This window comes from Streptomyces sp. NPDC093795, from assembly GCF_044764665.1.
Classification (GTDB): Bacteria; Actinomycetota; Actinomycetes; order Streptomycetales; family Streptomycetaceae; genus Streptomyces.
In genome coordinates, this window is record NZ_JBIWIO010000009.1 from 344,784 (window position 1) to 400,101 (window position 55,318).

The following is a 55,318-nucleotide window of genomic DNA, read 5'->3' on the forward strand; positions in this document are numbered from 1 at the left end:
AAGTCGGCGAAGGGCAGCAGCAGCGGAAGCCCGACGAGCACCTGCACGAGGGCGATCAGATGGGGTCGTACGCCCGTGATCCGCTTGGTGACGAAGGTGGAGAGGGCGTAGAGCACGGCGGCGGCGAGCGCGAACCCGAGCCCCTTGAGGGAGGCGGTGTCCCCGGGCCGTACGCCGGAGACGAGCACGAGCCCGACGAAGGCGAGCGCGAGCCACCCCAGCTTCCCGCCGGATATCCGCTCCCGCATGAACACCGCCCCGAGGAGCACCAGGAAGAAGGGCTGGGTGTGGTAGACGACGGTGGCGAGGGAGATCGAGGTGGCCTCGTACGCCTCGAAGAGGAACACCCAGTTGAAGACGATGAACACCCCGCCGAGCGCGGCGAGTCCGAGCTTCTTCGGGGTGAACCCGTGCCCGGTGAAGAACCCCCGGACGAGGCTGTACGCCCCGAGCGCGGCGGCCCCGAAGAGGCACCGGAAGAACACCACCTCGAACGGCGAAGCGCCGGACTCGACGACGAAGACGCCGAGGGTGCCGGAGAGCACCATGGCGAGGGTGAGTTCGATGGTTCCCCTGGTCTCGTTTCTCATGGGGACGACGCTACGGACGGCCCCGGAACCGGTCCACGAGCCAGTGGACACCGCTACCGATGGGGCCGATCGGCGCGGCCGATGGGGGCCCGGAATACGAGCCGGGGAGCGGGAGTTGGCCCCGAAGCAGGAGGCACCCCCGACACCGGAGCAGCAGACATGACCCTCGACACCGCAGGTGGCTCGTCCCGCCCGGACCGCTCGTTCCTCTTCGTCCTCGGCAGCTCGCGCTCCGACGGCAACACCGAGATCCTGGCCCGCGCCGCCGCGGCGCAGCTGCCCGCCGACATCCCGCAGCGGTGGGTGGACCTGAACCGGCTGGCGCTCCCCGACTTCCAGGACGGCCGGCACGAGACCACGGGCTGGCCGGCCGACGAGAACGAGGAACTGCTGCGGCAGGCGACGCTGGAGGCGACGGACGTCGTCATAGCCTCGCCCCTGTACTGGTACACCCTCTCCGCCCAGACCAAGCGCTACCTCGACTACTGGTCGGGCTGGCTGAACGTCCCCGACTCGGACTTCAAGCGGCGGATGGCGGGCGGGACGCTGTGGGGAGTGACGGCGATGGCCGACGACGACCACGCGGTCGCGGACGGCCTGACGACCACCCTGAACCACTCGGCGGCGTACCTGCGGATGCGCTTCGGCGGAGTACTGACGGGCACGGGCTCCCGCCCGGGCCGAGTCCGCGCCGACGAGGCGGCCATGCGCCGCGCGAAAACGTTCTTCGAGGGGGAGCCCCCGCTGGCCCGGTTCCCCTACGAGGAGGTCGGGGCCGGCGTTCAGTGACTGCCCGGTAAGTCGGTGCAGGTCACGGCGGAGACCCGCACCGCCTCACCGGCCGCCGCACCCCCCTTCACATCTCCCGCGCGCCGGTTCACTCCCCGCCGCAGCGCCCGAGGTGCAGCCGCCCGGAAGGGAAGCGGACGGCCCCTCAGCTCGCCCAGGGCATCAGGGCGGGGTAGGGGCCGCCGGATGGCACGTACACCCGCACACGAGAAATCGGACTCCTGGTACGCCGCTGTCGCGGGGCGCGTGGTCACGGCAGCGGTCATGGCAGCCGACGACGCAGCGCGGGGACGTGTACTCCGGCTCGGGCGCCGTCTCCGTGAGCGCGTGGGCCAGCAGGGACACGGTCACCGCGTCGGCGATCTCCGGGGTCATCCACCAGCCGTCACCCGCGCGGTCGCGGTGCGGGCCATCGTGCGCCACGGCGAGCACGCAGACGGAGCCGCCCCACACCGGCCGCACCACCTCCGCGACGGCGAACACGGACCGCCTGGCCCCGCAGCGACTCATCGGGCACCGCCGGCGTGGATGTTCCGCTGGTCGACGTCCACCCCGACCGTGGCCAGCCACAACGCCCGCCGTCGCTTGCGCTGCGCCGCCGCTGCGTAAGGACGCTCCAGAGGCGACCGGGCGCCGTCGAGGAGCATGGTCTGCTCCCGGGCGTAGGGGGATCGCCGGGCGGGGGCACGGTGGCGCGGCGCATGCGGCCGGGGCGCGGGGCGGGGATGGGCGACCGGGCGGGGCCGGTGCCTGCCGGTGGGCGGCAGGGTCAGCATGAGCAGCCCGAGCAGGACGGGGATCAGTGCCCTGCCGAGTAGGCGCGCGATAGGGTTCCGCACGTCATCAACTCCGTTGGTAGTTGGTGGCCATGCCCCGGGAGGTCTTGCCACCTCGCCGGGGTCTTCGTGTGCTGTGACCCTATAAGGCATGTATAGCTCTGCATAGCTCACCACTGGTTCGCACAGGTCTTCGATGCTTACGTTGGTCGGGTGACTGATCGCAGCGAGATCCCCGAGTTCAACCCGCAGGGCCCCCAGCTGGTGTACGTCGCGGTGGCCGACCACATCGCCGCCCGCATCGCGGCCGGAGAACTGGTTGCAGGCGCCCGCCTGCCCGCCGAGCGGGACCTCGCCAAGGAGTACGGAGTCGCGTATCTGACCGTCCGCCGCGCAGCCGGAGTCCTGCGCGAGCGGGGTCTGATCCTCACCGTCCACGGCAAGGGCACATTCGTCGTCGACCCGCTGCCTACGGACGAGAGCCACCAGCGGCCGTGATGGCCGGGGAACGGTTGCAGCAGTAGCGCCACCCAGGAGCTGCGGGAGCGCGGCCTCGTGATCGCCGCGCCCGGCAAGGGCTCCTACGTCACCCCGCCGACGGCGGGTAGGGCCGCACCCCCTCAGACGGAGGTCACCATGAGTCTTGACCCGCACTCGGCCCGTCCGCTGTACATGCAGCTGGCAGAAGTGATCGCAGCGAAGATCGAGACCGGGGAGTACGCCCCCGACCGAATGATCCCCACGCCGGCCCGCCTCTCCGAGGAATACGGCATCGCCGTACTCACTGCCCGCCGGGCCATGCGGGAACTCCGCGAGCGCGGGCTGATCATCACCGTGCCCGGCAAGGGCTCCTTCGTCACTCCCGCCGACGGCGGGTAAGGGCCGCCCTCTCCGAGGTGGGTCACCCGGAGAACACATCCGCACACGCATCACGGGACGAGGAGCCCACCGCCCTGTGCGCGGCCCGGATGATGTCCCCCGCCGCCTGTACGTACCGGCGGCTCTCCTCCGGATCCTCGGCGACCTGGGCCAGATACTCGGCGCGGCGCAGCTCGCGGGCGGTCTCGGGGAAGCGTTCGATCTCGATGACGGCGGCCCACTCGATCAGGAACAGGCGCAGGGGAGTGATGCCGCTCTGTTCGATGGCCTCCGTCACGGCGACGCGCTGGCCGGCGTCCATCTCGGGCAGCCGTTCGGGGGCGACGACCGCGAGCGCTGCCCGCAGGGCGAAGGGGGTCTGCTCGGGGCGCGGAATGAGTTCTCCGACGTGGTCAGACTGTGTCGTCACCATGTCCTTCAAGGGGGTGCCCCGGTCTCCGCCCGACCGTCTCAGGCCACCGAGGCCCGCTTCGGGTCGACGGGGTCGATCGCATGCTCGTCGAAGCGGACTTCGAGTGCTTCGAGCCCCATCTCCCGGCGGAAGTCCTTTTCCGCTGCGGTGATCGGCAGTAGCCACAGGATCCGGGCATGGGCTCCCCCTTCCCACTCGCAGACCTCGAAGTCGGGTCCGAAGGGGTACGGCAGGCTCACCAGGTAGTGGTCGCAGTCGGAGTCGTCGAGCCACGGGCGGCCGATGGGGACGGTGTGTCCTACGTCGAGTCGCTGGTGTTCCGGTCCGCAGTGGTAGTACGCGTTGACCGTGACGCTCTCCAGGTTGATCCATTCGTCGCGCGGTGCCGCGAGGAAGAACTCCGTGCCATGGCCGTCGTGCTGGGTCGCCTCCCAACAGCCCGACGTCACGTACAGCCACCAGCCGCCGGGATACGCGGGATGAATCCGGAACACCCGGAAGCCGGGGACGCGATCCTCGATGGGCCCGTCCACACCCGGGACCTCGTCGATGACACGGCCCGGGAGCGTCCGACGGAGGTGGTCGAGGAGAGCAGTGCGTGCTGTGTTTTCCGGCATCCGGCCATGGTGCCAGGGGGCTCCGCAGCCCACCGGAACGGGGCCGCCCCCAGCCCCCGGCCTACTCATCCAGCCCCTCGCCGACCGTCGAGACCGTGGCGCCTCGCCACGCGCGGCGGGCGAGCAGGCGTGATGTACCCGCGCCGCCGGGGAAGAGATCCCGACATGGACCAAGAACAAGCCCGGCGCTGGCTCGCCACCGCCCTGGCCGAAGCCCGGGCCGGGCTCGCCGAAGGTGGGGTTCCCATCGGGGCCGCGCTCTACGGGGCCGACGGGGTGCTGCTCGGGCGCGGGCACAATCGGCGCGTGCAGGACGGGGATCCTTCCGCGCACGCGGAGACCGATGCCTTCCGGGCGGCGGGGCGGCAGCGCTCGTACCGAGGTACGACCATGGTCACCACCCTCTCGCCCTGCTGGTACTGCTCCGGGCTCGTGCGGCAGTTCGGGATCTCGCGGGTCGTCGTCGGGGAGGCGCAGACCTTTCACGGTGGGCACGAGTGGCTTGCCGAGCACGGCGTGGAGGTCGTCGTGCTTGACGATCCCGAATGCGTCCTGCTCATGCGGGAGTTCATCGCCCAGCACCCCGCTCTCTGGAGCGAGGACATCGGCGATGAGTGAAGCCCGACTGCCCGTCATCGATCTCGCCCGCGACCCCGCCCCGCAGCTCCCCGCCGTCGACCGCGCCCTGCGCGACGCCGGGTTCCTGCTCGTCACCGGGCACGGCGTCGACCCCGGTCTGCGCGCCGCCATCCGCGAGACGGCCCGCGCCTTCTTCCACCTGCCGGCCGCCGTCAAGGAGCCGTACGCCGTGCGGGTCGGTGGGCGCGGGTGGCTCGGGCCCGGGGCCGAGGCCAACGGGTACGCGGAGGGGACCGCGACCCCGCCCGACCTGAAGGAGTCGCTCTCCTTCGCGGCGGACGAGCCGACCGGGGACCCCGCCGTGGACGCCGAGTGGTTCCTGCCGAACACCTGGCCCGCCGAGGTCCCCAAGCTGAGGCCGCTGGTGGAGACCTACCTCGCGCAGATGAAGGAGCTCTCGGACCGGGTGCTCGATCTCCTCGGGGTCGCGCTCGGTGAGGAGGCCGACTTCTTCACCCGCCACACCGGCCACCCCACCTTCGGCTTCAACATCAACTGGTACCCGGGGCGCGAGCGGACCGGCGACCCCCAGCCGGGTCAGTTCCGGATCGGCCCGCACACGGACTTCGGCACGGTCACCGTCCTGGACCGGCAGGCGGGCAAGGGCGGGCTTCAGGTCTTCACCGACGCCGGCGGCTGGCAGGACGCGCCGTACGACCCCGCCGCGTTCACCGTCAACATCGGTGACTTGATGGCGGGTTGGACCGGTGGACGGTGGCGTTCGGGGCGGCACCGGGTGCTGCCGCCGCCCGCCGACGTACCCACGGAGGAGCTGATGTCGCTGGTGTACTTCTACGAGTGCACCCCCGGGACGACCATCCACGGCATCGAGTCGCACGGCTACCTGCGGGCCCAGCTCGACTCCATCGCCACCACGGAGTGACAACACCTCCGCAACGACTCGAAAGCCGTGTCGAAAAGGCCACCTCTTTCCCAACACGCCGTCGATATCCTTGGGTTGACTGTGACGGGGGTGACGGGGCGTGGACAGGGAGCTGTACGGCCGCGAGGCGGTCCTGCACGATGCCGGGCTGGTCGCACGTCTCAGCGGCCTCACGCGGCACGGCGCCGCCCGGGTGCCGTTCGAGCACGGCGACGACCCGCCGGTCACCGTCTTCACCGGCGGCCGCGGTACGGGCAAGACCGCCCTGCTCAAGGAGGTCCGCAACCGCTACAAGGGGTACACGCCGCTCGCGCTCGTCGACTGCGCGCACATCGAGCCGCCGGCCGACCACGGCCCCGGCTGGACCCCTGTCACCGGGGCGCTCGCGGAGCTCGCCGTGCAGCTGTCGCCGAAGGTGCTCGGCGCCCGGCCCGTCCGGTTCCCCCGGCTCTCGCTCGGTCTGGTGGCCGTCGCCTCGCTCGGGTGGACCCAGGAGGACGACGAGCGGGCCCGGCGCGATCTGCTGCGGCTCGGGCCACTGCTCGCCACCGTCGACGCGACCAGGGGCGCCGCCGCGAACTGGGTCGGCAAGGTCCTCGCCAAGCTCGCCGCGAGGTTCGCGGAGGCCACCGTCCCGCTCGCCGGGCTGCTCGCCGAGGCGACCGTCGAGACGGTCCTCGAGGAGGTCTTCGGGCGTCTCCAGCGCACCTCGGAGAACTGGTACGGCAGTTACCGCAACGCCGGCGGGCACGGCAAGGCCGGTCTCCAGCAGCTCGCGATCGACTTCGAGCAGGGCGGCCGGCGCCGCCGCGAGGCCGAGGACTTCCTCGTCGGCGCCCTGACCGAGGACCTGCTGCACCCGTACACCGGGCTGCGGCGCGGCAGCCGTATCGGCCGCCCCCTCCTCCTCCTCGACAACGCCCACGAGCCGCTCGGCCGGCAGCTCGTCGAACCGATTCTGCGCGCCCGCGCCGACGGCCGCCGCGACCGGGTCGTCGTCCTCGCCGCCTCCCGGGTCCGCGAGCACGAGGGGCTGCGGCACGCCATCCGGACCCGGCTGCCGGAGACCGCGCACCGGGCGCCCTGCCCGCGCGGCACGAGCGTCGGCTCCGGGATCCTCGCCGTCGAGCTGACGCCGCTCTCCCCCGCCCAGACCCGATCCGCGTTCGACCGGTACGACCCCGCCGGGCGGACGCCCCCCGAACTCGCCCGCGCCGTGCACCGGCTGACCGGCGGCCGCCCGCTCGGCGTCGCGCTCCTCGGCCGGGCCGCCGGCGAGGCCCCCGAACACCTGCGGGCCGGACTCACCCCCGGCGGGCTGCTCGACCTGACCGTGGAGCTGCGCGAGGACACCCCGCCGGTGCCCGTCGCCCCCACCCTGCTCGCCGAGCTCCTCCCCGTACGGCGGCCCGGACCGTACGCGGTGCTCGCCGCCGCCCACGACGAGGAGTCCGCCCGGATGCTCGCCCACGCCCGGCTCCAGGGCGAGTCCCTGGACGGGGACGTGGCGCTGCGCGTCCGTGACCAGCTGCGTTCCGAGGACTGGCCGGAGGGCCCGGGGCACTTCGTCGCCGACCCGCTGCTGCGCGCGCTGCTCCTGCACCGGCTGCGCTTCGAGGACGGCGACCATCCGCGGTACGCCGCCTGGCACGCCGTCCACGAGACCCTGCACCGGCATTACGGCCCCGAGCCCGGCCCGTACCGGCTCCATCACGATCTCGCCCTCGGCCGCACCGAGGAGGCCGTCACGCATCTGCGGGAGACCTTCCCCGAGCAGGACGTCGTCGGCTGGCTGGGGCGGCTGCGGTTCATCGGTTCCGCGCCCTGCCCCCGGGAGCGGAACCGGACCGGGCCGGACCCGCGACGGGCCGTCGCCTTGGGCCAGGGGCTGCCGGGAGAGCCGCCGACGGGCGTCGCCCTGCCGCCCGGCCTCGACGCCGACACCACGGAACTCCACCTCTCCGTACGGCGGTTGCTGCACGCCGTATGGCTGCTCACCGACCCGCTCGCCCTGCCCGACGACGAGGTGGCCGACCGCCTCGCGCACGAACTGCGCCGGCTCTCCGGCCGTCATCTGACGGGCAGCGGCGCCCTCTGGGACGCGGCCACCCACTGGCCGCACGACATCCGCGCCTGGCGGGATCTCTCGCTGCCACCGGGCCGCGAGGGGCTCCCTGATCCCGCCTGACGGACCAGGACCGGCCCGACCGCCACGACACCCCCTGAGGACGGAGTCCGACGCCATGCCCGACCGACCGCTGGACCGGCTGCGGCGCCGCGTCCGCACCCCCCGCCAGAAGCTCGTCGCCGCCGTCGTCACCGCCGCCGTCGTCGTCGGCCTCGGCGGCTACGGGATCAGCCGGCTCACCACCCCGGAGGACCGTTCCTGCGCGCCGGGCGTCGACCGTCCCGCCGGCAGCTCCGAGTGCGTCGGCGTCAACGGCGAGGGCCACGCCTTCGGCATCGCCGAACTCGACGAGGTCGCCAGGGCCATCCACGCGGAGAACACGCTCGTCACGGCCGGCGAGTACGTCACCGTCGCCGTGCTCCTGCCGCTGACCTCCACCGACAGCGGCATGCGCGGCAAGGTGCTGCACGAGCTCCAGGGCGCGTACGCCTACCAGTACCGCGCCAACCACGAGTCCAACAGCGAGACCCCGAAGATCCGGCTCGTCCTCGCCAACACCGGCCAGGGCAACGCCCACTGGCGTCCCACCGTCGACCGGCTCATCGCCATGACGGACGCACCCGACCGGCTGCGGGCCGTCTCCGGAGTCGCCACCTCCTCCACCGAGATACGCGACACGGTGACCGCCCTCACCGGCGCCGGGATCGCCGTCGTCGGCACCACGATCACCGCCGACGACATCGCCAACGGCCCCGGCGCGGGCAACCGCTACCCCGGTCTCGCCCGCGTCTCCCCCACCAACGGCGACGAGGCCAAGGCCCTCGCCCACTTCGGCAAGGTGGACGCCGCCAAGGCCTTCCTCGTCCAGGACACCCGGACCGGCGACCACTACACCGACACCCTCAAGGCCGCGTTCGCCGCCAACCTCAAGGGCGCCCCGCACGAGCCGGCGCTCTTCACCTCGCCCGCCGACCCGACCGCGGAGGGCACCACCGCCAACACCTTCCGGCAGATCACCCATCTGATCTGCGACACCCGCGCCGAGACGGTCTTCTTCGCGGGCCGCCACACCCAACTGCGGCAGTTCATCAACGCGCTCGGCGCGCGCGGCTGCGTCGACCGCCACTTCACCGTCCTGACCGGCGACGAGGGCTCGTACCTCGGGGCGGACGAGAAGCTCGACCGGAACGCCCTGAAGGCGAAACTGACGGTGCGGTACGCGGCGCTCGCCCACCCGGACGCCTGGAGGCCCGCGCCGGGGCGGCAGGTTCCGTCGACGGGCGGTTCGGTGGTGGCGTACTCGACGTTCCTGACGGACATCGCCCGCGCCTCGAAGAAGCCGGTGCCGCTCGCGGACGGGCAGGCCATCGTCGCGTACGACGCGATGGCGACGGCGGTCCACGCGATCCGCCAGGCGACCCCGCAGGGCTCCCACTACCCGGAGCTCGCGGACGTGGTCACCCAGTGGCCGCAGGTCAAGGGCTCGCTGCGGGTGCAGGGCGCGAGCGGCTGGATCTGCCTCGACAACTACGGAAACCCGTACAACAAGGCGGTCCCGATCGTGGAACTGGCCCAGGACGGCTCCCAGCGCTTCGTCCAGATCGCCTGGCCGGAGGGCAAGCCGCCGACGCTCTCCTGCCTGCCGCCGAAGCGCGGCTGAGCCACCGCCCTACCGGACCCGCCCCCGAGTCCCCGCCCCCGAACGGCCGAGCGGAACCGGGGAGCTGTTGTCGCCCACGACAGCTCCCCGGAAGCTGGGACAGCGGCTCGCCCCGCATACCCACACGCCCCGGGGGTACGTGGGCAGCCCGTATGACGGGACGAAGGGAGCGCGATCCATGGGAGTCGACTCGGCACCGGCCCCCGTACCCGCGGCAGGCGCGGGGGCGGGCACGGGCACGATCACCACGGCGGTTCCGGCCCGCCTCGACCGCCTGCCGTGGTCACGGTGGCACTGGATGATCGTGATCGGCCTCGGCACCGTCTGGATCCTCGACGGCCTCGAGGTCACCATCGTCGGCAACGTCGCCGGCCGCCTCGCGGAGGAGGGCAGCGGCCTCGCCATCACCTCCGCGCAGGTCACCGGCGTCGCCGCCGCCCTGTACGTGGCGGGAGCCTGCACGGGAGCGCTGTTCTTCGGCTGGCTCACCGACCGCTACGGGCGCAGAAAGCTCTTCATGATCACCCTCGCCGTCTATCTGGGCGCGACGGCGATGACGGCGCTGTCCTTCGAGTCCTGGTGGTTCTTCCTCTTCCGCTTCCTCACCGGCTTCGGCATCGGCGGCGAGTACGCGGCCATCAACTCGGCGATCGACGAGCTGATCCCGTCCCTCTACCGGGGCCGGGTCGACCTCATCATCAACGGCAGTTACTGGCTGGGCGCCATCGGCGGCGCGCTGCTCTCGATCGTCATGCTGGACACGGACATCTTCCCGAAGGACCTCGGCTGGCGGCTCAGCTTCGCCCTCGGCGTCGTCCTCGGCCTCGTCATCCTGCTCGTCCGCCGACACGTACCGGAGAGTCCACGCTGGCAGTTCATCCACGGCCGGGGAGAGGCCGCGGAGGAGCTGGTCTCGTCGGTCGAGAAGGAGATCGAGCGGGAGAAGGGCGAGGCCCTGCCGCCGCCGGCCGGCGAGATCACGATCCACCAGCGCAAGAGCATCGGCTTCGGGATGATCGCCAGGACGGTCTTCGCCCGCTATCCGCGCCGTGCGGTCCTCAGCCTGTCGCTCTTCGTCGGGCAGGCGTTCCTCTACAACGCCATCACCTTCGGCTTCGGCGCCATCCTCACCACGTTCTTCGACGTGCCGACCGGGAACACCGGCTACTACTTCGCCGTCATCGCGGCGGGCAACTTCGTCGGCCCGCTGCTGCTCGGCAGGCTCTTCGACACCGTCGGCCGCCGGATCATGATCTCCTCGACGTACGTGCTGTCGGGCCTGCTCCTGTTCGCGACGGCGTGGCTCTTCGACCGGGGCTCGCTGACGGCGACGACCCTGACGGCGTGCTGGTGCGTGGTGCTGTTCTTCGCGTCGACCGGTGCGTCGAGCGCGTACCTGACGGTCTCCGAGATCTTCCCGATGGAGACCCGGGCGATGGCCATCGCCTTCTTCTACGCCGTCGGCACCGCCGCCGGCGGGATCAGCGGCCCGCTGGTCTTCGCCGAGCTCACCGAGTCGGGTGTGGTCGGCGAGACGGTCCTCGCGTTCCAGATCGGCGCGGGGCTGATGTGCGCCGCCGGGCTCGTGGCGGCGTTCCTGGCGGTGAACGCGGAGCGGCGCTCCCTTGAGGACATCGCGGAGCCGCTGTCGGTGGCGAAGCAGGAGAGCGCCTGAGGCGTGGGGGCCGGATCAGGGCTCCCACTTCGGCCAGGTGGCGGCCTCCCGCGCGTACAGCTCCCGGAGGTGCCGCCACCGCTCGGACGTCCGCTCCCGCCAGTCGACGGGGTGGCCGTCCAGGGCGCGGGCGAGCCACTCGAAGTGGTCGTGCCAGGCCGCGAGGCGGTCGAGGCGGTGCTCCGGCGGCCCCCGGAGTTCGTTGGTGAAGCGGAGCACGGTCGAACCGCCGCCACCGGGCCCGGGCTCCAGCCGGAACCGGATCCGGCCGTGTGTCGGATCGACCGTGTACTCGGCCACGCGCTCGGGGTCCCAGGCGGTCACCACCCCCGCGTCCTCGGTGTCGCCGCTGGTCAGCCGGTGGAGGGTGACCCGGCCGCCGAGCCGCGGTTCCAGCGGGTCCACCGCGCACAGCCAGCCGGCCAGGCCCTCGGGCGAGGCGACGGCCGTCCACACCGCCGGTACGGGGTGCGGCAGCTCGACGGCGAACCGCAGCAGGTGCGTGTCGCCGTCGTGGGTCTCGCTCCTGCCCCGGGGTATCTCGCTCATACCCTCAAGCGTGGCCCCGGGACAGGTCCGCTGCCAGCTCAGACGCCCGCGTACGAGTGCATGCTGTTCACGAAGATGTTGACGCCGTAGTAGTTGAACAGGAAGCAGGCGAAGGCCACGAGCGCGATGTACGCGGCCTTGCGGCCCTTCCAGCCGGCCGTCGCGCGCGCGTGCAGGTAGGCCGCGTAACCGACCCAGGTGATGAACGCCCAGACCTCCTTGGCGTCCCAGCCCCAGTAGCGGCCCCACGCGTCGCCGGCCCAGATCGCGCCCGCGATGATCGTGAAGGTCCAGAGCGGGAAGGTCGCCGCGTTGATCCGGTACGCGAACTTGTCGAGGGTCGCGGCGGCCGGCAGCCGCTCCAGGACCGAGCGGGCGAAGGCGCCGGGCTTGCCGCCGTTCGCGAGCTTGTTCTCGTACGAGTCCCGGAAGAGGTAGAGCAGGGTGGCGACGGCCCCGAGGTAGAGGACCGAGCCGCAGAAGATCGCGGTCGAGACGTGGATCCACATCCAGTACGAGTCGAGCGCGGGAACCAGCTGGTCGCTCTCGGTGTACAGCACGGTCGTGGCGACGCCCAGGTCGAGGAGGACCGTGGTGACCAGGGGCAGGCCGATCCAGCGCACGTTCTTCTTCGCGACGAGGAAGGCGACGTACACGCCGACCGCCACCGTGGAGAAGGTGGTGGAGAACTCGTACATGTTGCCCCAGGGGGCACGCTGCACGGCGACCGCGCGGGCGATCACGCCCGCCGCCTCGATCGCGAAGGCGAGGACGGTGAGGGAGACGGCGATACGGCCGTACAGGTCGCCCTTGACCGTGCCGCCGGCCGCGCCGGGACCGTCCGGCACGTCCCGCGTGCCGGCCGCGGAGCGGGTGACGACCGTCGGCTTGTCGAGGACGGCGGTGGCGCCGCCGGCCTGCTTGACCTGGACGGTGACGGCGGAGGTGGCGGCCGGGGCCTGCGACGCGGTGAGGGCGGCGGCGGTACGGCCGACCTTGCTGCGGGAGCCGAACACCCACTCGGCGATATGGGCCAGGAAGGCCAGCGTGTAGACGGCCATCGAGGAGTAGATGAGCGTGTTGCTCATCTGCGCCAGGCTCTCGTTGGTCGTGGCGGCGAGGATCACTTCTCGGCCCCTTCAGCCTCTTCGGCAGGTTCGTCCACAGCGTCTGCTGCGGGTTCCACAGCGTCTGCTGCGGCTTCCGGAGCGGATCCCTCCGCTGCTTCCGGTGCGGGCGCGGGTGGCGCCTGCGCGGTGAGCGTGACCGCGAGGTCGGCCAGCTCCTCGGGGAGCCTGGCCGACTCGCTGCGGCCGAGCCCCGCCATCTCGACGACGGTGACGCCGTCCTCCCCCCGTACGGCCCTGACCCAGACCCGGCGCCGCTGGATGAACAGCGAGCCGCTCAGACCGGCGATGGCGGCGGCCGCGCCGACGAGCGCGAGGCCGTTGCCCGGCTGCTGCGAGATCTGGAAGCTCGCCCACTCCTTGATGTCCTTCTCGAAGGTGATCGAGCCGGCGCCGTCGGGCAGCGTCATCGTCTCGCCGGGCCGCATCCGCTGGGCGACACCGGTGCCCTTGTCGACCTTGAACTGGGTCATCTTGGAGGTGTCCAGCTGGTACACGTTCTGCGGGAGACCGGAGTTCACGCGCAGGTCGCCGTGGTAGCCGGTGAGCGCCATGACGGGGAAGTCGAGCGCCGGGAACTGCGAGAACATGTTGCCCTGGCCGGCGCCCGCGAAGGTCGGCACGAAGAAGGCGTTGAAGCCCAGCTGTTCCTTCTTGCCGTTCTTGTCGCGGTAGCCGTCCATGACCTTGATGGCGCCGGTGGACGTGACGTTGTTGTCGATGGGCAGCAGCGGTACGGCGCCGTGGAAGACGACCTTGCCGCGGCCGTCCTTGACGGTGACGACGGGCGCGTAACCGTGGGCGATGAGGAAGACCTTCGAGTCGCCGACCTTGAGCGGCTCGTTGACGCGGATGACGGCCTTCTTGTCCTTGCCGCCGCCTTGGGAGTACGAGACGGCCGCCTCGAACGTGCGCGGGGTGCCGCGCTGGGGGCCGCGCTGCTCGTACGTACCGCTGAAGGAGTCGAGGGTGAAGCTGAACGGCTCCAGCTCGTCGGTGCCGAACTGGGAGCCGGACTTGAAGTCGTCGTACTGGGTGAGCGTGTTGGAGAAGCCGTCGCCCTCGATGACGAGTTTGCCGCCCTCGGACTTGAAGAGCTGGCCCCAGGCGAAGGCGGAGAGCATCACGATCAGGGCGATGTGGAAGGCCAGGTTCCCGGCCTCGCGGAGGTAGCCCTTCTCGGACGCGATCGCGTCACCGGCCGTATGGGCGCGGAAGCGGCGCCCCTTGAGGACGCCCAGCGCGGCCTCGCGGACCTGCTCGGGCTCGGCCGTGGTGCGCCAGGTCGTGTACGCGGGGAGCCGGTCGAGGCGCCGGGGGGCGGCCGGCGGGCGGCTGCGGAGCTGGCCGACGAACTGCCACGTGCGCGGCACGATGCAGCCGATGAGGGAGACGAACAGCAGTATGTAGATCGCGGAGAACCACACCGAGCTGTAGACGTCGAAGAGCTGGAGCTTCTCGTAGAGCGGGGTGAGGGTGGTGTGGGCGTCCTTGAAGGCCTGCACCTTGAGCTCGTCCACGCTGGTCTGCGGGATGAGGGAGCCGGGGACGGCGCCCAGGGAGAGCAGGAAGAGCAGGATGAGGGCGACCCGCATGGAGGTCAGCTGCCGCCAGAACCAGCGGATCCAGCCGATGACCCCGAGCCTGGGGCCACCGATGACGCTCGTCTCGCCGCGGTCGTCGACGGGGGCGGTGGAGAGCTGCGCCCCGGCCGCGGCCTCACCGAGGTTCTCCTGCTGCTCCGACGTATCGGTCTTGCTCATGGAACTCAGATCCCCACCGTGAAACCGCTGGACCAGCCCTGCATCGTGGCGACCATGCTGTCCCACGCGCCCGTGAGGAGCAGGACACCGGTGACGAGCATCATGCCGCCACCGATCCGCATCACCCACACATAGTGCTTCTTCACCCACCCGAACGCGCCGAGCGCCTTGCGGAAGGCGACGGCGGCGAGCACGAACGGCACGCCGAGGCCGAGGCAGTACGCGAAGGCGAGTATCGCCCCGCGCCCGGCGCTGGCCTGCTCCAGGGCGAGGGCGTTGACCGAGGCGAGGGTCGGGCCGATGCACGGGGTCCAGCCGATGCCGAAGAGCGCGCCGAGCAGCGGCGCCCCGACGAGCCCGGCGACGGGCTTCTTGTGGAAGCGGAACTCGCGCTGGGTGAACCAGGGCATCAGGCCGAGGAAGAACACGCCCATGAGGATCATGAGCACGCCGAGGACCGTGGTGAGCGTCTCGCGGTACTCCTGGAGCGTCGACCCGAAGTAGCCGAAGAGCGCCCCGCCGGACACGAACACGGCGGTGAAGCCGAGGACGAAGAGGACGGCCCCCGCGGTCATCCGGCCGCGGCGGTTCTCGGCGAGGTCGGTGCCGGTGACGCCCGTCACGTAGCTCAGGTAGCCGGGGACGAGCGGGAGGACGCACGGCGAGAAGAAGGAGACCAGGCCGCCGAGGACCGCGAGGGGCAGGGCGAGCAGCAGGGCTCCGCTGGTGACCGTCTCGTTCACGGGCTGCTCACTTCTCCTTGAGGAGAGGCTCGATCATCGACCGGAGCTTCTTCTCGTCGAGTGCCATGAGCGAGCGGGCGGCGATCTTGCCCTCCTTGTCGAGGACGACGGTGGAGGGGATGGACTGCGGGTTGAGCGTGCCCTTGGGGAAGCCGAAGAGGATCAGCCGGCCGTTGGGGTCGTAGAGGCTCGGGTACGGGACCTCGTAGTCCTCTTCGAAGGTGAGGGCCTGCTGCTTGTTGAAGTCGCGGGTGTTGAGGCCGACGAACTCGACGCCCTGGTCCTTGAGGTCGTTGGCGACCTTCACGAAGTGGGAGGCCTCGGCGCGGCACGGGCCGCACCAGGAGCCCCAGACGTTGAGGACGACGACCTTGCCCTTGAGGTCGGCGACGTCGAGCTGCTCGCCTTCGAGGGTCTCGCCCGCGATCTTCTCGGTGGCCGTGCGCTTGTCCTTGGCGACGGTGGCGATACCGCCCGTGTTGGTCACGAAGTTGGTGTTGCCACCGCCGCCGGACTTGCCGTTGTCGTCGCCGCCGCAGGCCGAGAGTGCGAGGGCGGCGGTCAGCACTCCGACGGCGAGCAGGGTGCGGCGAGGGGCACGGCTAAGGCTCATGTGAAAAGTTTCGCATGGGCGTTTGGGGGATCTTGGGCACCCCCCTACGTGCCCGTAAAGCCCCTTGTCAAGATCTCCTAAGCGGGCGGGGCGGACGAGGTGGGCGCAGTGGACGAGGCGGCGGCGGGCCTGAGGAAGGCGTTCCAGCCGCCGGCGGGCTTCTGTCCCACGTCGAGCGAGCGCAGCTTCTGGAGGATCTTCGGGTCCTGGACGTCGAGCCAGTCCACGAACTGCTTGAAGGAGACGAGCCGGACATCCTTCTTTCCGGCCATGCCCTTGATCGCCTGCTCGACGGCGTCCATGTAGATGCCGCCGTTCCACTGCTCGAAGTGGTTGCCGATGTAGAAGGGCGCGCGGTTCGACTCGTACGCGCGCGTGAAGCCGCCGAGAAGGGCGTCGGTGGCCTGCTTGCGCCAGCCCGGGTAGCGCGAGGGCATGCCCTTGGTGGTGTTCTTCGACTGGTTGGCGAGCATGTTGTAGTCCATGGACAGGACCTCGAAGGAGTGCCCGGGGAAGGGCACGGCCTGGAGCGGGAGGTCCCAGATGCCCTGGCGCTTGGTCGGCCAGGTCTGCCGGCCGCCGGGCGAGCTGGCGTCGTAGCGCCAGCCGAGCCGCTTGGCGGTGGGGAGCAGGTTGTCCTGGCCGAGGAGGCAGGGGGTGCGGCCGCCGACGAGCTCCTTCGAGTAGTCGAAGGGCAGCGGCTCGAGGTCGGTCCAGCCGCTGTTGGTCTTCCACTCGGTGACGAACTTCATCGCCTGGTCGATCTCGCTCTGCCACTGGGCCGGGGTCCAGTTGCCGACGGAGCCGGAGCCGCCGCAGAAGTGCCCGTTGAAGTGGGTGCCGATCTCGTGGCCTTCGAGCCATGCCTGCCGGACGTACTTCAGCGTGTCCTTGATGTGGTCGTCGGTGAGGTAGCCGATGTCCGAGGCGCCGACGCGGTTGTTCGGCGGGCGGTAGAGGTTCTTCTTCGACTCGGGGAGGAGGTAGATCCCGGAGAGGAAGAAGGTCATCGCCGCGTCGTGGTTCTTGGCGAGTTCGAGGAAGCGCGGGAAGAGGCCGTTGCCGACCTCGCCCGCGCCGTCCCAGGAGAAGATCACGAACTGCGGCGGGGTCTGGCCCGGTTCGAGCGGGACGGGGGCGTCGGGCTGGTGCGGCTGCTTTCCGGTGTCGGCGGTGGAACCGTCGCCGATGAGCCGGACGTCGTCCTTGGTCGGGGCGGCCGTGCTCGGCTTAGCCGAGACGTCCCCACCCTTACCAGGTCCGGAAGGTCCCGGCTTGTCCGTATTGTTGGAGCTGCAAGCGGCGACGCCCATCGCGGCCGCAGCTCCAACGCCCGCCCCGAGCAGCCCCCTTCGACTGATTCCACTGATCCCGCGCATGACATCCCCATTCGCGCTGACGTATGACCTGAACGTCATCCAAACCGACAATGAGTGAGATGCCGGGAGGAACACATAGGTTCCGGGAAATAGCACAAAAATTTCAGGGCGGTCGGTTGGCATGAACACCACCCGACCGCCCTGAACTGTGGACCGTGCGCCGCGGCGCTGTCCAGTGGAGCGTCTTTTCCGGTCTACGCCCCTGAGCCGCTTTTCCGGGAGCTACGCTCCGAACGCCTTCGACTTCCCCTTGACCGGCTTCGCACCGGCCCGCAGGTGTACGGGCACGAGGTCGAGCGCCGGCTCGCTGTACCCGACCGAGACGATCCGGTCGCCCTGGTACGTGAACGAGGTCAGCGAGGCCAGCGTGCACTGCCGCCGCCGCGGGTCGTGCCAGAGCCGCCGCTTCTCGACGAAGCTGCGGACGATCCAGATCGGCAGCTGATGGCTGACGCAGACCGCCTCGTGCCCCCGGGCCGCGTCCTTCGCCGCGTCGAGCGCGCCCATCATGCGGACGACCTGCTCGATGTACGGCTCGCCCCAGGACGGCTGGAACGGGTTGGTCAGGTGCTTCCAGTTCCCCGGCTTGCGCAGCGCCCCGTCGCCGACACCGAAGGTCTTGCCCTCGAAGACGTTCGCCGCCTCGATGAGCCGCGGGTCGCTCGCCAGGTCGAGACCGTGCGACTTGGCGACCGGCATGGCCGTCTCCTGCGCCCGCTCGAGGGGGGAGGAGACGACGTACGTGATGTCCCGGTCGGCCAGGTGCTCGGCGACCCGGTCCGCCATCTGACGGCCCAGCTCGGACAGGTGGTAGCCGGAGCGGCGCCCGTAGAGCACCCCGTCCGGGTTGTGGACCTCGCCGTGCCGCACGAGGTGGACGACGGTGATGTCGTCGTTGCTGGTGCCGTCGTTGCGGATGCCGTCGCTGCCGGCGCCGCTGTTGCTGATGCCGTCGTTGCTCGCGGCGCTCATGCGGTGGCCTCCGCGGCGGCGCGGGCGGCGGCCGGCAGGGCGGCGGCGATCCGCTCGACCGCCCGCTCGTCGTGGGCGGCCGACACGAACCAGGACTCGAAGGCGGACGGCGGCAGGTACACGCCGTCGGCCAGCATCGAGTGGAAGAAGGCGTTGAAGCGGAAGGCCTCCTGCTGCTTCGCCTCGTCGTAGTTCCGCACCTCGTCGGCGGTGAAGAAGACCGAGAACATGTTGGAGGCGGTCTGCAGCCGGTGCGCGACACCCTCCTTGGCGAGGGCGCCGGAGACGAGCCCCTGGATCTCCCTCGAGACCGCGTCGACCTTCTCGTACGCCGCGTCGTCGAGCAGCCGCAGCTGCGCGAGCCCGGCGGCGGTCGCGATCGGGTTACCGGAGAGGGTGCCCGCCTGGTAGACCGGACCGGCCGGGGCCAGGTGCCCCATGACGTCCGCGCGGCCACCGAACGCGGCGGCCGGGAAGCCACCGCCCATGACCTTGCCGAAGGTCAGCAGGTCGGCCTTGACGCCGTCGACGCCGTACCAGCCGGCCTTCGACGTACGGAAACCGGTCATCACCTCGTCGGAGATGTACAGCGCGCCGTTCTCCCGGCACAGGTCCGCGAGGCCCTGGTTGAAGCCCTCGGCCGGCGGGACGACGCCCATGTTGCCCGGCGAGGCCTCCGTGATGACGCAGGCGATCTCGCCCGGGTGCGCGGCGAAGGCGGCCCGCACCGCGGCCAGGTCGTTGTAGGGCAGCACGATCGTGTCGCCGGCCTGGGCCCCGGTCACGCCGGGCGTGTCGGGGAGGCCGAGGGTGGCGACACCGGAACCGGCCGCGGCGAGCAGCGCGTCCACGTGGCCGTGGTAGCAGCCCGCGAACTTGACGACCTTGGCGCGCCCGGTGAACCCGCGGGCGAGCCGGATCGCGGACATCGTGGCCTCGGTGCCGGAGGAGACGAGACGTACCTGCTCGACCGGCTCGATCCGGGCGACGATCTCCTCGGCGAGCGCGACCTCGCCCTCGCCGGGCGTACCGAAGGAAGTGCCGCGGGCCACGGCGGCCTGCACGGCGGCGGTGACCTCGGGGTGCGCGTGGCCGAGGATCATCGGACCCCACGAGCACACCAGATCGACGTACTCACGACCGTCCGCGTCGGTGAGGTAGGGACCGGAACCGGACACCATGAACCGGGGCGTTCCGCCCACGGCCCGGAAGGCACGCACCGGTGAGTTCACGCCGCCGGGCGTCACGAGGGAAGCGCGGTCGAAAAGCGTCTGTGAGACTGGGGCTTCGTATGAATACGGCACTGTGATCCTGACCTGCGAGAACGACTTCGGGCACGACTTCGGGAACGGAGGGACCGCGTGGACATCCTGGGTATTACGCCGGGGCGTACGCCCTCCGCGTCTGCGAAACTGGGGCGTCATAGGGATGGCTCACGGAATCCATGGTGTCAGAGGCCACGGCGTTCTTGCGGACAGGTGTTTCACCGTACGAACGCGGGGGAGGTCACTGACACGATGATCGGGTCGCGCGGCGGGGTCGTGTTGCCGAGAAAAAGCAGTCGGGTGGAGATATGCATCGCGGTGGCGGACCGGGCGAGGGGACGGACGACCTGGGCCCGGAGTCTGCCCGGCGGGGGAGGCACCGGCGCCGGCGGGCGGAGGATCCGACCGCGTCGGAGCGCCGGGCGCGCCCCGAACCGGCCGCGGAACCACCCCCTGCGACGACCGGGGGCCGGAGCTTGGGGGTGACGTACAAGTACTTCGGCGCGCCCAACAGCTCGACGGCGGCCCAGGTCCCTATCTCCATGCGCCCGGAGGAGCTCGGCGGCGACGAGCTCGGCATGGGCGGCATGTTCACCAAGATCAAGCCGGAGACCATAGCGGCCATGGTCCTGACCGGCATCCAGGGCATGCCCCTGAGCAAGGTGCCGCCGCTGGAGCTGGTGGTGCTGCACCCGGACTACGCGGTGGTGAAGCTGCCGATGACCGTGGTCGATCCGCTGCGCGCGATCGGCGAGGAGTCGGTCGGCGCCGCCGCCTTCATCTGGTCGACGGTCCCGGACCGCGGCGGCCCGCGCGACGCGTTCGACGTCTACCAGCTGCTCCACGAGTGGCAGGACTTCTCGGTCCGCCTCCACGAGGCGGGCCACCAGCCGTACTGCCTGGTGTGGCCGTGAGCCGCTGAGCGAGCGGGGGCGGTCGGGGGGCAGGGGTGGTCGGGAGTCGGGTGCGGTCGGGAGTCGGGTGCGGTCCGCCTCCGACCGGGCTGACCGCTGTCCGCCGGACGATCTACGAGCAGGCGTTTCGCCGCACTTTCAACTCTCATAAGTGATGAAATTCGGACGAATAGTACACGGCGTGCGGAAGCCGCGCCCGGTGGGAGCCCCGTACGAGGAAGGACGCGACGCGTGAGCGGAGTACGAGAAGTGCGAGGAGCCCGAGGAGTACGCGTGGCCGGCGAACCCATGCAGCTCGCCGAGGTCGCGGCCAGGACCGAGCTGTCCCTGCGCACGATCCGGCAGTACGAGGACTGCGGCCTGGTCGTGCCGTCCGCGGCCTCGCCGGGCGGCTTCCCGCTCTACACGGAGGCGGACGTGTCCCGGCTGATGGTGGTCCGCCGGATGAAGCCGCTCGGCTTCACCCTCGACGAGACCCGCGAACTCCTCACGGCCGTGGACCGGCTGGCCGCCGAGCGCGCGGGCACGGACACGGAACTCGACGCGGACGAGCGGGCCGCGCTCCTGGCCCGCGTCCGCGACTGCGAAGAGGCCGCCGCGGAGCGGGTCACGGAACTGCGGGCCCAGCTCGCCCGCGCGGAGGAGTTCGCCGACTCCCTCCGGCACACCCGCCTGACGTCGGCGGCGCCGGCCTGACCTGTTCCCCGGAGCCCCCCCCCCCCCCCCCCCCCCGGCGGGCGGGCCTCAGGGAGCGAGCGCGGCCGCGAGGTCGCGGAAGAAGCGGGCGTAGGCGGCCGGGCTGGGCGGGGTCTCGGGGTTCCACGGCGTGGACCGGACGCCGGACAAGGCCCCGTCGGGCGCCGTCGCGTGGGCGCGGCTGTCGAAGAGGACCAGGTCGGGGCGGAGTTCGGCGGCGCGGCCCCAGTCGGCGGTGAGCCAGTTGGCGCCCGGCCCGGGGCCCGGGTCGACGAGCCGGACACCGAGCTCGGCGAGCCGCGCCAGCTCGGGCCAGGCGTGCGGCCGGGCGAGATGCACCTGGCCGGGGCCGGCCCCCGAGAGGGCGAGCACGGCGAACCCGCCGGCCGCCGCGGCCTCCCGGAGCAGCTCCTCGGCGGCCCGCAGCCCGGTGGAGGAACCGGCCGCCGCCGCGTCACCGCGGCTCACGGCCTCCTGGCTCACGGCCTCCTGGCTCACGGCCCCCTGACTCACGGCCCCCAGGCTGACGGCCAGCGCGCCGAAGCGGTCGAGGATCGCCGACAGGGTGAGCTCGTTTCCGACGGAGAGCGCGACGAGCGGTATCCCGATCCGGTCGGCGACGGCCTCGTCGAGCGCGTACGGGCTCTTCCCGTCATAGGTCACGTCGACGATCACGTCCGGCCGCAGCTCCCGCAACCGCCCCTCGTCCAGGGCGCGCCCCGGCCCGAGGTACGTCACCCCGGCCGCCCGCAGCCCGCCCTCCTTGGCCGGGTCGAGGGACTCGCCGTCGTGCCCGGAGCCGTAGACGGCGACCGGCGTCACGCCGAGGTCGCACAGGGCCGCCCCGGCCCGCACGTACGCGATCACCCGGCGCGGCACGCGCGCCGCTCCCAGCTCCGTACCCCTGTCGTCCGTGAATCCCCATGCCTGTGCACCGGACATACGGCGCTCCCTCCCCGGCCGGAATGTGCCTCTTCCGCCACCTTGGAGCGGTTCCCCGGCGCGCACAAGAGGGCCTGCCCACCCGCGAGACGGGTCTCAGGCCTCCCGGACGGCGCGGGGGTCGCGTCCGGTCGTCGCGAGCAGCCGCTCGAAGGCGGTGGCGCGGCCGGGGTCGGGCAGGTCGACGGCCTCCGCGAAGACGCTCATCTCCCGGGCCATGGGGGCCATCCGCTCCACCTCCCCGACGAGTTCCGCGACCACGGCCGGGTCGGGTTCGAAGCTCCGTCCGGTGGCGCGGGCCAGGTCCCAGAGGTGCACGGTCAGGTCGAGCAGGACCATGAACCCGACGGTCCGCGCGGGCAGCCCCATGGCGCCCGAGGTGCCCTCTTCGGCGCCCGGCGCCGACCAGGCCTCGACGAGCTGCCCGGTCTCGGCCGCGAACCGGTCGCGCCAGTCGGCCTCGGCGAGCCGGTCCGGGGTGTGGGAGAAGTCGACGGCCCCCTTGGCGGCGAGGGCCTGGAAGTTCACGACGACGTGGAAGAGATGGTTCAGCAGGGCGCGCACGTCGTACTCGGCGCAGGGCGTGGGCGAGCCGAGTGCGGTGTCGGCGGTGTCCCTGATGAAGGGCGTGGCGCGGGTGGCGGCGCTACGGAGCAGGTCACCGATGCGGGGCGGGGCGTCGTTCGTCATGGGGGCGACGTTAGGCAAGCATGCCCGCCCCGGTCTTGAAGAAACCCGCCAGGGCGGACACGCCCTAGCATCGGAGGATGCCTTCCTCCGCTCCCCGCCGGGACACCCGGGGCATCGTCGACCCCGCCGAGCTGCTCTCCCGTGTCCGTTTCCGCCGGCACACCCCCGCGCCGGAGCTGCGGCCCTATCTGGAGCACTACTGGCTGATCGACTGGGAGCTTCCGGAGCCGTACGCGACCCATGTCGTCCCGCATCCCTCGGTGAACGTCGTCTTCCAGCGGTACGGAGCGCTCGGCGCCCCGGTGTCGGCGGCGGAGGTGTCCGCCGAGGTCTCCGGGATCGGGCTCGGGGTCTTCACGCAGAAGCTGGCGGAGTCGGGCCGGGTCTGCGGGGTGCAGTTCCGTCCCGGCGGTTTCCGGCCCTTCGCGCCCGCGTGGCCGGTGTCGAGGTGGACGGGCCGCCGGGTCCCGCTCGCGGAGGTGTTCCCGGACGCGGCCTTCGACGTACCGTCCGCTGTCCTCTCCCCCGACGCCGACCACGCGCGCGTGGCGGCGCTCGACGCCTTCCTGCTGGCGCTCGGCCCCGGCGCCGACCCCGATCCCGCCGCCGAGCAGGCCATGCGGCTCGTGGACCTGGTCCGCACGGACCGCACGGTCCGCAAGGTGTCGCAACTGGCCTCGGTGACAGGTCTGTCGGCGCGCTCGCTCCAGCGTCTCTTCGCGTCCCATGTCGGCGTCGGACCGAAGTGGGTGATCCTGCGCTACCGCCTCCATGAGGCCCTGGAACGCGCCGAGGGCGCCGGGGAGGCGGGCGCCCCGGACTGGGCGGCCCTGGCGGCGGAGCTGGGCTACAGCGACCAGGCGCATCTCGTCAGGGACTTCACGGCGACGATCGGGGTGCCGCCGACGGCGTACGCCCGCGGTCTGTCAGTGCCCTGACCTACCGTACGGACATGGACACCGACACCTCCGCCGTACGGCTGGAAGCCTGGTCCGACGACGACGCCGGCCTGCTGCGCGCCCTGAACGCGCCCGCGTTGACGGGGCACCTGGGCGGCCCGGAGACCGAGGAGCAACTGGCCCGCCGCCACCGGCGGTACGTCGAGCTGAGCGCGGACGGCACGGGCGCGGGGCGGATGTTCCGGATCGTGCTGCTGCCGGAGGAGGCCGTGGTGGGCAGCATCGGCTACTGGACGCAGACCTGGGACGGCGAGCCGGTGTACGAGACCGGGTGGGCCGTGCTGCCGGGCTTCCAGGGCCGGGGCCTGGCGACGTCCGCCACGCGCGCGGTGATCGCGGAGGCCCGTTCGGCGGGCCTCCACCGCCACCTGCACGCGTTCCCGTCGGCGGACAACGCCGCTTCGAACGCGGTGTGCCGCAAGGCGGGCTTCGAACTGCGCGGCGAGCGGGACTTCGAGTACCCGCCGGGCCGCCCGATGCGCTGCAACGACTGGCGCCTCGATCTGGAGACGCCCTAGGCGCCGGGGAGGCTCAGGAGCCGTCCTCCGGGGTGGTGAGCGGCCGGGTGAAGTGGAAGGCCACGATGTCGAAGCGCTCGCGCAGGTAGAAGCGGTGGGCTCCGGTGCGGTGGGTGCCGGAGTCCAGGTTGAGTTCGTGGCAGCCGGCAGCGCGGGCGTGCGCCTCCAGGTGGGCGATGAGCGCGTGGCCGACCCCGGTGGAGCGGGTGGTGGCGGCGGTCACGAGATCGTCGACGTAGAGCTTGCGCAGGGAGCTGGTGTTGTTGATGATCCGCCAGCCGGCCGCGCCGACGCAGCGGCCGTCGTCCGCGTAGGCGGCGGAGAACCGGAGCCCCTGCGGGTGGCCGGCCTCGTACACCTCGCGGAAGAGCGCGGGGGTGAGGTGGGGGCGGAGTTCGGAGAGGACCGGCAGGAGGTCGTTCTCAAGGCGGGAGTCGCCGGGTTCGAGGTCGATGATCTTCATGGCGGGACGGTACCTCAGGGCTTTTTCCGGGTCGACGCCCCGGGCGCGGCACCGAATTTCCCTGGCAGCCCGTCCCGCCCCGATGCCATCCTGTCCCCGTGAACGGACCGGAGATCCAGATCAGCTTCGCCCCCGGCCTGGGGCTCTTCGTCTCGCCCGAGCGGCGTTCGGGCCGCACGCCCATGACCACCGACGGCGCCTCCTCGCTCGGCCACGTCGTGGAGTCGCTGGGTGTGCCGCTCACCGAGGCCGGGCGGCTCCTGGTCGACGGGCGGCAGGTCGACGCCTCGCACGTCCCCGTCTCGGGCGAGACGGTCCAGGTGGAGGCCGTCGCCCGTCCGCAGCCGGTGCCGGGCGCGCCGCTCCGGTTCCTGCTCGACGTGCACCTCGGCACGCTGGCCCGACGGCTGAGACTGCTCGGGGTGGACGCGGCGTACGAGAGCGAGGACATCGGCGACCCCGCCCTCGCCGCGCTCTCCGCGCGGGAGCGCCGCGTCATGCTCTCGCGGGACCGCGGCCTGCTGCGGCGCCGGGAGCTGTGGGCGGGGGCCTACGTCTACAGCGACCGGCCGGACGAACAGCTCCGCGACGTCCTTGAGCGGTTCGCCCCGCCGCTCGCACCGTGGACGCGGTGCACGGCGTGCAACGGGGAGTTGAGCGACGCCGACAAGGACGCGGTCCGCGAGCGCCTGGAGCGGGGCACGGAGAAGACGTACGACGTGTTCGCCGAGTGCGTGGAGTGCGGCCGGGTCTACTGGCGCGGCGCCCACCACTCCCGCCTGGAGACGATCGTCTCCGAGGCGGTACGGGAGTTCGGCGGCGCGACGGCCGGCTGACCCGCCCCCTGCCCGGGTCGGCCCCGGGCAGGTCCCGGGTCGATCCCGACCCCCGCCCGGGTCGGCCCCCGCGCGGCTCCTCCCTCAGGGCGCCTCGGCGGTCAGATAGCGCTGCACAGTCGGGCCGAGCCAGGCCACGACCTCCTCGGTGGACATCTCCACGACCGGCGGCAGGCGCAGCACGTAGCGGGTGAGCGCCATGCCGAGGATCTGGGACGCGACCAGCCCCGCCCGGTGCGGGGCCTCCGCCGGGTCGGGACAGACGCCCCGGGTGACGGGCCCGAGCTGCTGGGCGAAGATCTCCCGCATCCGCTCGGCCCCGGCGGCGTTGGTGACGCCGACCCGCAGCATCCCGGTGAGGACCTCGTCCCGCTCCCAGCGCTCCAGGAAGTGGGTGACGAGAACAGCCCCGATGTGCCGGGCGGGCAGCGCGCCCAGTTCGGGCAGGCCGATCTCGATCTCGGAGGCGGCTGCGAACAGGCCCTCCTTGTTGCCGTAGTAGCGCATCACCATCGACGGATCGATCCCCGCGTCACGGGCGATGGCCCGGATGGTGGCGCGGTCGTATCCGTCGGAGGCGAAGCGCTCGCGAGCGGCCTCCAGGATGGCGGCCCTGGTGGCGTCGGAGCGGCGGGCGGTCGTCATATCAACGACTGTAGGCCAACAGGCGTTGACACTCCACCGAAGCCATGTCTACAGTTGCCAACAAGTGTTGACCAACACTCGTTGGCCAACGGTCGTGGGCACCCTGGAGGCAGCCATGAGCACCACGGAGAAGACGGACACCCAGGTCCTCGTCATCGGCGCCGGCCCCACCGGCCTGCTACTCGCCGGCGACCTCGCCACCGCCGGCATCGACGTCACCCTCGTCGAGCGCCGCCCGCACGGCCTCGCCAACATGACCCGCGCCTTCGGCGTCCACGCCCGCACCCTGGAGCAGCTCGACGCCCGCGGCCTCGCCGACGAACTCCTCGCCACGGGCACGACCCTCCCCCTCGCCCGGCTCTTCGGCCGCTTCGACCTCGACCTCACCCGACTGCCCAGCCGCTTCAACCACCTGCTCGTCACCCCGCAGTACGAGGTCGAGCGACTCCTGGAGCACCGCGCGGTGGCCGCCGGAGTCACCTTCCGGTACGGGACGGAGCTGCGCGGACTGCACCAGGACGCCGACACGGTCACGGCCGAGCTCACCGACCCCGACGGCACCCCGCTCACCCTCACCGCCCGCCACCTCGTCGGCACCGACGGCGTCCGCAGCGCGGTCCGCACCACCCTGGGCGTGCGCTTCCCCGGCCGCTCCGTGATCCGCTCCATCGTCCTCGCCGACGTCCGCCTCGCCGAGGAACCCGTCGACTCGTTCACCGTCAACGGATCCGGCGACACCTTCGCCTTCCTCGCCCCCTTCGGCGACGGCTGGTACCGGGTGATGGGCTGGAACCGCACCCGCCAGGTCGCCGACAGCGAGCCCGTCGACCTCGACGAGGTCCGCGAGATCGCCCGCCGCGCCCTCGGCACCGATCTCGGCATGCACGACCCCCGCTGGATCTCCCGCTTCCACAGCGACGAGCGCCAGGCCCCGACCTACCGGGTCGGCCGCGTCTTCCTCGCCGGGGACGCCGCCCACGTCCACTCCCCCGCCGGCGGCCAGGGCATGAACACCGGCCTCCAGGACGCCGCCAACCTCTCCTGGAAGCTCACCGCCGTCCTGCGCGGCGAGGCACCCGACCCCGAGGCCCTCCTCGACAGCTACCAGTCCGAGCGCCACCCCGTCGGCGCCATGGTGCTCCGCAGCAGCGGCGCGATCGTGCGCCTCGCGATGGCCCACACCCCGCTCACCCGCGCCGCCCGCTCCCTCGCCGCCCGCGCACTCAACGCACTACGGCCCGCCTCCGCCCGCGCCATGGGCATGATCAGCGGAATCGGCATCGCCTACGCACCCCCGGCGGGCTCCCGCCGCCCCGCGGGCCGCCGCGCGCCGGACCTGCGACTGCGCGAGGGACGGCTCTACGAACTGCTGCGCGCGGGCGAGTTCGTCCTGATCGCCCCGGAGGGCGAACCCCCGACCCTGCCCGGGACCGCCCCCGTCACCCCGGAGCGCCTCATACGCGCCACCTGGACGGACCCGACGCGGCGAACCGCGGTACTGGTCCGCCCCGACGGCTACATCCACTGGACGAACCGCTGACCGAAGCGCGGATCAGAAGACGTACGGGTCCCCGGTGGCAAGCACCAGAACACGGTGCCGGTCGTTCCCCGGGACCCGATCGGTCACCCCGTCCATCCAGACCGTCGTGATGTCCACCGTCAGCTCGTCCGGGAGACCCGCGGTCCTCAGATCGAGCGCCAGCTCACCCACACCCCCACCCACGGCCCGCAGCGCACCCGTACGGCAGGACACCACCCGGTCACTGCTCCACAGACAGGCCTCCGGCAGCTCCTGACCACCCGCCAGCGGCTCGGAGAACGCGAGCCGGACCGTCGCCTGGGAGAGATCGGAGGGGCCGTGGTTCTCACTGACCAGCCACACCCCGAGCCTTCCGCCCCAGAGGGAGACATGACCGTGATGGGCCAGATCCGCCTCGGGCCCGATCGCCGGCCCCACAGCCCCGGCACCCGCACCCGCGCCCATCACCACCGCGGCCGCGAGAACGACCCCGAACACACCCTTCCGCATTCCGCGCATGCCCCTAAAATACCGATAGATCATCCCACATACTGACAACTCATCAGCCAGCGTGTCCCATGGCAGGCTGCCCCCGTGCTGACCGCCCGCTCCCTCACCCTCTTCGTCCTCGCCGCCCTCTTCGAGATCGGCGGCGCCTGGCTCGTCTGGCAAGGCGTCCGGGAGCACCGCGGCTGGATCTGGATCGGCGCAGGCATCGTCGCCCTCGGCGTCTACGGCTTCACCGCCACCCTCCAGCCCGACGCCGAGTTCGGCCGCGTCCTCGCCGCCTACGGCGGAGTGTTCGTAGCCGGATCCCTCGCCTGGGGCATGGTCGCGGACGGCTACCGCCCCGACCGCTGGGACGTCATCGGCGCACTCGTCTGCCTCGCCGGCATGGCCCTGATCATGTACGCCCCGCGAGGCCGCTGAGAAACACCCCGACCTATCCTGACCGGGCGATCGACGTCATCGACCACCTGCGCGAGGAGCACCCGTCATGACTCCCCCCGGCACCCCCATCGCCGTCATCACCGGAGCCAGCAGCGGAATCGGCGCCGCCACGGCCAGGCAACTGGCCGCCGCCGGCTACCGCGTGGTCCTCACCGCCCGCCGCAAGGACCGCATCGAGGCCCTGGCCGCCGAGATCAACGACGCCGGCCACCAGGCCGCCGCCTACGCCCTCGACGTCACCGACCGGACCGCCGTCGACGAATTCGCCACCGCGTTCCGCACCCTCGCCGTCCTCGTCAACAACGCCGGCGGCGCCCTCGGCGCCGACCCCGTCGCCACCGGCGACCCCGACGACTGGCGCCAGATGTACGAGGTCAACGTCATCGGCACCCTCAACGTGACCCAGGCCCTGCTCCCGGCCCTCACCGCGAGCGGAGACGGCACGGTCGTCGTCCTCTCGTCCACCGCCGGCCACTCCACCTACGAGGGCGGCGCCGGCTACGTCGCCGCCAAGAACGGCGCCCGCGTCCTCGCCGAGACCCTCCGCCTGGAGATCGTCGGCACCCCGGTCCGCGTCATCGAGATCGCCCCCGGCATGGTCAAGACGGACGAGTTCGCCACCACCCGCTTCCGTGGCGACACCGACAAGGCCGCCAAGGTCTACGCCGGCGTGGCCGACCCCCTCACCGCCGACGACGTAGCCGAAACGATCACCTGGGCCTGCACCCGCCCCCCACACGTCAACATCGACCTCCTGGTGGTCCGCCCCCGAGCCCAGGCCTCCAACACCAAGGTCCACCGCGAGCTCTGACACGTACGGGTGAACGCACCCGATCACCCACACGCCAACCGAAGACCCGACCTAACGTCGAAGACAACTCCATACAGAACGGCCCTCGGCAGGGATTGCAGTCCCGACCGAGGGCCTGACCATCAGGAAGGCAACACTTCCCATGGCTGAACAGGACCCTAGCGCGCCCGCGCTCTTCGACATCAGCGCCCTCGCCCCCACCACACCGTCCTTCATGGACCTCGAGGACCCGAACTACGCCTACATGTTCGGCTTCCTCCAGGCCGACGGGCACCTCAGTGAACAGACACGTCAGCGGGGGCGGTTGACCGTCGAGATCAACGCGCGGGACATCGCCATCCTCCGCGAGTTCCAGCGGCTGACCCCGCACAACAGCAGCATCACCGAACGCACCCGCTCCACGAACTTCTCCGGCAGCCATCACTCGGCCACCTGGAACCTGTGCTCGCTCGAAGCACGCACCACCCTCAACCAGCTCGGCCTGCCATACGGCAAGAAGTCAAAGAAGATCACGCCACCCCGCGTGCCCTTCTCCCGCCGCGACTACCTCCGCGGCGTGATCGACGCGGACGGCTCAGTCGGCTTCACCGGCCAGGGCCTCCCATTCGTCTCCCTCACTACAGCAAGCACCGCTATCGGCGCGTACCTGTGCCACTACGCAAAGAAGGTCACCGGCGCCGAACGCCAGATCAAGCGGAACGCGCGTGACGGGATCTACAACATTCTGTACACGACGGAGGCGGCCGTTCAGCTGGCCGCGCACCTCTACTACCCCGGCTGCCTCGCCCTGGAGCGCAAAAGGACTGCCGCCAGTTCCCTTGCCAACTGGGTGCGTCCGTCCGGGATGAAGGTTCGACCTCCGCGGAAGCCCTGGACCGCCGAAGCAGACCGCATCCTGCTCGCGGCACCCACTCTGACTCACGCGGCCGCGGAACTGGGCCGCTCCCAGAGCAGCTGCCAGGTGCGACGTTGGCGCCTGCTCAACGGCATCGAGAGCTAGAGCATGGCGAAAGGCCCCAGGCGCGTTGCGTCGGGGGCCTTTCGTCTTCCGTTCTCGGGCGTCAGCCCTTCACACAGATGACCTGCTTCAGCTTGGCGACGACCTCCACCAGATCCCGCTGCTGTTCGATCACCTTCTCGATCGGCTTGTACGCACCCGGGATCTCGTCCACGACGCCAGAGTCCTTGCGGCACTCCACTCCCCGTGTCTGCTCCTCCAGGTCCCGTGTCGAGAAGCGCCGCTTCGCCGCACTCCGGCTCATCTTCCGGCCGGCACCGTGCGAGGCGGAGTTGAAAGACGCTGCGTGCCCCAGGCCCTTCACGATGTACGAGCCCGTGCCCATCGAGCCCGGGATGATCCCGAACTCCCCAGAGCCGGCCCGGATCGCGCCTTTTCGTGTGACCAGCAGGTCCATGCCCTCGTACCGCTCCTCCGCCACGTAGTTGTGGTGGCAGGAGATCACCGGCTCGAAGGTCACCCTGGCCTTGCGGAACTCCCTACGGATGACCTCCTGGAAGAGCGCCATCATGATCGCGCGGTTGTGCTTCGCATACTCTTGCGCCCAGAACAGGTCGTTACGATAGGCCGCCATCTGCGGAGTATCCGCGACGAACACCGCCAGGTCACGGTCTACAAGACCCTGATTATGCGGTAGCTTCCGGGCTTCACCAATGTGGAACTCGGCGAGTTCTTTGCCAATGTTGCGCGACCCAGAGTGCAACATGAGCCACACAGATCCCTGCATATCTATACAGAGCTCCGTAAAATGATTCCCCGACCCGAGCGTTCCCATCTGCAAAGCAGCTCGCTCCCGCCGGAACTTCACCGCATCCGCGACCCCGTCAAACCGCGACCAGAAGTCATCCCACCCCGCCGTCGGAAACTGGTACAGCCGCTTCGGATCGACCTCCTCGCGGTGCATCCCCCGCCCCACCGGAATCGCCTGCTCGATCTTCGACCGCAGCCTCGACAGATCACCCGGCAGGTCGTTCGCCGTCAGCGAGGTCTTGACCGCCGACATCCCGCAGCCGATGTCCACACCGACCGCCGCCGGACAGACCGCCCCCTGCATCGCGATCACCGACCCGACCGTCGCGCCCTTGCCGTAGTGCACGTCCGGCATCACGGCCAGGCCCTTGATCCACGGCAGCGTCGCCACGTTCTGCAGCTGCTGCATGGCACCGCCCTCCACCGTGGCAGGGTCGGCCCACATCCGGATCGGAACCTTCGCCCCCGGTACCTCTACGTACGACATACTTCCTCAATTCCCCCGAAAAGCCCGATAACGCAAAAACCGGCGCCAAAGCCCGTACAGGTGACAACGGACCGGCATCAACGGCTGCGTGTGCGATAGACATTGTGTCCATCGGCCGGGTTCGCGCGGCAAACAGTTTTCGGGAAAGACTTCGAGAGAAGGGAGCCTGGGACCGTGCAGCGAAAGAGGTACGCCCCCGGCCGCACCGGGCCCGCGGCGCGCACCGCCGTCGTGCTCACACTCGGCCTCGGCCTCGGGATCGGCCTCATCGGATGTTCCGCCGACACCCCGACGGACGACATCGCCTTCGACGCCAAGGCCGGCCCCGCCGCGCCCGTCGCGCCGCCCGGCCGCTACCGCACGCTCTTCGAGCCCTGCGGTTCCGTCCCGCAGGCCATGCTCAGGGACCTGCTCCCGGGCGCGGCCGCGCTGGCCGACCCCGAGCGGAACAAGGCGTACCGGGGCGCCGCGGCCATGACCTACGACACCGATCGGCGGGTCGGCTGCACCTGGAAGGCCGACACCCCGGACGTCTCGCACCGGCTGGCGCTCGATGTCGAGCGGGTCGTGTCGTACGACACCGCCGTCAGCGACGACGACCGGGCGCAGGAGGTGTTCGTCCGCAAGCAGCTCGCGGCGCACATCCCGCTGGCCCCGACGGCCCCCCCGGCCCCCACAGCCACGGCGACAGCGACGGGGGCGGGGACGGTCGCACCCCCCGGCGCGAACACCCACGCCCCCCAGAGCCCGGCCAAGACCCCGCCGGCCACCACCGCGCCGCCCACACCCCCGCCGGGCACCGCCCCCGCCACGGGCACCACAACCGGCACCGCCTCCGCCACGGGCGCCGCAACCGGCTCCACCGCCACCGGCCCGACCCCGTCCGGACCCACCCCTTCCGGCCCCGCCCTCACCGGCCTCGAACCCCGCGTGCTCGGCGGTCTCGGGAACGTCGCGTACGTGGACGACGTCCTGAGCACGGTCGGCGCGAACGGCCGTGAGCGTGCCGTCAGCGTGGTGTTCCGCACATCCAACGTCATCGTGACCGTCTCCTACCGGGAGCAGACCACGGGTTCGGCCGAGGCTCCCGACAGCAAGGAACTGCAGGAAAAGGCCCGGAATCTGGCCCGGCTGCTCGCCGAGCGCCTGGAGGAGTAGCGGTCCGGCTCCGCTCCGTGAGCGCGCGGCGACCACGTAACGTGTCGCCGTACCCGTGGCCCACCCGCACCCGTGCCCGTGGCCGCCGGACCCCCGGCCGGACCGCACGACAAGCGACTGAAGGAACCATGCAGCGATCAGCCCCGCGACTCACTCGCATACTCGCCTGCGCCGCCGTCCCGGTGATGCTCGTCGTCGCCGGCTGCTCCTCGGACTCCGGTGACGGTGGCTCCGGGAAGACGGGCTCGAAGGACAAGGCCGGCGCGTCGGCGTCCGCCTCTCCCTCGCCGTCGCAGACCACGAAGACGGTCGAGCCGGCGAGGTTCGCGAAGCTGCCGCAGGCCTGCAAGGCGATCTCGGCGAAGTCGACGGCCTCGCTGGTGCCGAAGGCGAAGACCAAGAACGGCACGCCCGCGCCCTCCAGCGACCTGACGAGCCGCACTGGCTGCTCGTGGAACGGTCTCGCCGACCTGGGCGTGAAGGGCTCGCAGTACCGCTGGCTCGATGTGTCGTTCTACCGGTACGAGTCGGACGTCTCGCTCGGCAGCGGCCAGGAGCGCGCGCAGGAGAACCTCGCGAAGGAGCTCGCCAAGATCGAGGAGACTCCGGGCGCCAAGAAGCTCCGCACCACCACGGCGACGGGTATCGGCGAGGAGGCGAAGACCGTCGCGTACCAGCTGCACAAGACGGACGAGGACTTCGTGTACGGCTCCGTCGTGGCGCGTACGGGCAACGTCTTGGTGCTGCTCTCGTACAACGGCGCCGGGTACGCGGGCGCGGCGACCCCGACGGAGAAGACCGTCATGGAGGGCGCGGTGAAGGCGGCGAAGGAAGCCGTGGCCGCGGTCGCCGCAGCCAACAAGTAGTCACAAACCAGCGCACAGTGGCACGTCCGTGCGGAGCCCGTCCCTCCCCCGAGGGCCGGGCTCCGTGCACGTGTGCCACTCTGTGCGCGCGGGATGTCGAATGACGGGAGGGGATCGCGGGTGGCCGCGATGCAGCTGACACGCACACACCGAATACTCATCGGCCTCGTCATCGCCGGTGCGCTGATCATCGCGGGGATCGGTTTCGCGGGTTCGTACGCCGCCGTGCGCGAGCTCGCCCTGGACAAGGGCTTCGGCACCTTCTCGTACTTCTTCCCGATCGGCATCGACGCGGGCATCTGTGTGCTGCTCGCCCTCGACCTGTTGCTGACGTGGTTGCGGATCCCGTTCCCGCTGTTGCGGCAGACGGCGTGGGTGCTGACGGCGGCGACGATCGCGTTCAACGGCGCGGCGGCTTGGCCGGACCCGTTGGGCGTCGGGATGCACGCGGTGATCCCGATGCTGTTCGTGGTGGCTGTCGAGGCCGCGCGTCACGCCGTGGGGCGGATCGCGGACATCACGGCGGACAAGCACATGGAGGGTGTCCGGCTGACCCGCTGGCTGCTGTCTCCTGTGCCGACGTTCCGGCTGTGGCGCCGGATGAAGCTGTGGGAGCTGCGCTCGTACGAGCAGGTGATCAAGCTGGAGCAGGAGCGGCTGATCTACCAGGCGCGCCTGCAGGCCCGTTACGGCCGCAGCTGGCGGCGGAAGGCGCCGGTGGAGGCGCTGATGCCGCTGCGTCTCGCCCGGTACGGCGTCCCGCTGGCGGAGACGGCGGCGGCGGGCCTCGCGGCGGCGGGCATCGAACCGGCGTTGCTGCCCCCGCAGCCGCAGGCGCAGGCGCAGCCGCAGGCGCAGCCGCAGGCCCCCGTGCCGGTACCCGCGCAGCAGCTGCCGCAGTTGCAGGCGTCGGCGCAGGCGCCCATGCCGCAACAGCCACAGCAGCAACCCTCACCGACCGGCCTTCCGCAGGCCGAGGCGGAGCCGCCGGTGGGCCCCGTGAACCACGAAAGCCCCTGGTTCGACACGCAGCAGCTCGCCTCGGAGACGTACGAGGGCACGTACAACCCTCGGATCGTCGAGGGTCTGGAGCCCACGCCGGTCCCGGTCCCGCAGGGCCCGGAGGACGTTCCCCCGCCGGGGCCGGACGAGTTCGTCCCGTACCCCGAGTACGTGGAGGAGCAGCTGGAGCCGCAGGAGGTCGAGGAGTTCCGCGAGGTCGTCTACAAGCAGACCTGGGCGTATGCCGTGGAGAACGACCGCTTCCCGGAGACGCAGGAGCTGGAGCGGCTTGTGGCTGATCACTACGGCGTCGAGCAGCTCCGCAACCCCGAGCTGCTCCACCGGGTGATCCCCGAGGTCCAGCAGCGGATCCAGCAGGACATGCAGGAGTACCGCACCCCCTGACCCGCGCGGAGAGTATGTGAAAGGGCCGCCACCCGGCATCCGGGTGGCGGCCCTTTCACACGCTCACGTCACGCGCTCACGCGCTCACGCACCGAGCAGCTTCCTCACCCGGTCCGCGCCCACGGCGAGCAGCAGCGTGGGGAGTCGCGGGCCGGTCTCGCGGCTGACGAGCAGCTTGTAGAGCAGGGCGAAGAACGCGCGCTGCGCGAGCTTCAGCTCGGGGGTCGGCTTGGCCTCCGGGTCGAGACCGGCCATCACCTTCGGGACGCCGTAGACGAGGGTGGTGAGCCCGTCGAGCGACCAGTGGCTGTCGAGGCCCTCCAGGAGCCGGCGGAGCGACTCGCGGCCCTCGTCGTCGAGGGAGCCGAGGAGCTCGGTGTCGGGCTCCTCCCGGACGATGGTGCGCTGGTCGGCCGGGACCTGGTTGGTGATCCAGTTCTCGGCGCGGTCGAGTCGGGGCCGGACCTCGTCGAGGGTGGTGACGGGGTTCTCCGGGTCGAGCTCGGTGAGGATCCGCAGGGTCTGCTCGTCGTGGCCGGCGGTGATGTCCATGACCGAGGCGAGCGTCCGGTACGGGAGCGGGCGCGGGGTGCGCGGGAGCTCGCCGGCGGCGGTGCGGGCGGCGCGCGTGTGGGCGGCGGCGTCGGCGGGCAGCACGGTGCCGTCGGCGACCTTGGCCTCCAGCTTGTCCCACTCGTCGTAGAGCCGCTGGATCTCCTGGTCGAAGGCGATCTTGAAGGACTGGTTGGGCCTGCGGCGCGCGTACAGCCAGCGCAGGAGCGGCGCTTCCATGATCTTCAGGGCGTCGGCGGCGGTCGGTACGCCTCCGCGTGAGGAGGACATCTTGGCCATGCCGCTGATGCCGACGAAGGCGTACATGGGGCCGATGGGCTGGACGCCGTCGAAGATCTCGCGGACGATCTGGCCGCCGACGACGAAGGACGAGCCGGGCGAGGAGTGGTCGACGCCGGAGGGCTCGAAGATGACGCCCTCGTAGGCCCAGCGCATCGGCCAGTCGACCTTCCAGACCAGCTTGCCGCGGTTGAACTCGCTGAGCTTCACGGTCTCGGCGAAGCCGCAGTTCGTGCAGGTGTAGGCCAGTTCGGTGGTCTCGTCGTCGTACGAGGTGACGGTGGTGAGGTCCTTCTCGCACTGTCCGCAGTACGGCTTGTACGGGAAGTAGCCGGAGGCGCCGCCGGAGCCGTCGTCCTCGCCGGCCGCGCCGGAGCCCTCCTCGGCTTCCAGTTCGGCCTCGTCGAGGGGCTTCTGCGACTGCTTCTTCGGCGCCTTCTTCGTCCGGTACTGGTCGAGGATGGCGTCGATGTCGCCGCGGTGCTTCATGGCGTGCAGGATCTGCTCGCGGTAGGCGCCGGCGGTGTACTGCTCGGTCTGGCTGATCGGGTCGTACTCGACGCCCAGCTCGGCCAGTGAGTCGACCATGGCGGCCTTGAAGTGCTCGGCCCAGTTGGGGTGGGGCGAGCCGACGGGGGCCGGGACGGAGGTCAGCGGCTTGCCGATGTGCTCGGCCCAGGACGCGTCGATGCCCTCGATGCCGTTCGGCACCTTGCGGTAGCGGTCGTAGTCGTCCCAGGAGATGAGGTGCCTGACCTCGTGCCCGCGGCGGCGGATCTCGTCGGCGACCAGGTGCGGGGTCATGACCTCGCGGAGGTTGCCCAGGTGGATCGGGCCGGACGGGGAGAGGCCGGAGGCGACGACGACCGGTTTGCCAGGCGCACGTCGCTCCGACTCGGCGATGACCTCGTCCGCGAAACGGGAGACCCAGTCGGTCTCGGTGCTGCTCTGAGCCACGGTCGGTACGTCCTTCTTCCTGAGGGGTGCTGCTGACAGCCCTATGTCTACGTGCCTATGTCTACGTGAGCCATTCTCCCAGACGGAACAACGCTCTTCGTGGTTGTCCACAGGGCGAGGTTGTCGGCGAGGGTTGTCCACAGGCGGGGAAATCACGTTGCGCTCCCGTGGGACACTTGACAAGCGAATCAGACCTGACGAACTCAACAGGAACGGAAGCTCATGGCCTCGGTCCCTTCCCTCGCTTCGACCGTGCAGCAGCGCCTCGCGGACGGCCTCTCGGCAGCTCTGCCGGAGGCGGCGTCCGCCGACCCGCTGCTGCGACGAAGCGACCGGGCCGACTTCCAGGCCAACGGCATCCTGGCGCTGGCGAAGCAGCTCAAGGGCAATCCGCGTGAGCTGGCGACGAAGGTCGTCGAGGCGATCCCGGAGAACGACGTGCTGGCGGAGATCGAGGTGTCGGGCCCCGGCTTCCTGAACATCACGGTCACCGACGCGGCGATCGTGCGGACGCTGGCGGCCCGCGCCGCCGACGCCCGGCTCGGCGTGCCGTTCAACGAGTCGGCGGGCACGACGGTCATCGACTACGCCCAGCCGAACGTGGCGAAGGAGATGCACGTCGGGCATCTGCGCTCCGCCGTGATCGGCGCGGCGATGGTCGAGATCCTGGAGTTCACCGGCGAGAGCGTGGTCCGGCGGCACCACATCGGCGACTGGGGCACCCAGTTCGGCATGCTCATCCAGTTCCTGATCGAGCACCCGCACGAGCTGGACCACAAGGCCGAGGACGGCGGCGAGGTCTCCGGTGAGGAGGCCATGTCGAACCTGAACCGGCTCTACAAGGCCTCGCGTGCCCTCTTCGACTCCGACGAGGAGTTCAAGACGCGGGCCCGCGCGCGTGTGGTGGATCTCCAGGCCGGCGACGAGCAGACGCTCGCGCTCTGGCAGCGGTTCGTCGACGAGTCGAAGATCTACTTCTACTCGGTCTTCGACAAGCTCGACATGGACATCCGGGACCCCGACGTGGTCGGCGAGTCCGGCTACAACGACATGCTGGTGGAGACCTGCCGTCTGCTCGAGGAGTCGGGCGTCGCCGTCCGCTCCGAGGGTGCGCTGTGCGTCTTCTTCGACGACGTGAAGGGCCCGGACGGCAACCCGACCCCGCTGATCGTCCAGAAGTCCGACGGCGGTTTCGGGTACGCGGCGACGGACCTGTCCGCGATCCGGGACCGGGTGCGGAACCTGAAGGCGACGACCCTGCTGTACGTGGTCGACGCGCGGCAGTCGCTGCACTTCAAGATGGTCTTCGAGACGGCCCGCAGGGCCGGCTGGCTGAACGACGACGTGAAGGCCGTCCAGCTGGCCTTCGGCACGGTCCTCGGCAAGGACGGCAAGCCGTTCAAGACCCGTGAGGGCGAGACGGTCCGGCTGGTGGATCTGCTGGACGAGGCGATCGACCGTGCTTCGGCCGTCGTCCGTGAGAAGGCACAGGACCTCACGGAGCAGGAGATCGCGGAGCGGGGCACCCAGGTGGGCATCGGCGCCGTGAAGTACGCCGACCTGTCGACCTCGGCTGCCCGTGACTACAAGTTCGACCTCGACCAGATGGTCTCGCTCCACGGTGACACCTCGGTCTACCTGCAGTACGCGTACGCCCGTATCCAGTCGATCCTCCGCAAGGCGGGCGACGCCAGGCCGGCCGCTCACGCCGAGCTGGGCCTCGCGCCCTCCGAGCGGGCCCTCGGCCTGCATCTGGACGCCTTCGGCGAGCTGATCGCCGAGACGGCCGCGGAGTACGCGCCGCACAAGCTGGCCGCGTACCTCTACCAGCTCGCCTCGCACTACACGACGTTCTACTCGGAGTGCCCGGTCCTGAAGGCGGACACCCCGCAGCAGGTCGAGAACCGTCTCTTCCTCTGCGACCTGACCGCCCGCACGCTCCACCAGGGCATGGCCCTGCTGGGCATCAGGACGCCCGAGCGTCTCTGACCCTCCGCGGCACGACGAAGCCCCCGGCACGGATGATCACCGTGCCGGGGGCTTCGTCGTCGACCGAGGTCAACGGAGGGAGTGCGAGGTCCTGCCCGACACCTCGTCGATCTCCGTGTGGGCCTTCTGGAGCAGCTGCGAGGCGAGATCCATCAGCGCGCGTGCGCCGGCGATCTCCTCGCCCACCCTCAGCTGGTCCGGATCGGAGGGGTGACGGTTCGCGGTTCCGTGGGCCCGGAACTCGGTACCGTCGCTGAGCCGGACCATGGCCGCGGCCCGCGTCCGGTCACCTTCCTCCTGGAACTCCATCTCCACATGCCATCCGACAAGCGTGTGCATCATGAGGACCACCTCCAGCGAGGTACCTGTCGGCTACCTCTCCAGGGTGCGCCGGACGGCCGTCACCGGCGAGCCGACCCCAGGGTCTGCGCGACCTCGGTGGCCCAGTAGGTCAGGATCAGCTGCGCGCCGGCCCGGCGGATGCCGGTGAGGGTCTCCAGGATCGCCTTGTCCCGGTCGATCCACCCCTTCTCCGCGGCCGCCTCGACCATCGCGTACTCACCACTGATCTGGTACGCGGCGACGGGCACGTCCACGGACTCGGCGACCTTCGCGACCACGTCGAGGTACGGCCCCGCCGGCTTGACCATCACCATGTCGGCGCCCTCCTCCAGGTCGAGGGCGAGCTCGCGCAGCGATTCCCGCAGATTCGCGGGGTCCTGCTGGTAGGTCTTGCGGTCGCCGCTGAGGGAGGAGCCGACGGCCTCGCGGAAGGGGCCGTAGAAGGCGGAGGAGTACTTCGCGGTGTACGCGAGGATCGACACGTCCTCCTTGCCGATGGTGTCCAGGGCGTCCCGGACGACCCCGACCTGGCCGTCCATCATCCCGGAGGGCCCCACGACGTGGACGCCGGCGTCGGCCTGGACCTGGGCCATCTCGGCGTAACGTTCCAGCGTGGCGTCGTTGTCGACGCGGCCGTCGGCGTCGAGGACGCCGCAGTGGCCGTGGTCGGTGTACTCGTCGAGGCACAGGTCCGACATGATGACCAGCTCGTCGCCGACCTCGGCCCGCACGTCACGGATGGCGACCTGCAGAATGCCGTCCGGGTCGGTCCCGGCCGTACCGGCGGCGTCCTTCTTGGCGTCCTCGGGCACGCCGAAGAGCATGATCCCGGAGACTCCGGCCTCCAGCGCCTCGACCGCGGCCTTCCGCAGGGTGTCGCGGCTGTGCTGGACGACCCCGGGCATGGCCTGGATCGGCACGGGCTCGGTGATCCCCTCGCGCACGAACGCGGGGAGGATCAGATCGGCGGGATGCAGTCGCGTCTCAGCCACCATCCGCCGCATGGCAGGCGTCGTCCGCAGCCGCCGCGGCCGCACCCCGGGAAAGGATCCGTACGAGTTCATAGCCCCGAGGCTACGCCCGCCGAAACGATGCACTTACCGACCCCGTGTGGGCATACGCCCGCCCCACGCCCGTACGTCCGCCCCGCCCGCCCCCGTGCGGCCGTACATCCACCCCGCCCCACCCCCGTGTGGGCACGCCCCGCTCCCCAGCCCCGCCACCTCCGTTGTGGGCATTCGTTCCGCTGGGGCGGAACGGGTGGGCACAACGGAACGGCGCCCCTTGCCGGGCCCAGGCTCCCGCGCCTGAACCCGCACCCCCAACCCCCGAAAACGCAAAGGGTGCGGGCCCCCACCAAGGGACCCGCACCCAAGCAACCACCTACGTCGTACGCCGCCGCCTGGCACCCGGCCGCCGCTCAGAAGGCCGCGTCACCGGATCCCCCGCCTCCCGCGCCGACTCCCGCCGCCGCATCCCGAAGTCCGCCAGCGCCTCCGCCAGCTTGTGCACGGACGGCTCCGGCGACAGCACGTCGACCCGCAGCCCGTGCTCCTCGGCCGTCTTGGCCGTAGCGGGACCGATACACGCGATCACGGTCACGTTGTGCGGCTTCCCGGCGATACCCACCAGGTTCCGCACGGTCGACGACGACGTGAACAGCACGGCGTCGAAGCCACCGCCCTTGATCGCCTCCCGCGTGTCCGCCGGCGGCGGCGAGGCCCGTACGGTCCGGTAGGCGGTGACGTCGTCGACCTCCCACCCGAGCTCGATGAGCCCCGCGACCAGCGTCTCCGTCGCGATGTCGGCCCGCGGCAGGAAGACCCGGTCGATCGGATCGAAAACAGGATCGTACGGCGGCCAGTCCTCCAACAACCCCGCCGCGGACTGCTCACCACTCGGCACCAGATCGGGCTTCACACCGAAGTCGACGAGCGCCGCCGCGGTCTGCTCGCCCACGGCCGCGACCTTGATCCCGGCGAAGGCACGCGCGTCGAGCCCGTACTCCTCGAACTTCTCCCGTACCGCCTTCACCGCGTTCACCGACGTGAAGGCGATCCACTCGTACCGTCCGGTGACGAGCCCCTTGACCGCCCGCTCCATCTGCTGCGGGGTGCGCGGCGGCTCGACGGCGATCGTCGGCACCTCGTGCGGCACGGCGCCGTACGAGCGCAGCTGGTCGGAGAGCGACGCGGCCTGCTCCTTGGTACGCGGCACGAGGACCCGCCACCCGAAGAGCGGCTTCGACTCGAACCACGACAGCTGGTCCCGCTGCGCCGGGGCGCTGCGCTCGCCGACCACGGCTATGACAGGCCGGTGGCCCTCGGGCGAGGGGAGGACCTTGCCCTGCTTGAAGACCTGGGCGATCGTCCCGAGGGTCGCGTTCCAGGTCCGCTGCCTCGTCGTCGTACCCGCGATGGTGACGGTGAGCGGGGTGTCCGGCTTACGGCCCGCCGCCACCAGTTCACCGGCGGCCGCGGCCACCGAGTCGAGCGAGGTGGACACGACGACGGTGCCGTCGGAGGCGCCGACCTCGGTCCAGCACCGCTCGTCGGCGGTGCGGGCGTCGACGAAGCGCACGTCGGTGCCCTGGGCGTCACGGAGCGGCACACCCGCGTAGGCGGGTACGCCGACGGCCGTGGCCACACCGGGCACGACCTCGAAGGGGATGCCCTCGGCGGCGCAGGCGAGCATCTCGGCTCCCGCGTTCCCGTCGAGGCCGGGGTCGCCGGTCACCGCACGGACGACCCGCCTGCCGCCCCTCGCGGCCTCCATGACAAGATTGGCCGCGTCCCTCAACACGGGGACCCCGGCGGTTGTTGACGCCTCGTCAACAATCGTCAGCTCCGGCGTGCTCACCCCCACGCGCGCGTGGCCGCGAACGACCTCGAGCACCTCCGGCTCGGCGATCAGGACATCCGCTCCGGCGAGGGCCTCCACGGCCCTGAGGGTCAGGAGTCCGGGGTCACCGGGGCCTGCGCCGAGGAATGTGACGTGCCCATGGCCTGCGAAGGCCGGGGACAGTGGGCTGGCGGTCGGGCGGGTGGGGCTCAAAGTGCTCGCTCCCCCATAAGACCGGCCGCACCCTTGGCGAGCATCTCGTCCGCGAGTTCGCGTCCGAGCGCCATGGCCTCGTCGTGCGAGGTGGGTACGGGTCCGGTGGTGGACAGCTGCACCAGCGTCGAGCCGTCGGTGGTGCCGACGACGCCGCGCAGGCGCATTTCGGTGACAACCTGCCCGTGACCGGGGTCGTCGGCCAGCAGGTCGGCGAGCGCACCCACGGGTGCGGAACAGCCGGCCTCCAGGGCGGCGAGCAGGGATCGCTCGGCGGTGACGGCGGCCCGCGTGAGCGGGTCGTCGAGCGCGCCGAGCGCGGTGACGAGGTCGGCGTTCGACGCCGGGCACTCGATCGCCAGGGCCCCCTGGCCGGGGGCGGGCAGGACGGAGTCGACCGACAGGTGGTCGAGCGACAGGGAGCCGATGAGCTCCTCCGTACCGCCGATGCGGTTGAGGCCGGCCGCGGCGAGGACCACCGCGTCCAGCTCTCCCTTGCGTACGTAGCCGATCCGCGTGTCGATGTTCCCGCGGATCGGGACGCAGGCGATCTCCAGGCCGTGGCTACGCGCGTACGCGTGGAGCTGGGCCGTGCGCCGCGGCGAGCCGGTGCCGATCCGGGCGCCCTGGGGCAGCCGGTCGAGCGTGAGCCCGTCGCGGGCGATCAGTACGTCGCGCGGGTCCTCGCGCTTCGGGATCGCGGCCAGCACCAGATCGGGGTGCTGGGTGGTCGGCAGGTCCTTCAGGGAGTGGACGGCGAAGTCCACCTCGTCGGCGAGCAGCGCGTCACGGAGGGCGGCGACGAAGACGCCGGTGCCGCCGATCTGCGCGAGGTGCTCCCGGGAGGTGTCCCCGTACGTCGTGATCTCCACGAGCTCGACGGGCCGGCCGGTCAGCTGCCGGACGGCGTCGGCCACATGCCCGGACTGGGCCATGGCGAGCTTGCTGCGCCTGGTCCCGAGCCTCAGTGCCCTCTCGGTCATACTCGCCCTCGGTTCTTGACGTCGGCGTCATTCAGGTCGGCCCGGCTGACAGCAGCCACCGTCTCCGGGTCGAGGTCGAAGAGTGTCCGCAGCGCGTCCGCGTACCCGGCGCCGCCGGGCTCGCTGGCCAGCTGCTTGACCCGCACGGTCGGCGCGTGCAGGAGCTTGTCGACCACGCGGCGCACGGTCTGCGTGATCTCGGCGCGCTGCTTGTCGTCGAGGTCGGGCAGCCGGCCCTCCAGCCGGGCGACCTCGTTGGCCACCACGTCGGCGGCCATGGTGCGCAGGGCGACGACGGTGGGGGTGATGTGGGCGGCGCGCTGGGCGGCGCCGAAGGCCGCGACCTCGTCGGAGACGATGCCGCGCACGAGGTCGACGTCGGCGGCCATGGGGGCGTCGGCGGAGGCCTCGGCGAGCGACTCGATGTCGACGAGCCGGACACCGGGGATGCGGTGTGCGGCGGCGTCGATGTCGCGGGGCATGGCGAGGTCGAGCAGGGCGAGCGGGGTGCGCCGGCCCTGTACGGCGGCCTCGACGCCGTCGCCGGTGAGGACGAGTCCGGTGGCGCCGGTGCAGGAGACGACGACGTCGGCACGTGTCAGTTCGTCGCCGACGGCAACCATCTCCGCCGCGTGGGCGGTGACGCCCGTACCACCGGGCTCGCTGAGGATCTGCGCGAGCCGTTCGGCGCGGGCCAGGGTGCGGTTGGCGATGACGATCTCGGAGACGCCGGCACGCGCGAGCGTGGCGGCGGCGAGCGAGGACATCGATCCCGCTCCGATGACGAGAGCCCTCTTGCCCTTGGCCCAGGTGTCGACGTCGGTACCGTCGGCAAGCTGCTCGAGCCCGAAGGTGACGAGCGACTGCCCGGCCCGGTCGATCCCGGTCTCGCTGTGGGCGCGCTTGCCGACCCGCAGGGCCTGCTGGAACAGGTCGTTGAGGAGGCGGCCGGCGGTGTGGAGTTCCTGGCCGAGGGCGAGGGCGTCCTTGATCTGGCCGAGGATCTGGCCCTCGCCGACGACCATGGAGTCGAGCCCGCACGCCACCGAGAAGAGGTGGTGGACGGCCCGGTCCTCGTAGTGCACGTAGAGATAAGGAGTGAGCTCGTCCAGGCCGACGCCGCTGTGCTGCGCGAGGAGCGTGGACAGCTCGGCGACGCCGGCGTGGAACTTGTCCACGTCGGCGTAGAGCTCGATGCGGTTGCAGGTGGCGAGGACGGCGCCCTCGGCGGCCGGTTCGGCGGCGAGGGTGTCCTGGAGGAGCTTGGCCTGGGTGTCCGCCGAGAGCGCGGCCCGCTCCAGGATGGAGACCGGGGCGCTGCGGTGGCTGAGGCCGACGACGAGGAGGCTCATGCCGGCATCACGGCGGGGACGTCCCCGTCGGGTCCCTTGCGGTTGCCGCCCGTGGTGCCACGGGGGGTCGGCGGTGCGGCGGCCACGGCGGCCTCCGTCTCGGCGCCCGTGTCCGTACCGGTCTCGGCGTTCGACTCCTCGCCGGCCTTGCGCTGCTCGTGGAAGGCGAGGATCTGCAGCTCGATGGAGAGGTCGACCTTGCGGACGTCCACGCCGTCGGGCACGGAGAGCACGGTGGGGGCGAAGTTCAGGATGGAGGTGATTCCGGCGGCCACGAGCCGGTCGCAGACCTGCTGGGCGACGCCGGCCGGGGTCGCGATGACGCCGATGGAGACGCCGTCCTCCTCGATGATCTTCTCGAGGTCGTCGCTGTGCTGGACGGGGATCCCGGCGACCGGCTTGCCGGTCATGGCGGGGTCGGCGTCGATCAGCGCGGCGACACGGAAACCACGGGAGGCGAAGCCGCCGTAGCCGGCGAGCGCGGCACCGAGGTTACCGATACCGACGATGACGACCGGCCAGTCCTGGGTGAGCCCCAGCTCACGGGAGATCTGGTAGACGAGGTACTCGACGTCGTAGCCGACACCGCGGGTGCCGTAGGAGCCGAGGTAGCTGAAGTCCTTGCGGAGCTTCGCGGAGTTGACCCCCGCCGCGGCGGCGAGCTCTTCGGAGGAGACCGTGGGTACGGAGCGCTCCGAGAGCGCGGTGAGTGCGCGCAGATACAGCGGAAGCCGGGCGACGGTGGCCTCGGGAATTCCTCGGCTACGGGTCGCCGGTCGGTGAGTTCGGCCAGTTGCCACGGTGCTCCTGCGGGATGAGCGGGGCTGCAGGCGGCCATATGTCCCAAGACCGCCCCGTCGAATGCAGGCTATGTCTTTGTGAACGCGTGCACAAAGATGGTGTCCGTTTTGTCCGGCCAAAGTGACCGGGGTCACGCGGTTGGTTCGTATCGTCACGGAACCGGCGAGCCCGGGAACACGTTGAGAACCCGAAGGGGGCATAACCGCACACTCTCCTCACGGCGCCGCCCCCGAAAGCCAACAAAACGTCCACGATGGTAGCCGTCTTTCGGTCACGCACCCAGTTCGCGACGGAGCCGCCCCGCGTCGACACGCCAGAACGTGTGCTGCTCGCCGTCGACCAGGACGACGGGGATCTGCTCCCAGTACGCCCGGTGGAGCTCCTCGTCCTGGGTGATGTCCTTCTCCTCCCAGCATGCCCCCGTCTCCGCGCACACGGCCTCGATCACCGCGCGGGCGTCGTCGCAGAGATGACACCCCGGCTTGCCGATCAGCGTGACGGTGCGCGCCCCGGCGTCCTTCTTCTTCGTCCGTCCGAACATGGCGCCCATTCTGTCCCGCTTCACAGGAGAGCCCCGCAGTGTTCACGCCGCGGCACCGTCACAACTCGGGAAGTTCCGAACAGACTGGCTATGCTCACCGCATGGCCGCTCTGGGATGGCTCACCCCCCGTAGGCGCTCCGCCACCGCGCGCAGCGTCCTCGCAGGCGAGGCCGCTGCCGAGGCAGCGCGCAAGTCCTCGCTCCAGCTGGAACGGGAGCGGGAGGAGGCGGCGGCCACCACGGAGGCCGAGGCGCCGGCCGAGCCCGAGTTCCCGGTCGTCGGCGACGTACAGGCGGCCGCCTTCTTCGACCTCGACAACACCGTGATGCAGGGCGCCGCGATCTTCCACTTCGGCCGCGGCCTCTACAAGCGGAAGTTCTTCCAGCGCCGCGAGCTGGCCCGCTTCGCCTGGCAGCAGGCCTGGTTCAGGCTCGCCGGCGTCGAGGACCCCGAGCACATGCAGGACGCCCGCGAAAGCGCCCTGTCCATCGTCAAGGGCCACCGCGTCTCCGAGCTGATGTCGATCGGCGAGGAGATCTACGACGAGTACATGGCCGACCGCATCTGGCCCGGCACCCGCGGCCTGGCCCAGGCGCACCTGGACGCGGGCCAGAAAGTCTGGCTGGTCACGGCCGCCCCGGTGGAGACGGCCACGATCATCGCCCGGCGTCTCGGTCTGACCGGCGCGCTCGGCACGGTCGCCGAGTCCGTCGACGGCGTCTACACCGGCAAGCTCGTCGGTGAGCCCCTGCACGGACCGGCCAAGGCCGAGGCGGTACGGGCTCTCGCCGCCGCCGAGGGCCTCGACCTGGGCCGCTGCGCGGCCTACAGCGACTCCCACAACGACATCCCGATGCTCTCGCTCGTCGGACACCCGTACGCGATCAACCCGGACACCAAGCTCCGCAAGCACGCGAGGGCCAGGGACTGGCGGCTGCGCGACTACCGGACCGGCCGCAAGGCCGCCAAGGTCGGCATCCCCGCCGCCGCGGGCCTCGGCGCCCTGGCCGGCGGCACCGCCGCCGCCGTCGCCCTGCACCGCCGCCGCCACTGACGCCGGATCACTCCTGCCGATACGTTTCGGCTGCGATCATCTGCGACAACCCCGGACCAGGCGCCCTCACCCGTCCGTGGTCGAACACCACCGCACAGGTCGACTCCCAGGCATTCCGGGCTCCTTACCCCGCAGCGGCCCCGATCACTCACGCGTCCTGCAGTCGAGCACAACGCAACGCCGACGCAGTCACATCCGAAAGCAAACCGATCAATAACTGATCACGAACAGCGAGCAGTTCCGACTACAACCAGTAACAGAATCGACCTAACCGGTGATTTGAGCAACTGGGTGTAGCGCTGCCTGTACGAAGCGTTATTCTCCTGGGACGCACAAAGGACCCCTCCCGTCGCCACGACGAGTGAACGGTCCCGCACTGCACGTGATGGAAGCTCTGCCTCTGGGAGTCCCGTGTACCCACACGTCGGGGTTGACACCTCGGGCCTGGCTACGCTGCGCGCAACGGTCGCCGACCGCTTGCGCGGCTTCGTCCCCACCGCGTACGCCGCCGGCCCTGTCCCCGCATTCGCCTTCGCCGCCCCGGCACCCGCCGGCCCTTGCTATGCCCTGGCCGACGGCAGCGCCGCCGTGGGCAGACGCGGTGCCCGCTCCGGCACCTCGACCCCTGCCCGCCGCCCCACCGCGGACAGCGACAGCGCCCGCATGATGGACCTGGTCGAGCGCGCCCAGGCGGGCGAGGCCGAGGCCTTCGGCCGCCTGTACGACCAGTACAGCGACACGGTCTACCGCTACATCTACTACCGCGTCGGCGGAAAGGCGACGGCGGAGGACCTCACCAGCGAGACGTTCCTGCGCGCCCTGCGCCGGATCTCCACGTTCACCTGGCAGGGCCGCGACTTCGGCGCCTGGCTCGTCACCATCGCCAGGAACCTGGTCGCCGACCACTTCAAGTCCAGCCGCTTCCGCCTCGAAGTCACCACCGGCGAGATGCTCGACGCCAACGAGGTCGAGCGCAGCCCCGAGGACTCCGTCCTGGAGTCCCTCTCCAACGCCGCCCTCCTCGACGCGGTCCGCCGCCTCAACCCCCAGCAGCAGGAGTGCGTGACCCTGCGCTTCCTCCAGGGCCTCTCGGTCGCCGAGACCGCCCGGGTCATGGGCAAGAACGAGGGGGCCATCAAGACCCTCCAGTACCGGGCCGTCCGCACCCTGGCCCGCCTCCTGCCGGACGACGCCCGCTGACCGGTCCGCGCCCCCCACACGCGCCCCCACGCCCCGGTCCGCGGCTCCGGCCCCACCCCTCCCCCCACGCCCCCACAACCCCCGCCCAACTCACAGTCGGTGACGCCTCGATGACGCACTGGTCCGATCATCTTTCGCGCGTAACCCAAGTGCCGCGCCGCTCGTTGTGCGGGATGCAGGCTCCCTGTGGACACGCCATGTCCGCGGCCACTCACTCTTTCGTGTGGATGCGCTCAAGGTGTGCAACCTTCCGGACACCCCGGGGAGTCGACCGTCATGACGAGAGGAGGTGCCGCCAGTGATCGCGAACGTATCGGCGCACCGGCGGGCGAACGCCTTCGCCCAGACCCTGGAGGACCGGGCGTCCGAGGGCGCGGCGGCCGAGCAGTCCGATGCCGCGGCCGAACCGGCCGAGCAGGGACGGCTGTTGGCCTTGGCGAACGGTCTCGGCGAACTGCCGAAGCCACAGCTGGACCCCGAGGTCAAAGTGGTGCAGCGAGCCCAGCTCGTCGCCGCCATGGAAGCGATGCTCATGGAGGGAAGCGCGGCCGCGGCCGCCACGGTGCCGGAGCAGCGCACCGCCGGCGGCAAGGGAACCCACCGGGCCTCCCCGCTGCGGAAGCTACGCCCCCGTTCCCGCTGGACCAAGGGGCTCGCCGCCGGCGGCCTCACGGTCGGTGTGGCGGCGGGCGCGTTCAGCGGAGTGGCAGCCGCCAGCTCCGACGCGCTCCCCGGTGACTCGCTCTACGGGCTCAAGCGAGGCATGGAAGACATCAAGCTGGGAATGGCGGACGACGACGCGGACCGCGGCGGCATCTACCTCGACCAGGCGTCCACCCGGCTCAGCGAGGCCCGCAGACTCATGGAGCGGGGCCGCTCCGGCGACCTCGACCACGAGTCGCTCAGCGAGATCCGCCGTGTCCTGGGCGGAATGAAACACGACGCCAGCGAGGGCCACCGCCTGCTCCGCCAGGCGTACGAGCGGGACGGCGAGATCGCCCCGATGGCCCGGCTCAACTCCTTCGCCCAGGCCCACCGAGGCACCTGGGACGGCATCCGCGACCGGCTTCCCGTCCAGCTCGCGGACGTCGGCAGCGAGGTGACGCACGTCTTCGACGCCATGGACGAAGAGGTCGAGCCGCTCCAGTCGGTGCTGCCCCGCACCCCGGAGAAGAGCAACATCATCGGCTCGGAGAGCCCCACCGGCACTCCCAGCACCCCGAAGACCCCCCAGGGGACGGACTCCCAGCGTCCGCCCTCCCCCGACGAGGTCACACCCTCGGGCAGCGACTCCGCACCACCCCGCCCGACCGGCCCCAGCACGGGCACCAGCCCGAGCTCGGACGGCAGCACCGGTTCACCGGAGGACGACGGTCTCCTCGGCGGCAGCGCCGGCGGACTACTCCCACCCGCCCCGACCGGCATGCCGACGCCCCCCACCGGGGACAAGGCCCCACCGGAAGTGCCGGACGTGACCATTCCGCCCATCCTGCCGGGCCTGCTACCAGGCCTCGGCATCGACAGCGAGGACGCTCGCTAGCAAGGAGGAAGGGGCGCCCCCACGGACGGGGGGCGCCCCTTCCTCCTTGCGCGGAACCGGTCAGAAGAACACCGACCGCCGCTGCACCAACAGCTTGTACAGCGTGTGCTGGATCTGCTCCCGCACCTGATCCGTCAGGTTGAACATCAGCATCGGGTCCTCCGCCGCCTCCGGCGCGTAGGAATCCGTCGGGATCGGCTCGCCGAACTGGATCGTCCACTTCGTCGGCAGCGGCAGCGCCCCCAGCGGCCCGAGCCACGGGAAGGTCGGGGTGAGCGGGAAGTACGGGATTCCCAGCACCCGCGCCAGGGTCTTGGCGTTCCCGACCATCGGGTATATCTCCTCCGCCCCGACGATCGAGCACGGCACGATCGGCACCCCGGCCCGCAGCGCCGTCGAGACGAAGCCGCCCCGCCCGAACCGCTGGAGCTTGTACCGCTCCCCGAACGGCTTCCCGATCCCCTTGAAGCCCTCGGGCATCACCCCGACGATCTCGCCGGCACGCAGCAGCCGCTCCGCGTCCTCCGCGCAGGCCAGGGTGTGCCCCGCCTTACGGGCCAGCTCGTTGACGACCGGCAGCACGAACACCAGGTCGGCGGCGAGCAGCCGCAGATGCCGCCCGGCCGGATGACGGTCGTGGACGGCCACCTGCATCATCAGCCCGTCCAGCGGCAGCGTCCCCGAGTGGTTGGCGACGATCAGCGCCCCGCCCTCGACCGGGATGTTCTCGACGCCCTTCACCTCCACCCGGAAGTACTTCTCGTACAGCGGGCGCAGCAGCGACATCAGGACCTGGTCGGTGAGTTCCTCGTCGTAGCCGAACTCGTCGACCTCGTAGTCGCCGGTGATCCGCCGCCGGAGGAACGCGAGCCCACCCGCGAGCCGCCGCTCCCAGCCGCTCGCCCCGGCGCCCTCGGCCCCACCCGCGGAGCCGCCGCCGGCACCGGCGACGGCCTCACGACCGCCCCCCGCGCCCGGGAGCATACCCTCATGGCCCTCTCCCGGCTCCTGAGGGCCCGCCTGCGGGCCCGGCAGGGCCCGTACGGCCGCCGCCTCCCCGTCGGGGCGGCCGGGCCGTCGCCGGGCCCGCGACCGGTCGTCGTCGAACGGAATGACCTTGGCGTCCGCCATCGCTGTCCGGTCTCCTCAGGCGCCGTCATGAACAGGGGGAACAGGTGTAGCAGGTACAGAAGGTGAAGCAGGTACAGAAGCCACGGCGGTCGGAGCAAGCCGCTCGGCGAGCCGGTCCACCACCCCGGCGAGCCGCTCCGGCGGCAGCAGCCCCGGCCCCCGGCCGCGCACGAAGTCGGCGAAGGTCTCCGCCGTGGTGTAGCGCGGCGCGAACCCGAGCACCTCACGCGTCTGGACCGTCGAGACGACCCTGCCGTGGGTGAGCAGCCGGATCTGCTCGGGCGCGAAGTCGGTGATCCCGACCGTACGCAGCGCCGTCCCCACCCAGGTGACCGCCGGCAGCAGCACCGGCACCGTGGGCCGTCCGAGGCGCCGCGCGCACTGGGAGAGCAGCAGCACCCCGTCCCCGGCCACGTTGAAGGTGCCGCTGTTCAGCGTGGCCCTGCGGGGCTCGTGCGCCGCCAGGCGCAGCACGTCGATCACATCGTCCTCGTGGACGAACTGCAGTCTGGGGTCGTAGCCGAGGACGGTCGGGAGGATCGGCAGCGCCAGGTACTCGGCCAGCGGGGAGTCGATCCGGGGCCCGAGGATGTTCGCGAACCGCAGCACGCACACGGCCACGTCCGGGCGGCGCCGGGCGAAGCCCCGTACGTACCCCTCGACCTCGACCGCGTCCTTCGCGAAGCCCCCGCTCGGAAGCGACTTCGCGGCCGTCGTCTCGGTGAAGACGGCCGGGTCGCGGGGCGCGGAGCCGTAGACGCTGGTACTGGACTTGATAACGAGCCGGCTGATCCGCGGCGACTTCTGGCAGGCGCCGAGCAGCTGCATGGTGCCGATGACGTTGGTCTCCTTGACCGACGTACGGCCACCTCCGCCGAGCGCCGTGCCGGTGACGTCCAGATGGACCACCGTGTCGACATCGTGCTCGGCGAGGACCTTGGCGATCTCCGGCCGGCGGATGTCGGCCCGTACGAACTCGGCCGCGCCGAGCTGGTGCGCCGGGTCGACCGCGTCCACCGCGATCACCCGCTCCACCTCCGGGTCCCGCTGGATCCGCCGCACGAAGCGGCCCCCGAGATGCCGGGCGGCACCGGTGACGAGCACGACCTTGCCCAAGATCAGCGCCTTCCGTCGGTCTTCCGTTGGTCGCCACCGTAGCGCCTCGGGATTTCCGCGCACATAAGACGTGGCCCTCCACCGCGAACGGTGAAGGGCCACGCCTGACATACGGAACGCTGCGGTGCAGCTGTCGCCTTACTTCTTGTTGCGACGCTGAACGCGCGTGCGCTTGAGCAGCTTGCGGTGCTTCTTCTTGGCCATCCGCTTACGCCGCTTCTTGATAACAGAGCCCACGACTACCCTCGCTCACTTCTCGGAACATCCCCGCCTCCCGGCGGGAATCGGTGCGGGGCGTCTGGGCCCACACGACCTACGTCGGCCTAGCCTACCGCCCCGAGCACCGCGCTTGTAATCCGAGGGACATACGGAGCTTTCCCGACGTTGTCGCCGCGCTCGCGCTACGCGGTCCCCACCCCCACGAAGGACTCCCGCAGGTACTCGTGAACCGCCTGTTCCGGCACCCGGAAGGACCTGCCCACCCGGATCGCCGGCAGATGACCGCTGTGCACCAAGCGGTACACGGTCATCTTGGACACGCGCATCACCGAGGCGACTTCCGCCACGGTCAGAAACTTGACCTCGTTGAGAGGTCGTTCGCCAGCAGCCATGACCCACCTGTACCTTCCGCCGCGACGCCCACCGGCTTCCCCTCCGGTGACTCTTCGTCGCCGAGCGCTCACGCTCCAGCCTAGGGGCGGGTGGTACGAGTGGGGAAGAGGAGCTACCACCTGCCGTTTACCGTGACAGACACGCTCGATTGAGTACATAGCGCGTGAGTGGACGGTAGGAGGCAGAGCGCACGCCGTCGTCAAGCGGGACGGCCACCGACACCTGCCCCTCCGCCTCACCGACGAACAGCGCCGGATCATCCGTATCGGCGAGACCGATGGCCTCGATACCCAGCTGACCTGCCCCGCAGACCCATCCGTGGTCCCCCACCACAAGCTCCGGAAGCGGCCCGCCGCACTCGGCCGCGCTCTCCAGAGCCGCCCTGACCGGCAGCGGAGAGTGGGAGTGCGCCCCCGGCTCGCGCCCACCCCCGGACGGCCCCGGCTCCCGCACCAGGGCGACCCCCCGTACGTAGTCGATGACGTACGTACGTACGCCGAACCGGGTCGTTATGTCGACACATCTCCCCTGCGCCGGTGTGAGAACAAGACATCCCGCCGCCGACAAGGCGTCTGCGAGAGCGACGTAGAAACCGAGCAGCCGATGCGGATGCCCCGTCCCGAGGAGCACCGGAACCCGCCGCGCCGCCGCCACCCCCAACCGCGCCGCGAAGGCGTCGAGCCCCCTCAACGTGCGCTCGGGATCGATGACGTCGAGCCCCGTCCGGTGCTCGGGATCCCCCGACACCCCGCACTTGTCGGCCATCAGCCGCAGCAGATCGGCCTCGCCCCAGCCCCCCGCCGGATCCAGCCCGAGCAGCACCCGCGGATCACGCGCGGCGAAGAGCCGATAGCTCCGCAGGCTCTCCTCCCGCGACGTCGCCACCGTTCCCGCCAACCCCGCCGCCAACAGATGCGCCCGCAGCGCCCCGGTACTCAACACCCACCCGATGCTGCCGGATCACCCCGTCGGCGGAGCCCGAACCCCCCGGACACCCCACAGTCGGCGTAACACCCACCAAGGTGTTCCAGACCCGCCCCCGCAGACCTCTAGGCGAGCAGCCCCCGCAACGGGAAAACAGCCTTACGCGTCGCCAACACCGCCTGGTCGAGCCGGTCCGCCGGGTCGTACCCCTCAGCCCAGTCCCGGAAGCCCACCGGCCACCGCCCGTCCGTCATCCGCGCCGGCCCCGACTGCCGGGTCCGCGCGTACACCTCGTCCCGCCACGACGAAGGGATCACCGACTCAGGATCCACCGGGGCGTGCGCCGCGATCCCCACCAGATGCGTCCACGACCGCGGTACGACGTCCACCACCGCGTACCCGCCACCGCCAAGGGCCACCCAGCGCCCCTCGGCATACGTGTGCGCCAGCTCGTGACAGGCCTCCTGCACGGCCCGCTGCGCGTCCAGCGACACCGCCAGGTGCGCGAGCGGGTCCTCGAAGTGCGTGTCCGCCCCGTGCTGCGTGACGAGCACCTGCGGCCGGAAGTCCGCGATCAGCTCCGGCACGACCGCGTGGAAGGCCCGCAGCCACCCCTCGTCACCCGTCCCGGCCGGCAGCGCCACGTTCACGGCCCCGCCCTCACCGGCACCGGCCGCGCCCGTCTCCTCCGGCCACCCCGTCTGCGGGAACAGCGTCCGAGGATGCTCGTGCAGCGAGACGGTCAGCACCCTGGGGTCCTCCCAGAACGCCGCCTGCACCCCGTCCCCGTGGTGCACGTCCACATCCACGTACGCGACCCGCTCCGCGCCCAGTTCGAGCAGCCGGGCGATCGCGAGGGAGGCGTCGTTGTAGATACAGAAGCCCGAGGCGGACCCCGGCATCGCGTGGTGCAGCCCGCCCGCGAAGTTCACCGCGTGCGTGGCCTCCCCGCGCCACACCGCCTCCGCCGCGCCCACCGACTGCCCGGCGATCAGCGCCGACACCTCGTGCATCCCCGCGAACGCCGGATCGTCGACCGTACCGAGCCCGTACGCCTGGTCGGCGTGCCGCGGATCCACCGACGCGGCCCGCACCGCAGCCACGTAGTCCTCGCGGTGCACGAGCCGCAGCGTCGAGTCCCCGGCCGGCTTGCCCGCCACGACGTCCACCGCCCGGTCGAGCCCGTACGCCCGCACCAGCGACATCGTCAGCGCGAGCCGTACCGGATCCATCGGATGCTCGGACCCGAAGTCGTACTGCGTGACAGCTTCATCCCACATCAACAGTGCGCGGCCGCTCATGCCCGCCACCGTATCGGGCCTCGCGCGAGCCGAACGACGTGGCATACACCACCGTCACCAGGACAAGCACCATCGGCACCAGCATCGCCCCCCGATAGCTCCACGCGTCCCCGAGCGCCCCCACCAGCGGCGACCCGACGAGAAAACCGACGTAGTTGAAGACGTTGAGCCGCGCCACGGCCGCGTCGCTGTTCCCCGGGCGGTGACTTTCACATGCCAACCGCCCCGCCGCCGCGAAGGCCTGCGGCACGATCACGCTCAGCCCGAGCCCCAGCACCGTGAACCCGGCGATGCCCACCCAGGCCCCCGGCGCCACCGCCACCACCGCGAACCCCACCGCGGCGAGCACGGCCCCGCCCCGCACGACCGCCGCCGCACCGAGCCGCCGCACCCCGAAGTCCCCCACGGCCCGACCGAGAAGCGTCGTCACCATGTACGCGTTGTACGGCACCGTCGCCAGCTCCTCCGAGCCGCCCAGC

58 protein-coding genes (2 of these 58 only partly in view) are annotated in these 55,318 nt (G+C 71.1%); 24 read left to right on the plus strand and 34 right to left on the minus strand.

Going from position 1 to position 55,318, the window contains the following annotated elements; translation table 11 throughout:
* A protein-coding gene (locus ACIRB7_RS24820; protein ID WP_403602599.1) for a DMT family transporter crosses the window boundary here: on the minus strand, positions 1–590 show its 5' portion. 394 nt of this gene lie to the left of the window's left edge; only the first 590 of its 984 coding nucleotides appear in the window; it begins with the start codon at positions 588–590; its stop codon lies off the left edge, out of view.
* A 159-nt stretch (positions 591–749) separates the two neighbouring features.
* On the opposite strand from ACIRB7_RS24820, the gene ACIRB7_RS24825 reads away from it, so the two are divergent.
* Entirely contained in the window at positions 750–1,379 is a 630-nt protein-coding gene (locus ACIRB7_RS24825) for a flavodoxin family protein (protein WP_403602602.1), read from the plus strand.
* Between the two features lie 162 nt (positions 1,380–1,541).
* Here ACIRB7_RS24825 and ACIRB7_RS24830 read toward each other — a convergent pair whose 3' ends face one another.
* Together ACIRB7_RS24830 and ACIRB7_RS24835 are read right to left on the minus strand one after the other, a co-directional pair.
* Complete coding sequence (locus tag ACIRB7_RS24830; protein ID WP_403602604.1) at positions 1,542–1,862, minus strand: hypothetical protein; 321 nt, start codon at positions 1,860–1,862, stop codon at positions 1,542–1,544.
* Positions 1,863–1,885: 23 nt separating this feature from the next.
* Complete coding sequence (locus ACIRB7_RS24835) at positions 1,886–2,218, minus strand: hypothetical protein (RefSeq protein WP_403602606.1); 333 nt, start codon at positions 2,216–2,218, stop codon at positions 1,886–1,888.
* A gap of 150 nt (positions 2,219–2,368) precedes the next feature.
* On the opposite strand from ACIRB7_RS24835, the gene ACIRB7_RS24840 reads away from it, so the two are divergent.
* Positions 2,369–2,653, plus strand: coding sequence for a GntR family transcriptional regulator (locus tag ACIRB7_RS24840; RefSeq protein WP_403602609.1), 285 nt, complete (start codon positions 2,369–2,371; stop codon positions 2,651–2,653).
* A 138-nt stretch (positions 2,654–2,791) separates the two neighbouring features.
* Positions 2,792–3,034, plus strand: coding sequence for a GntR family transcriptional regulator (locus ACIRB7_RS24845; RefSeq protein ID WP_403602612.1), 243 nt, complete (start codon positions 2,792–2,794; stop codon positions 3,032–3,034).
* Positions 3,035–3,056: 22 nt separating this feature from the next.
* On the opposite strand, the gene ACIRB7_RS24850 is transcribed toward ACIRB7_RS24845, so the two are convergent.
* Both ACIRB7_RS24850 and ACIRB7_RS24855 read right to left on the minus strand, forming a co-directional pair.
* A complete protein-coding gene (locus tag ACIRB7_RS24850; protein WP_403602614.1) occupies positions 3,057–3,443 on the minus strand; it encodes a hypothetical protein in 387 nt (128 codons plus the stop codon).
* Positions 3,444–3,484: 41 nt separating this feature from the next.
* Positions 3,485–4,063, minus strand: a complete 579-nt coding sequence (locus ACIRB7_RS24855; RefSeq protein WP_403602617.1) for a suppressor of fused domain protein — start codon at positions 4,061–4,063, stop codon at positions 3,485–3,487.
* Between the two features lie 165 nt (positions 4,064–4,228).
* Here ACIRB7_RS24855 and ACIRB7_RS24860 point away from each other — a divergent pair, with 165 nt between their 5' ends.
* The 5 genes from ACIRB7_RS24860 (at position 4,229) to ACIRB7_RS24880 (ending at position 11,048) form a co-directional block, all read left to right on the plus strand.
* Entirely contained in the window at positions 4,229–4,681 is a 453-nt protein-coding gene (locus ACIRB7_RS24860) for a nucleoside deaminase (RefSeq protein WP_403602620.1), read from the plus strand.
* The gene (locus ACIRB7_RS24865) at positions 4,674–5,585 is read left to right on the plus strand and encodes an isopenicillin N synthase family dioxygenase (RefSeq protein WP_403602623.1); all 912 of its coding nucleotides are present in this window, start codon (positions 4,674–4,676) and stop codon (positions 5,583–5,585) included. Before ACIRB7_RS24860 ends, ACIRB7_RS24865 begins: the two co-directional genes overlap by 8 nt.
* 100 nt (positions 5,586–5,685) lie before the next feature.
* Positions 5,686–7,773, plus strand: a complete 2,088-nt coding sequence (locus ACIRB7_RS24870) for a hypothetical protein (RefSeq protein WP_403602626.1) — start codon at positions 5,686–5,688, stop codon at positions 7,771–7,773.
* 55 nt (positions 7,774–7,828) lie between these two features.
* Positions 7,829–9,373: an ABC transporter substrate-binding protein gene (locus ACIRB7_RS24875; RefSeq protein WP_403602629.1), complete on the plus strand. Its 1,545-nt coding sequence runs from the start codon at positions 7,829–7,831 to the stop codon at positions 9,371–9,373.
* A 178-nt stretch (positions 9,374–9,551) separates the two neighbouring features.
* Entirely contained in the window at positions 9,552–11,048 is a 1,497-nt protein-coding gene (locus tag ACIRB7_RS24880) for an MFS transporter (protein ID WP_403602632.1), read from the plus strand.
* A 15-nt stretch (positions 11,049–11,063) separates the two neighbouring features.
* Here ACIRB7_RS24880 and ACIRB7_RS24885 read toward each other — a convergent pair whose 3' ends face one another.
* From ACIRB7_RS24885 to hemL, 8 genes are all read right to left on the minus strand, one after another.
* Complete coding sequence (locus ACIRB7_RS24885; RefSeq protein WP_403602634.1) at positions 11,064–11,597, minus strand: SRPBCC domain-containing protein; 534 nt, start codon at positions 11,595–11,597, stop codon at positions 11,064–11,066.
* A gap of 38 nt (positions 11,598–11,635) precedes the next feature.
* Positions 11,636–12,724 (minus strand): c-type cytochrome biogenesis protein CcsB, encoded by a 1,089-nt coding sequence (gene ccsB / locus ACIRB7_RS24890; protein WP_403602637.1) that lies wholly within the window; start codon positions 12,722–12,724, stop codon positions 11,636–11,638.
* Positions 12,721–14,487, minus strand: coding sequence for a cytochrome c biogenesis protein ResB (locus tag ACIRB7_RS24895; RefSeq protein WP_403602639.1), 1,767 nt, complete (start codon positions 14,485–14,487; stop codon positions 12,721–12,723). The genes ccsB and ACIRB7_RS24895 overlap by 4 nt, the downstream gene beginning before the upstream one ends.
* A 5-nt stretch (positions 14,488–14,492) precedes the next feature.
* Positions 14,493–15,230, minus strand: coding sequence for a cytochrome c biogenesis CcdA family protein (locus ACIRB7_RS24900; protein ID WP_403602642.1), 738 nt, complete (start codon positions 15,228–15,230; stop codon positions 14,493–14,495).
* 7 nt (positions 15,231–15,237) lie between these two features.
* Positions 15,238–15,843: a TlpA family protein disulfide reductase gene (locus ACIRB7_RS24905; protein ID WP_403602644.1), complete on the minus strand. Its 606-nt coding sequence runs from the start codon at positions 15,841–15,843 to the stop codon at positions 15,238–15,240.
* Positions 15,844–15,920: 77 nt separating this feature from the next.
* The gene (locus tag ACIRB7_RS24910; RefSeq protein ID WP_403602749.1) at positions 15,921–17,213 is read right to left on the minus strand and encodes a hypothetical protein; all 1,293 of its coding nucleotides are present in this window, start codon (positions 17,211–17,213) and stop codon (positions 15,921–15,923) included.
* Between the two features lie 231 nt (positions 17,214–17,444).
* Positions 17,445–18,194 carry a histidine phosphatase family protein gene (locus ACIRB7_RS24915; protein ID WP_403602646.1) on the minus strand — a complete coding sequence of 250 codons (750 nt, stop codon included), beginning with the start codon at positions 18,192–18,194 and terminating at the stop codon, positions 17,445–17,447.
* A complete protein-coding gene (gene hemL, locus ACIRB7_RS24920; protein ID WP_403602648.1) occupies positions 18,191–19,618 on the minus strand; it encodes a glutamate-1-semialdehyde 2,1-aminomutase in 1,428 nt (475 codons plus the stop codon). The genes ACIRB7_RS24915 and hemL overlap by 4 nt, the downstream gene beginning before the upstream one ends.
* A 149-nt stretch (positions 19,619–19,767) precedes the next feature.
* Between hemL and ACIRB7_RS24925 the strand changes: the two genes are divergently transcribed.
* Together ACIRB7_RS24925 and ACIRB7_RS24930 are read left to right on the plus strand one after the other, a co-directional pair.
* Positions 19,768–20,373 (plus strand): hypothetical protein, encoded by a 606-nt coding sequence (locus tag ACIRB7_RS24925; protein ID WP_403602650.1) that lies wholly within the window; start codon positions 19,768–19,770, stop codon positions 20,371–20,373.
* A 273-nt stretch (positions 20,374–20,646) separates the two neighbouring features.
* Positions 20,647–21,069 carry a MerR family transcriptional regulator gene (locus ACIRB7_RS24930; RefSeq protein WP_403602652.1) on the plus strand — a complete coding sequence of 141 codons (423 nt, stop codon included), beginning with the start codon at positions 20,647–20,649 and terminating at the stop codon, positions 21,067–21,069.
* Positions 21,070–21,117: 48 nt separating this feature from the next.
* On the opposite strand, the gene ACIRB7_RS24935 is transcribed toward ACIRB7_RS24930, so the two are convergent.
* A complete protein-coding gene (locus ACIRB7_RS24935; protein ID WP_403602654.1) occupies positions 21,118–22,011 on the minus strand; it encodes an ABC transporter substrate-binding protein in 894 nt (297 codons plus the stop codon).
* A 96-nt stretch (positions 22,012–22,107) separates the two neighbouring features.
* A complete protein-coding gene (locus tag ACIRB7_RS24940; RefSeq protein ID WP_403602656.1) occupies positions 22,108–22,701 on the minus strand; it encodes a TIGR03086 family metal-binding protein in 594 nt (197 codons plus the stop codon).
* Between the two features lie 77 nt (positions 22,702–22,778).
* On the opposite strand from ACIRB7_RS24940, the gene ACIRB7_RS24945 reads away from it, so the two are divergent.
* Both ACIRB7_RS24945 and ACIRB7_RS24950 read left to right on the plus strand, forming a co-directional pair.
* The gene (locus ACIRB7_RS24945; RefSeq protein WP_403602658.1) at positions 22,779–23,639 is read left to right on the plus strand and encodes a DUF6597 domain-containing transcriptional factor; all 861 of its coding nucleotides are present in this window, start codon (positions 22,779–22,781) and stop codon (positions 23,637–23,639) included.
* A gap of 14 nt (positions 23,640–23,653) precedes the next feature.
* Positions 23,654–24,178 (plus strand): GNAT family N-acetyltransferase, encoded by a 525-nt coding sequence (locus tag ACIRB7_RS24950; protein WP_403602660.1) that lies wholly within the window; start codon positions 23,654–23,656, stop codon positions 24,176–24,178.
* A 13-nt stretch (positions 24,179–24,191) separates the two neighbouring features.
* Here the strand turns inward: ACIRB7_RS24950 and ACIRB7_RS24955 are convergent, their stop codons facing one another.
* A complete protein-coding gene (locus ACIRB7_RS24955; protein ID WP_403602662.1) occupies positions 24,192–24,641 on the minus strand; it encodes a GNAT family N-acetyltransferase in 450 nt (149 codons plus the stop codon).
* 98 nt (positions 24,642–24,739) lie between these two features.
* On the opposite strand from ACIRB7_RS24955, the gene ACIRB7_RS24960 reads away from it, so the two are divergent.
* A complete protein-coding gene (locus ACIRB7_RS24960; RefSeq protein ID WP_403602664.1) occupies positions 24,740–25,477 on the plus strand; it encodes a Mut7-C RNAse domain-containing protein in 738 nt (245 codons plus the stop codon).
* Positions 25,478–25,561: 84 nt separating this feature from the next.
* Here the strand turns inward: ACIRB7_RS24960 and ACIRB7_RS24965 are convergent, their stop codons facing one another.
* Positions 25,562–26,122: a TetR family transcriptional regulator gene (locus ACIRB7_RS24965; protein WP_403602666.1), complete on the minus strand. Its 561-nt coding sequence runs from the start codon at positions 26,120–26,122 to the stop codon at positions 25,562–25,564.
* A gap of 115 nt (positions 26,123–26,237) precedes the next feature.
* Between ACIRB7_RS24965 and ACIRB7_RS24970 the strand changes: the two genes are divergently transcribed.
* Complete coding sequence (locus tag ACIRB7_RS24970) at positions 26,238–27,662, plus strand: FAD-dependent monooxygenase (protein WP_403602668.1); 1,425 nt, start codon at positions 26,238–26,240, stop codon at positions 27,660–27,662.
* A 12-nt stretch (positions 27,663–27,674) separates the two neighbouring features.
* Here ACIRB7_RS24970 and ACIRB7_RS24975 read toward each other — a convergent pair whose 3' ends face one another.
* Positions 27,675–28,160 carry a hypothetical protein gene (locus ACIRB7_RS24975; RefSeq protein ID WP_403602670.1) on the minus strand — a complete coding sequence of 162 codons (486 nt, stop codon included), beginning with the start codon at positions 28,158–28,160 and terminating at the stop codon, positions 27,675–27,677.
* Positions 28,161–28,235: 75 nt separating this feature from the next.
* Here ACIRB7_RS24975 and ACIRB7_RS24980 point away from each other — a divergent pair, with 75 nt between their 5' ends.
* The 3 genes from ACIRB7_RS24980 to ACIRB7_RS24990 all read left to right on the plus strand — a co-directional run bounded on the left by ACIRB7_RS24980 (position 28,236) and on the right by ACIRB7_RS24990 (position 30,403).
* Positions 28,236–28,571, plus strand: coding sequence for a YnfA family protein (locus ACIRB7_RS24980; RefSeq protein WP_403602672.1), 336 nt, complete (start codon positions 28,236–28,238; stop codon positions 28,569–28,571).
* A gap of 67 nt (positions 28,572–28,638) precedes the next feature.
* Positions 28,639–29,403, plus strand: a complete 765-nt coding sequence (locus ACIRB7_RS24985; protein ID WP_403602674.1) for an SDR family NAD(P)-dependent oxidoreductase — start codon at positions 28,639–28,641, stop codon at positions 29,401–29,403.
* A 142-nt stretch (positions 29,404–29,545) separates the two neighbouring features.
* Complete coding sequence (locus ACIRB7_RS24990; protein ID WP_403602676.1) at positions 29,546–30,403, plus strand: hypothetical protein; 858 nt, start codon at positions 29,546–29,548, stop codon at positions 30,401–30,403.
* A 61-nt stretch (positions 30,404–30,464) separates the two neighbouring features.
* On the opposite strand, the gene ACIRB7_RS24995 is transcribed toward ACIRB7_RS24990, so the two are convergent.
* Entirely contained in the window at positions 30,465–31,658 is a 1,194-nt protein-coding gene (locus ACIRB7_RS24995; protein ID WP_403602678.1) for an RtcB family protein, read from the minus strand.
* Between the two features lie 174 nt (positions 31,659–31,832).
* On the opposite strand from ACIRB7_RS24995, the gene ACIRB7_RS25000 reads away from it, so the two are divergent.
* From ACIRB7_RS25000 to ACIRB7_RS25010, 3 genes are all read left to right on the plus strand, one after another.
* Complete coding sequence (locus ACIRB7_RS25000; RefSeq protein ID WP_403602680.1) at positions 31,833–32,816, plus strand: DUF3558 domain-containing protein; 984 nt, start codon at positions 31,833–31,835, stop codon at positions 32,814–32,816.
* Positions 32,817–32,944: 128 nt separating this feature from the next.
* Positions 32,945–33,682: a DUF3558 domain-containing protein gene (locus ACIRB7_RS25005; RefSeq protein ID WP_403602682.1), complete on the plus strand. Its 738-nt coding sequence runs from the start codon at positions 32,945–32,947 to the stop codon at positions 33,680–33,682.
* A gap of 120 nt (positions 33,683–33,802) precedes the next feature.
* A complete protein-coding gene (locus tag ACIRB7_RS25010) occupies positions 33,803–35,089 on the plus strand; it encodes a DUF2637 domain-containing protein (RefSeq protein WP_403602684.1) in 1,287 nt (428 codons plus the stop codon).
* Positions 35,090–35,173: 84 nt separating this feature from the next.
* Here ACIRB7_RS25010 and lysS read toward each other — a convergent pair whose 3' ends face one another.
* Complete coding sequence (gene lysS / locus ACIRB7_RS25015) at positions 35,174–36,898, minus strand: lysine--tRNA ligase (protein ID WP_403602686.1); 1,725 nt, start codon at positions 36,896–36,898, stop codon at positions 35,174–35,176.
* A gap of 222 nt (positions 36,899–37,120) precedes the next feature.
* Here lysS and argS point away from each other — a divergent pair, with 222 nt between their 5' ends.
* Complete coding sequence (gene argS, locus ACIRB7_RS25020) at positions 37,121–38,887, plus strand: arginine--tRNA ligase (protein WP_403602688.1); 1,767 nt, start codon at positions 37,121–37,123, stop codon at positions 38,885–38,887.
* 69 nt (positions 38,888–38,956) lie between these two features.
* Here the strand turns inward: argS and ACIRB7_RS25025 are convergent, their stop codons facing one another.
* From ACIRB7_RS25025 to ACIRB7_RS25055, 7 genes are all read right to left on the minus strand, one after another.
* Entirely contained in the window at positions 38,957–39,226 is a 270-nt protein-coding gene (locus tag ACIRB7_RS25025; RefSeq protein WP_351216676.1) for a DUF1876 domain-containing protein, read from the minus strand.
* A gap of 62 nt (positions 39,227–39,288) precedes the next feature.
* Positions 39,289–40,293, minus strand: a complete 1,005-nt coding sequence (gene hemB, locus ACIRB7_RS25030; RefSeq protein WP_403602690.1) for a porphobilinogen synthase — start codon at positions 40,291–40,293, stop codon at positions 39,289–39,291.
* A 319-nt stretch (positions 40,294–40,612) separates the two neighbouring features.
* A complete protein-coding gene (locus tag ACIRB7_RS25035) occupies positions 40,613–42,283 on the minus strand; it encodes a uroporphyrinogen-III synthase (RefSeq protein WP_403602692.1) in 1,671 nt (556 codons plus the stop codon).
* Positions 42,280–43,266, minus strand: coding sequence for a hydroxymethylbilane synthase (gene hemC, locus ACIRB7_RS25040; protein WP_403602694.1), 987 nt, complete (start codon positions 43,264–43,266; stop codon positions 42,280–42,282). Before hemC ends, ACIRB7_RS25035 begins: the two co-directional genes overlap by 4 nt.
* On the minus strand, positions 43,263–44,618 hold the full coding sequence (locus ACIRB7_RS25045) for a glutamyl-tRNA reductase (RefSeq protein WP_403602696.1): 1,356 nt from the start codon (positions 44,616–44,618) through the stop codon (positions 43,263–43,265). The genes hemC and ACIRB7_RS25045 overlap by 4 nt, the downstream gene beginning before the upstream one ends.
* On the minus strand, positions 44,615–45,418 hold the full coding sequence (locus ACIRB7_RS25050) for a redox-sensing transcriptional repressor Rex (RefSeq protein WP_403602698.1): 804 nt from the start codon (positions 45,416–45,418) through the stop codon (positions 44,615–44,617). The genes ACIRB7_RS25045 and ACIRB7_RS25050 overlap by 4 nt, the downstream gene beginning before the upstream one ends.
* A gap of 272 nt (positions 45,419–45,690) precedes the next feature.
* Complete coding sequence (locus ACIRB7_RS25055) at positions 45,691–45,969, minus strand: glutaredoxin family protein (protein WP_403602751.1); 279 nt, start codon at positions 45,967–45,969, stop codon at positions 45,691–45,693.
* Between the two features lie 92 nt (positions 45,970–46,061).
* Here ACIRB7_RS25055 and ACIRB7_RS25060 point away from each other — a divergent pair, with 92 nt between their 5' ends.
* The 3 genes from ACIRB7_RS25060 (at position 46,062) to ACIRB7_RS25070 (ending at position 49,755) form a co-directional block, all read left to right on the plus strand.
* Positions 46,062–47,015, plus strand: coding sequence for an HAD family hydrolase (locus ACIRB7_RS25060; protein WP_403602700.1), 954 nt, complete (start codon positions 46,062–46,064; stop codon positions 47,013–47,015).
* Positions 47,016–47,426: 411 nt separating this feature from the next.
* Entirely contained in the window at positions 47,427–48,215 is a 789-nt protein-coding gene (locus ACIRB7_RS25065; RefSeq protein ID WP_351216385.1) for an ECF subfamily RNA polymerase sigma factor, BldN family, read from the plus strand.
* Between the two features lie 298 nt (positions 48,216–48,513).
* Positions 48,514–49,755, plus strand: coding sequence for a DUF5667 domain-containing protein (locus ACIRB7_RS25070; protein WP_403602703.1), 1,242 nt, complete (start codon positions 48,514–48,516; stop codon positions 49,753–49,755).
* Positions 49,756–49,815: 60 nt separating this feature from the next.
* Here the strand turns inward: ACIRB7_RS25070 and ACIRB7_RS25075 are convergent, their stop codons facing one another.
* The 7 genes from ACIRB7_RS25075 to ACIRB7_RS25105 all read right to left on the minus strand — a co-directional run.
* Entirely contained in the window at positions 49,816–50,886 is a 1,071-nt protein-coding gene (locus ACIRB7_RS25075; RefSeq protein ID WP_403602705.1) for a lysophospholipid acyltransferase family protein, read from the minus strand.
* A gap of 15 nt (positions 50,887–50,901) precedes the next feature.
* Positions 50,902–52,002 (minus strand): NAD-dependent epimerase/dehydratase family protein, encoded by a 1,101-nt coding sequence (locus ACIRB7_RS25080; RefSeq protein WP_403602707.1) that lies wholly within the window; start codon positions 52,000–52,002, stop codon positions 50,902–50,904.
* A 138-nt stretch (positions 52,003–52,140) separates the two neighbouring features.
* On the minus strand, positions 52,141–52,239 hold the full coding sequence (locus ACIRB7_RS25085; RefSeq protein WP_003948845.1) for a 30S ribosomal protein bS22: 99 nt from the start codon (positions 52,237–52,239) through the stop codon (positions 52,141–52,143).
* Between the two features lie 164 nt (positions 52,240–52,403).
* Positions 52,404–52,613, minus strand: a complete 210-nt coding sequence (locus ACIRB7_RS25090) for a helix-turn-helix domain-containing protein (protein WP_015034391.1) — start codon at positions 52,611–52,613, stop codon at positions 52,404–52,406.
* A 127-nt stretch (positions 52,614–52,740) separates the two neighbouring features.
* Positions 52,741–53,556: a phosphatase gene (locus ACIRB7_RS25095; RefSeq protein WP_403602709.1), complete on the minus strand. Its 816-nt coding sequence runs from the start codon at positions 53,554–53,556 to the stop codon at positions 52,741–52,743.
* A 107-nt stretch (positions 53,557–53,663) separates the two neighbouring features.
* On the minus strand, positions 53,664–54,839 hold the full coding sequence (locus tag ACIRB7_RS25100) for an acetoin utilization protein AcuC (RefSeq protein WP_403602711.1): 1,176 nt from the start codon (positions 54,837–54,839) through the stop codon (positions 53,664–53,666).
* A protein-coding gene (locus tag ACIRB7_RS25105; protein WP_403602713.1) for an MFS transporter crosses the window boundary here: on the minus strand, positions 54,808–55,318 show its final stretch. The gene runs 704 nt beyond the window's last position; only the last 511 of its 1,215 coding nucleotides appear in the window; its start codon lies beyond the right edge, outside the window — the gene reads right to left on this strand; its stop codon occupies positions 54,808–54,810. The genes ACIRB7_RS25100 and ACIRB7_RS25105 overlap by 32 nt, the downstream gene beginning before the upstream one ends.

Excerpts from the sequence above, each read along its gene's own strand:
- hemC (WP_403602694.1), bottom strand. The coding sequence starts at position 43,266 with ATGACCGAGAGGGCACTGAGGCTCGGGACCAGGCGCAGCAAGCTCGCC.
- ACIRB7_RS24925 (WP_403602650.1), top strand. The coding sequence starts at position 19,768 with ATGCATCGCGGTGGCGGACCGGGCGAGGGGACGGACGACCTGGGCCCG.
- ACIRB7_RS25055 (WP_403602751.1), bottom strand. The coding sequence starts at position 45,969 with ATGGGCGCCATGTTCGGACGGACGAAGAAGAAGGACGCCGGGGCGCGC.
- hemL (WP_403602648.1), bottom strand. The coding sequence starts at position 19,618 with ATGACGCCCCAGTTTCGCAGACGCGGAGGGCGTACGCCCCGGCGTAAT.
- ACIRB7_RS24845 (WP_403602612.1), top strand. The coding sequence starts at position 2,792 with ATGAGTCTTGACCCGCACTCGGCCCGTCCGCTGTACATGCAGCTGGCA.
- ACIRB7_RS25045 (WP_403602696.1), bottom strand. The coding sequence starts at position 44,618 with ATGAGCCTCCTCGTCGTCGGCCTCAGCCACCGCAGCGCCCCGGTCTCC.
- ACIRB7_RS24855 (WP_403602617.1), bottom strand. The coding sequence starts at position 4,063 with ATGCCGGAAAACACAGCACGCACTGCTCTCCTCGACCACCTCCGTCGG.
- ACIRB7_RS25005 (WP_403602682.1), top strand. The coding sequence starts at position 32,945 with ATGCAGCGATCAGCCCCGCGACTCACTCGCATACTCGCCTGCGCCGCC.
- ACIRB7_RS25090 (WP_015034391.1), bottom strand. The coding sequence starts at position 52,613 with ATGGCTGCTGGCGAACGACCTCTCAACGAGGTCAAGTTTCTGACCGTG.
- ACIRB7_RS25025 (WP_351216676.1), bottom strand. The coding sequence starts at position 39,226 with ATGCACACGCTTGTCGGATGGCATGTGGAGATGGAGTTCCAGGAGGAA.
- ACIRB7_RS24970 (WP_403602668.1), top strand. The coding sequence starts at position 26,238 with ATGAGCACCACGGAGAAGACGGACACCCAGGTCCTCGTCATCGGCGCC.
- ACIRB7_RS24940 (WP_403602656.1), bottom strand. The coding sequence starts at position 22,701 with ATGACGAACGACGCCCCGCCCCGCATCGGTGACCTGCTCCGTAGCGCC.
- ACIRB7_RS24985 (WP_403602674.1), top strand. The coding sequence starts at position 28,639 with ATGACTCCCCCCGGCACCCCCATCGCCGTCATCACCGGAGCCAGCAGC.
- ACIRB7_RS25100 (WP_403602711.1), bottom strand. The coding sequence starts at position 54,839 with ATGAGCGGCCGCGCACTGTTGATGTGGGATGAAGCTGTCACGCAGTAC.
- ACIRB7_RS25075 (WP_403602705.1), bottom strand. The coding sequence starts at position 50,886 with ATGGCGGACGCCAAGGTCATTCCGTTCGACGACGACCGGTCGCGGGCC.
- ACIRB7_RS24950 (WP_403602660.1), top strand. The coding sequence starts at position 23,654 with ATGGACACCGACACCTCCGCCGTACGGCTGGAAGCCTGGTCCGACGAC.
- hemB (WP_403602690.1), bottom strand. The coding sequence starts at position 40,293 with ATGAACTCGTACGGATCCTTTCCCGGGGTGCGGCCGCGGCGGCTGCGG.
- argS (WP_403602688.1), top strand. The coding sequence starts at position 37,121 with ATGGCCTCGGTCCCTTCCCTCGCTTCGACCGTGCAGCAGCGCCTCGCG.
- ACIRB7_RS24915 (WP_403602646.1), bottom strand. The coding sequence starts at position 18,194 with ATGAGCGCCGCGAGCAACGACGGCATCAGCAACAGCGGCGCCGGCAGC.
- ACIRB7_RS24975 (WP_403602670.1), bottom strand. The coding sequence starts at position 28,160 with ATGCGCGGAATGCGGAAGGGTGTGTTCGGGGTCGTTCTCGCGGCCGCG.
- ACIRB7_RS24860 (WP_403602620.1), top strand. The coding sequence starts at position 4,229 with ATGGACCAAGAACAAGCCCGGCGCTGGCTCGCCACCGCCCTGGCCGAA.
- ACIRB7_RS24965 (WP_403602666.1), bottom strand. The coding sequence starts at position 26,122 with ATGACGACCGCCCGCCGCTCCGACGCCACCAGGGCCGCCATCCTGGAG.
- ACIRB7_RS24865 (WP_403602623.1), top strand. The coding sequence starts at position 4,674 with ATGAGTGAAGCCCGACTGCCCGTCATCGATCTCGCCCGCGACCCCGCC.
- ACIRB7_RS24825 (WP_403602602.1), top strand. The coding sequence starts at position 750 with ATGACCCTCGACACCGCAGGTGGCTCGTCCCGCCCGGACCGCTCGTTC.
- ACIRB7_RS24905 (WP_403602644.1), bottom strand. The coding sequence starts at position 15,843 with ATGAGCCTTAGCCGTGCCCCTCGCCGCACCCTGCTCGCCGTCGGAGTG.
- ACIRB7_RS24895 (WP_403602639.1), bottom strand. The coding sequence starts at position 14,487 with ATGAGCAAGACCGATACGTCGGAGCAGCAGGAGAACCTCGGTGAGGCC.
- ACIRB7_RS24935 (WP_403602654.1), bottom strand. The coding sequence starts at position 22,011 with ATGTCCGGTGCACAGGCATGGGGATTCACGGACGACAGGGGTACGGAG.
- ACIRB7_RS24995 (WP_403602678.1), bottom strand. The coding sequence starts at position 31,658 with ATGTCGTACGTAGAGGTACCGGGGGCGAAGGTTCCGATCCGGATGTGG.
- ACIRB7_RS24955 (WP_403602662.1), bottom strand. The coding sequence starts at position 24,641 with ATGAAGATCATCGACCTCGAACCCGGCGACTCCCGCCTTGAGAACGAC.
- ACIRB7_RS24945 (WP_403602658.1), top strand. The coding sequence starts at position 22,779 with ATGCCTTCCTCCGCTCCCCGCCGGGACACCCGGGGCATCGTCGACCCC.
- ACIRB7_RS24880 (WP_403602632.1), top strand. The coding sequence starts at position 9,552 with ATGGGAGTCGACTCGGCACCGGCCCCCGTACCCGCGGCAGGCGCGGGG.
- ACIRB7_RS24875 (WP_403602629.1), top strand. The coding sequence starts at position 7,829 with ATGCCCGACCGACCGCTGGACCGGCTGCGGCGCCGCGTCCGCACCCCC.
- ACIRB7_RS24990 (WP_403602676.1), top strand. The coding sequence starts at position 29,546 with ATGGCTGAACAGGACCCTAGCGCGCCCGCGCTCTTCGACATCAGCGCC.
- ACIRB7_RS25060 (WP_403602700.1), top strand. The coding sequence starts at position 46,062 with ATGGCCGCTCTGGGATGGCTCACCCCCCGTAGGCGCTCCGCCACCGCG.
- ACIRB7_RS24885 (WP_403602634.1), bottom strand. The coding sequence starts at position 11,597 with ATGAGCGAGATACCCCGGGGCAGGAGCGAGACCCACGACGGCGACACG.